At 66.7% G+C, this 57,671-nt stretch carries 42 protein-coding genes (1 of these 42 running past the window's edge); 3 read left to right on the top strand and 39 right to left on the bottom strand.

The features are described from left to right. From Q5064_RS05195 to rpe, 28 genes are all read right to left on the bottom strand, one after another. On the bottom strand, positions 1–201 hold the start of the coding sequence (locus Q5064_RS05195; protein WP_302962850.1) for a hypothetical protein. Its footprint begins 300 nt before the window's first position; the window shows 201 of its 501 coding nt (coding positions 1–201); the start codon lies at positions 199–201; its stop codon lies off the left edge, out of view. A gap of 50 nt (positions 202–251) precedes the next feature. Beyond that, positions 252–1,307: a hypothetical protein gene (locus Q5064_RS05190; RefSeq protein WP_302962849.1), complete on the bottom strand. Its 1,056-nt coding sequence runs from the start codon at positions 1,305–1,307 to the stop codon at positions 252–254. A 23-nt stretch (positions 1,308–1,330) separates the two neighbouring features. Continuing rightward, the gene (locus tag Q5064_RS05185) at positions 1,331–2,272 is read right to left on the bottom strand and encodes a xanthine dehydrogenase family protein subunit M (RefSeq protein ID WP_302962848.1); all 942 of its coding nucleotides are present in this window, start codon (positions 2,270–2,272) and stop codon (positions 1,331–1,333) included. Between the two features lie 18 nt (positions 2,273–2,290). Further along, positions 2,291–4,588 (bottom strand): xanthine dehydrogenase family protein molybdopterin-binding subunit, encoded by a 2,298-nt coding sequence (locus tag Q5064_RS05180; RefSeq protein ID WP_302962847.1) that lies wholly within the window; start codon positions 4,586–4,588, stop codon positions 2,291–2,293. Continuing rightward, on the bottom strand, positions 4,588–5,307 hold the full coding sequence (locus Q5064_RS05175) for a (2Fe-2S)-binding protein (protein ID WP_302962846.1): 720 nt from the start codon (positions 5,305–5,307) through the stop codon (positions 4,588–4,590). The genes Q5064_RS05180 and Q5064_RS05175 overlap by 1 nt, the downstream gene beginning before the upstream one ends. 255 nt (positions 5,308–5,562) lie before the next feature. Continuing rightward, positions 5,563–8,166, bottom strand: coding sequence for a LuxR C-terminal-related transcriptional regulator (locus Q5064_RS05170; RefSeq protein ID WP_302962845.1), 2,604 nt, complete (start codon positions 8,164–8,166; stop codon positions 5,563–5,565). 50 nt (positions 8,167–8,216) lie between these two features. Beyond that, on the bottom strand, positions 8,217–8,648 hold the full coding sequence (locus Q5064_RS05165; protein ID WP_302962844.1) for an iron-sulfur cluster assembly scaffold protein: 432 nt from the start codon (positions 8,646–8,648) through the stop codon (positions 8,217–8,219). Beyond that, positions 8,645–9,952, bottom strand: coding sequence for an aminotransferase class V-fold PLP-dependent enzyme (locus Q5064_RS05160; protein WP_302962843.1), 1,308 nt, complete (start codon positions 9,950–9,952; stop codon positions 8,645–8,647). Before Q5064_RS05160 ends, Q5064_RS05165 begins: the two co-directional genes overlap by 4 nt. After that, on the bottom strand, positions 9,945–10,574 hold the full coding sequence (locus Q5064_RS05155; RefSeq protein WP_302962842.1) for a nucleotidyltransferase family protein: 630 nt from the start codon (positions 10,572–10,574) through the stop codon (positions 9,945–9,947). The genes Q5064_RS05160 and Q5064_RS05155 overlap by 8 nt, the downstream gene beginning before the upstream one ends. Positions 10,575–10,722: 148 nt before the next feature. Beyond that, positions 10,723–14,292 (bottom strand): chromosome segregation protein SMC, encoded by a 3,570-nt coding sequence (smc, locus tag Q5064_RS05150; protein WP_302962841.1) that lies wholly within the window; start codon positions 14,290–14,292, stop codon positions 10,723–10,725. Positions 14,293–14,298: 6 nt separating this feature from the next. Further along, positions 14,299–15,168, bottom strand: coding sequence for a ribonuclease III (rnc, locus tag Q5064_RS05145; protein ID WP_302962839.1), 870 nt, complete (start codon positions 15,166–15,168; stop codon positions 14,299–14,301). Continuing rightward, a complete protein-coding gene (gene plsX, locus Q5064_RS05140) occupies positions 15,165–16,214 on the bottom strand; it encodes a phosphate acyltransferase PlsX (RefSeq protein ID WP_368389096.1) in 1,050 nt (349 codons plus the stop codon). Before plsX ends, rnc begins: the two co-directional genes overlap by 4 nt. 193 nt (positions 16,215–16,407) lie before the next feature. Beyond that, the gene (gene rpmF, locus Q5064_RS05135; protein ID WP_016308571.1) at positions 16,408–16,587 is read right to left on the bottom strand and encodes a 50S ribosomal protein L32; all 180 of its coding nucleotides are present in this window, start codon (positions 16,585–16,587) and stop codon (positions 16,408–16,410) included. Between the two features lie 316 nt (positions 16,588–16,903). Next, on the bottom strand, positions 16,904–18,271 hold the full coding sequence (locus Q5064_RS05130) for an NCS2 family permease (RefSeq protein ID WP_302962834.1): 1,368 nt from the start codon (positions 18,269–18,271) through the stop codon (positions 16,904–16,906). A 42-nt stretch (positions 18,272–18,313) separates the two neighbouring features. Next, a complete protein-coding gene (locus Q5064_RS05125) occupies positions 18,314–19,744 on the bottom strand; it encodes a chloride channel protein (RefSeq protein ID WP_302962832.1) in 1,431 nt (476 codons plus the stop codon). Between the two features lie 138 nt (positions 19,745–19,882). Next, entirely contained in the window at positions 19,883–20,431 is a 549-nt protein-coding gene (locus Q5064_RS05120) for a DUF177 domain-containing protein (RefSeq protein ID WP_302962829.1), read from the bottom strand. A 131-nt stretch (positions 20,432–20,562) separates the two neighbouring features. Next, positions 20,563–21,033 (bottom strand): hypothetical protein, encoded by a 471-nt coding sequence (locus Q5064_RS05115; RefSeq protein ID WP_016308567.1) that lies wholly within the window; start codon positions 21,031–21,033, stop codon positions 20,563–20,565. Positions 21,034–21,194: 161 nt separating this feature from the next. After that, on the bottom strand, positions 21,195–21,785 hold the full coding sequence (gene rsmD, locus Q5064_RS05110) for a 16S rRNA (guanine(966)-N(2))-methyltransferase RsmD (RefSeq protein WP_302962827.1): 591 nt from the start codon (positions 21,783–21,785) through the stop codon (positions 21,195–21,197). A gap of 209 nt (positions 21,786–21,994) precedes the next feature. Then, on the bottom strand, positions 21,995–24,169 hold the full coding sequence (locus Q5064_RS05105; RefSeq protein ID WP_302962825.1) for an ATP-dependent DNA helicase RecG: 2,175 nt from the start codon (positions 24,167–24,169) through the stop codon (positions 21,995–21,997). Positions 24,170–24,356: 187 nt separating this feature from the next. Further along, positions 24,357–25,985: a DAK2 domain-containing protein gene (locus tag Q5064_RS05100; protein WP_302962823.1), complete on the bottom strand. Its 1,629-nt coding sequence runs from the start codon at positions 25,983–25,985 to the stop codon at positions 24,357–24,359. An 80-nt stretch (positions 25,986–26,065) separates the two neighbouring features. Continuing rightward, entirely contained in the window at positions 26,066–26,413 is a 348-nt protein-coding gene (locus Q5064_RS05095) for an Asp23/Gls24 family envelope stress response protein (RefSeq protein ID WP_016308563.1), read from the bottom strand. Positions 26,414–26,579: 166 nt separating this feature from the next. Further along, complete coding sequence (locus tag Q5064_RS05090) at positions 26,580–31,460, bottom strand: hypothetical protein (RefSeq protein ID WP_302962820.1); 4,881 nt, start codon at positions 31,458–31,460, stop codon at positions 26,580–26,582. 365 nt (positions 31,461–31,825) lie between these two features. Continuing rightward, positions 31,826–32,017: a 50S ribosomal protein L28 gene (gene rpmB / locus Q5064_RS05085; RefSeq protein WP_160324524.1), complete on the bottom strand. Its 192-nt coding sequence runs from the start codon at positions 32,015–32,017 to the stop codon at positions 31,826–31,828. An 87-nt stretch (positions 32,018–32,104) separates the two neighbouring features. Further along, positions 32,105–32,824 (bottom strand): zinc ribbon domain-containing protein, encoded by a 720-nt coding sequence (locus Q5064_RS05080; protein WP_302962816.1) that lies wholly within the window; start codon positions 32,822–32,824, stop codon positions 32,105–32,107. Positions 32,825–32,915: 91 nt separating this feature from the next. Beyond that, complete coding sequence (locus tag Q5064_RS05075; protein WP_302962814.1) at positions 32,916–33,836, bottom strand: Nif3-like dinuclear metal center hexameric protein; 921 nt, start codon at positions 33,834–33,836, stop codon at positions 32,916–32,918. 110 nt (positions 33,837–33,946) lie between these two features. Continuing rightward, a complete protein-coding gene (locus Q5064_RS05070) occupies positions 33,947–34,762 on the bottom strand; it encodes a histidinol-phosphatase HisJ family protein (RefSeq protein WP_302962812.1) in 816 nt (271 codons plus the stop codon). Between the two features lie 8 nt (positions 34,763–34,770). Beyond that, positions 34,771–35,970 carry a cysteine desulfurase family protein gene (locus Q5064_RS05065; RefSeq protein ID WP_302962811.1) on the bottom strand — a complete coding sequence of 400 codons (1,200 nt, stop codon included), beginning with the start codon at positions 35,968–35,970 and terminating at the stop codon, positions 34,771–34,773. Further along, positions 35,970–36,680, bottom strand: coding sequence for a ribulose-phosphate 3-epimerase (gene rpe / locus Q5064_RS05060; RefSeq protein ID WP_302962809.1), 711 nt, complete (start codon positions 36,678–36,680; stop codon positions 35,970–35,972). The genes Q5064_RS05065 and rpe overlap by 1 nt, the downstream gene beginning before the upstream one ends. Positions 36,681–36,796: 116 nt before the next feature. Between rpe and Q5064_RS05055 the strand changes: the two genes are divergently transcribed. Continuing rightward, a complete protein-coding gene (locus Q5064_RS05055) occupies positions 36,797–37,261 on the top strand; it encodes a methylated-DNA--[protein]-cysteine S-methyltransferase (RefSeq protein WP_302962807.1) in 465 nt (154 codons plus the stop codon). A gap of 24 nt (positions 37,262–37,285) precedes the next feature. On the opposite strand, the gene Q5064_RS05050 is transcribed toward Q5064_RS05055, so the two are convergent. From Q5064_RS05050 to Q5064_RS05000, 11 genes are all read right to left on the bottom strand, one after another. Beyond that, entirely contained in the window at positions 37,286–38,614 is a 1,329-nt protein-coding gene (locus Q5064_RS05050; RefSeq protein WP_302962805.1) for an ABC transporter substrate-binding protein, read from the bottom strand. Further along, a complete protein-coding gene (locus tag Q5064_RS05045; RefSeq protein WP_302962804.1) occupies positions 38,611–41,169 on the bottom strand; it encodes a hybrid sensor histidine kinase/response regulator in 2,559 nt (852 codons plus the stop codon). Before Q5064_RS05045 ends, Q5064_RS05050 begins: the two co-directional genes overlap by 4 nt. A 580-nt stretch (positions 41,170–41,749) precedes the next feature. Further along, positions 41,750–42,748, bottom strand: coding sequence for an NAD(P)H-dependent glycerol-3-phosphate dehydrogenase (locus Q5064_RS05040; RefSeq protein ID WP_302962802.1), 999 nt, complete (start codon positions 42,746–42,748; stop codon positions 41,750–41,752). A gap of 306 nt (positions 42,749–43,054) precedes the next feature. Further along, complete coding sequence (gene plsY, locus Q5064_RS05035) at positions 43,055–43,762, bottom strand: glycerol-3-phosphate 1-O-acyltransferase PlsY (RefSeq protein ID WP_302962801.1); 708 nt, start codon at positions 43,760–43,762, stop codon at positions 43,055–43,057. 3 nt (positions 43,763–43,765) lie between these two features. Then, positions 43,766–45,079, bottom strand: a complete 1,314-nt coding sequence (gene der / locus Q5064_RS05030; protein WP_302962800.1) for a ribosome biogenesis GTPase Der — start codon at positions 45,077–45,079, stop codon at positions 43,766–43,768. Positions 45,080–45,137: 58 nt separating this feature from the next. Then, on the bottom strand, positions 45,138–46,574 hold the full coding sequence (locus tag Q5064_RS05025) for a DUF512 domain-containing protein (protein ID WP_302962799.1): 1,437 nt from the start codon (positions 46,572–46,574) through the stop codon (positions 45,138–45,140). 9 nt (positions 46,575–46,583) lie between these two features. Next, complete coding sequence (gene ispH / locus Q5064_RS05020) at positions 46,584–47,438, bottom strand: 4-hydroxy-3-methylbut-2-enyl diphosphate reductase (protein WP_302962797.1); 855 nt, start codon at positions 47,436–47,438, stop codon at positions 46,584–46,586. A 2-nt stretch (positions 47,439–47,440) separates the two neighbouring features. Continuing rightward, positions 47,441–48,313: a 1-acyl-sn-glycerol-3-phosphate acyltransferase gene (locus tag Q5064_RS05015; protein WP_302962796.1), complete on the bottom strand. Its 873-nt coding sequence runs from the start codon at positions 48,311–48,313 to the stop codon at positions 47,441–47,443. Then, entirely contained in the window at positions 48,313–48,984 is a 672-nt protein-coding gene (gene cmk / locus Q5064_RS05010) for a (d)CMP kinase (protein WP_302962794.1), read from the bottom strand. Before cmk ends, Q5064_RS05015 begins: the two co-directional genes overlap by 1 nt. Then, on the bottom strand, positions 48,984–50,318 hold the full coding sequence (gene aroA / locus Q5064_RS05005; protein ID WP_302962792.1) for a 3-phosphoshikimate 1-carboxyvinyltransferase: 1,335 nt from the start codon (positions 50,316–50,318) through the stop codon (positions 48,984–48,986). The genes cmk and aroA overlap by 1 nt, the downstream gene beginning before the upstream one ends. Next, positions 50,308–51,513 carry a prephenate dehydrogenase/arogenate dehydrogenase family protein gene (locus Q5064_RS05000; protein WP_302962791.1) on the bottom strand — a complete coding sequence of 402 codons (1,206 nt, stop codon included), beginning with the start codon at positions 51,511–51,513 and terminating at the stop codon, positions 50,308–50,310. The genes aroA and Q5064_RS05000 overlap by 11 nt, the downstream gene beginning before the upstream one ends. A gap of 265 nt (positions 51,514–51,778) precedes the next feature. On the opposite strand from Q5064_RS05000, the gene Q5064_RS04995 reads away from it, so the two are divergent. Next, positions 51,779–54,814: a hypothetical protein gene (locus Q5064_RS04995; RefSeq protein ID WP_302962790.1), complete on the top strand. Its 3,036-nt coding sequence runs from the start codon at positions 51,779–51,781 to the stop codon at positions 54,812–54,814. Between the two features lie 6 nt (positions 54,815–54,820). After that, a partial coding sequence (locus tag Q5064_RS04990) for a DEAD/DEAH box helicase (protein ID WP_302962788.1) occupies positions 54,821–57,671 on the top strand: 2,851 nt, incomplete at its 3' end.

The following is a 57,671-nucleotide window of genomic DNA, read 5'->3' as shown; positions in this document are numbered from 1 at the left end:
GCCCGAGCCACCCGTGACCTCGGCCTCGACGGCGGGATCGTAGGGGGTGTACTCGCCCCGCACCACCATGTCGTTGGAGGCAATGCCGTCACTCGGGGCAGCCTCCTGGGCCTGCGGCGCGCAGCCTGCGACCAGGCCCGTCAGGGCCACAGCGCACACCGCAATCCCGATGGCCCCCTTCCTGCATGCGTTCCTTCTCATATCTCGCTCCTTCATCCACCGCGCCCATCGGGCGCGCAACGAATAGATTTTTATCGAAGCTTCTCGGCGATGGCCGCCAAGCCCTCGCGCCGAAGGCCGACCGCGCACCGCTCCACCGGCGGCACTTCCCCATCGGCCTCCATGGCCTGGGGGAAGCGGGCCGCCTCGTCGTAGGTGACGACCGTAAGCGGCCGGCGGGTGCGCAGAGTGCGCAGCCGCGCGATGAAGGCCCCCAGGTAGGCGGGGTTCTCCATTTCGGCCGGGGCCAGCACCTCCACAGCCAGGTCGGCAAACCGCTGCAGGCGCTGCTTGCGGTCCACCGTGGCCTGCACCTTATCAGGTGCGTCCAGCTGGTACAGCAGAAGCACACGATGGCCCAGCATGCCCGCGGTGTTGCCCCCGGCCGACGTGTCGCGGGCGATGGGCGCCAGCGCGTCGTAGTAGTCGATCTCGCGGGCGGCCTCGCACTTCAGGGCGAAGACGCGCCCGTCGGCGCACTGGACGACCGCCTCGGGGAAACGCCGCTCGCGGGAGGGCACCTGGGCGCCCATGGTGAGCACGTCAGTCGGCACGATACGGGCCGTCTGACCGTCCTCGCATCCCACGGCCCAGAGGCGCACGGGATTAAGCGACGCCACAACGCCCAGGTAGGCCCAGGCCTCGTAGGCGCCGCGTGCGAGCGCCTCGGCCGCACCGCGCACGCACTGGCGCGCCTGGCCATCGACCTCGGACAGGGGCACGCGCCCCGAGAGGGCGTCGATGACCACCGACTGCAGCGGTGCGGCCAAAGCCCTCGCGGGATCGGCCGCGAAGGCCTCCAGCCGCCCGGGCAGGGCCACCCTCGCCAGGCCGGCGGCGCGGGAGATGTCCCCGCACACCGCCGCCAGCGCGCGGGCGAGCCGCTCCATCGCGGCCGCATCGCCGCCATCCAGCACCGCATCGGCGATCTGGCCCTGGATGGCTTCCACGCGCCCGTAGAACTCCTCGCGGGCCGGGGCGGCCACCGAGAGCATCTGCGGGGTCACGCTCACATCGTCCCGATCCTGCGCCCACTGGCGCAGCTCGGCCAGAGCCTCGCCCCACGTCGCCGTCTTCGCCTGATCCATCGCCGTCAGCTTCCTTTCCGCATCTAGCCCGCGATGTCCATCAGCGTGCGCTTGACGAGCGTGCGGGCGATGTCCACCTTATAGGCGTTCTTGCCGAGCGGCTTGGCCACCGACACCGCCGCCTCGCCGGCCGCCTGAGCCGTATCGGCGCTCACGCCGCCGGCCACGGCCTCCTCGGCTTCCTTGGATCGCCAGGGCGCCGGATGCACGCCGCCGAGCACCACGCGGGTGGCGCCGTCGGAGGTCTGCGCCACCGCGCAGTTCACCACGGGGAAATCGATGGACTTGCGCAGGGCGAACTTCTGGAAGGCGCTCTTGGCGACCTTGGGAACGCGGAACTCCTTCACCACTTCCCCGTCCTCCAGCACGTTGGAGCGATGCCCGTGGGCGCCGAAGAACTCCCCGGCCGGCACCTCGCGCTTGGTGGTGACCACCGTGGCCTCGAGGGCCACGAGCGCCGGCGCCGTGTCGTGGGACGAGGAGGCGAAGCAGCCGTTGTCGTCGCCGAAAATGGAGTGGTAGCGGTTGTCGCCGATGCGGGCCGGGCAGGTCGCCCCGCCCTTGCGGCGACAGTGGAAGCGGTCGTCGGGCACGCGGAAGTACCAGCAGCGGTGCATCTGGCACACGTTGCCGCCGAGGGTGCCCATGTGCCGGATGGTGGGCGATGCCACCCGCCCGGCCGCCTGGGCGAGCGCGGCCGCATGGGTCTTCACCAGGTCGCTCTCGGCCACATCGGCCAGCTTCGCCAGGGCGCCGATGCGCAGCGTATCTCCCTCCTCGGCGATGCTGTCGAGCCCATCGATGGTCTTCAGATCGATAACCGTCTCGGGGTACTCGGGGAAGATCTCGTCCTTCAGGGTTCCCAGAAGGTCGGTGCCGCCGGCCATGACCCAGGCCGTGCCGGCCTTCGCCTCATTGGCCGCCTCGTCGGCCGAGGAGGCCTGCATATGCTTGAAATGCTTCATGTCGTATCCTCCTTCGCGTTAGGCCTGCTTGGCGGCCAGCACCGCCAGCACCTTGTCGGGGGTGAAGGGCTGCACGGTGATGAAGTCGCCGCCCGTGGCGTTCTGGATGGCGAGCCCCACAAGCCCCGCGTTGGTATGGGCGTGAGCCACGCCCGTGGAACCGTAGGCGCCGCCGCCCATGCGGGTCTCCACCGGCACCGGCTCGATCTTGGGCTGGTCCAAAGCGGTGGGCACCTTGTAGTCGTACATGTTGCCGTTCAGAAGCACGCCGGTGTTCTCGTCCCAGATGAGCTCCTCGCGCAGCGCGCGGCCCTCGGCCTGGGTGAGCGCCATCTCCAGCTGGCCCAAGGCCGACGCCGGGCGGATGACCTTGCCGAAGTCGTGGGCGGCCACGTAGTCGAGCACTTCCACCAACCCCGTCTCCGGATCAACCGCCACCTCGCAGAAATCCACGTTCATGGTGCGCACGACGTCGTTCTGGAAGGGGGTCTCGGGCTTGCCGCAGTACCCCACAGCCAGCTGGCCGATGCCCACGATGGGCATCTGCTGGGAGGGGTCGGCCTTCAGCGTGATCATGGAGTCCACAAGATCAACCTCGTCGGGGGTCACGCCGAACAGCGAGGCGCCCGTGGCGAGGATCTGGGCCTTCAGCTGCACCGCCGCCTCCTTGGCGGCCCAGGTGACCGAGCTGCCGCGGTCGGCCGCGTCGCCCTGCTGCCAGTTGTTGTAGTTCGGCGCGTAGTAGACGATGACGTCCTCGGGCTTCATGCCCATCTCCTCGGCGATGACGAGCTGGGCCGCATCGGGCCAGTAGGTGCCGATGAGGGCCTCGGCGTAGGGCATGTAGATTTTGCCGTCCACGCCCATGCGCAGGTTGATGTTGTAGGAGATCATGCCCCAGGTCATCGACCAGCAGGCGCGGGCCGCCACGCCGTGCAGGCGTCCGTCCTCCAGCGTCTTTTCGCCCGGCGCGTGCCACTTCCCGTCCCAGTCGAAGGCCTTCTTGCCCGCGTCCATGCAGGCGGAAAGCGAGGGATCGGTCACCTTCACGTTCTTCATGATGACATCGGTGATGGGCATGTTCAGGGTGTTGGCGATGTGCGCGAAGGCCAAGTTCACCGGCTCCCACATGTCCTTGCCCGGGTCGGCCGTGGTGCAGGCGCCGTTGGTGACGTAGTAGGCCATGTCCGAGTAGATGTTCGGGCACACGGTGGACTTGAAGGCCTGGGCGTTGGGCGGCAGCACCAGATGGCCATGGGTCTTGTCACCGTAGCCGCCGCGGGCGCCGGACTGGTGCACGTTTCTCTGCTGCACGGCCACGAGCGTGCCGTCGTCGTTGAAGCCGATGCGCCCGGTGATATAGGTCTGGGGCACGGCGGCGTCGAAGGACTGGCGGCGGGTGTTCACGAAGCGCACGGGCACGCCGCCCAAGCGCTTGGAGAGCAGAGGCGCCAGCTGTGCGCCGCGCTTCTCCACGAAGTCGCAGTAGCGCGAAGCCATGTACGGCGTGAGCGCGCGGAACTTGTCGGCATAGGAGCCGAAGCCCATGTAGGCCGACACGATGGGGCCGTTGCTCGGGAAGTGCGCGTGGTTGGTGACGTAGCACATCTTCTCGCCGTCGGGGTTGCCCCACGGGTCGTTGGCCCAGTAGCTGAAATACGCCGGCGGCATCGAGCGGAACTGGCTCCACATGGGACGGCCGTACTCGATCATAGCCACATGGTCGGCAGCGGCCAGGCCCTCCTCCACGTTGCCGTTCTCCCATTCAACCGGGGCGCCGAAGGTGTTGCCGGTCATGTTGGAGTCGGGGTTCATCTCGGGACGCAGGATGGGGGCGCCGGGCTTGGCGGCCTCGCGGCAATCTAGGATGAAGGGCAGGGCCTCCCAGTCGACCTTCACGGCATTCAGGGCGCGCTTGCAGGTCTCCTCGTTCACGGCCACCACGACCACGCCCACCTCGTCGCCCTCGAACTCGGCCTCATCGCCCAGAAGCGGGCTCGCGCCGAACTCGTAGTAGCTGGGGCGGTACTTGGGCATGGAGGCAATCTCCTCGTCCTCATAGGTGAGCACGAGCTTCACGCCTTCGATCTGCTCGGCCTCGGAAATATCCAGCCCGGTGATCTTCGCATGGCCGTAGGGGGAATGCAGGGCCATGGCCGTGAGCGTGCCCTCCTCCCACAGATCGGTGGGGTACACCGCCGCGCCCGATATCATGTCCCAGGACTGGCGGCCGGGATGGTCCCACGTACCGACGTACTTGAAGTCGGTACGATCGTCGTTGACGCCCGATACGATGGATTCGCACTTCTCTCCCATTAGTTGCCTCCCTTCATGGCGGCGGCAGCCTCGGTGATGGCCTGCACGTGGCGGGCATAGGTGCCGCAGCGGCAGATGTTGCCCGCCAGCTCCTCGCGAATCTGCTCCTCGGTGGGCTCGCCGTACTTCTCGATGATGTACTTCGCCACGGTGAACTGGCCCGGGGTGCAGTAGCCGCACTGGGCCGCGTCGGCCTTGGCGTAGGCCTCAACCAAGGGACGGAAGCGCTCGTCGGCGGCGATGCCCTCGGAGGTCTCGATGGACTTACCCTCGCACTGGACGGCGAGCGTCGTGCAGGCGAGCGCCGGCACGCCGTCGATGAGCACGGTGCAGCTGCCGCAGCCGCCGCGATCGCACATCTCCTTGGCGCCGCCGTGCAGGTCGGTGGCCATGAGCAGAGTCTCGCGCAGGGTCCACTGGGGCTCTACCTGCACCTTGATCTCATGACCGTTGATGTTGAGCACGGCGCACTGCGGAATACCGCAGGAGGCATCGGGATGGGCCTCCTCGAAGTGCTTGACCAGGCTGTCGTAGTCGGTGGTTTTCTGGCCGCAGACCGGGCAGGTGTACACGAAGTCGGTCACCGTCACCACATCGGCCACCGCTTCCTCCGGCACGCCGAGCACGCTGCCGATGCCGAGCCCCGCGACCCCGGCGGCAATGCCCGCCAGGCCACCGGCCTTGAAGAAGTCGCGACGGGACACGTTGCTCATCGTCATACTCCTCCTCCTTCTCTTCTCGTCGTCGTTATTGACGCTCTCAGCATAAGAAGAGGAAGGGGTAGGCGCATTACACCAAAGGGGTAGCCCCGAGGGGTATTTTGGGGAAGGAAGGTAGGCGGCCGGCTGGGGCGAGGGGGTCCGCGCGCAGATTCCGCAGCGACTGGAACAGCCCCGTGGGCTGTTCCACCAAGCGAGGACTGCCCGAGCACGGCGCCCCCTCCCCCCCAGCCGGCCGCCGGAGGGACGGATCCCCTACAGCGAGCCCTCTTCCCGCAGCAACGCCACGGCTTGCATCTTCGAGTGCACGCCGAGCTTGGAATACACGTTGCCGAGGTGCTTCTTCACCGTCTCGCGGGACACCACGAGCACTTCGGCGGCCTCGGCCACCGAGGCGCCATCAGCCACGATGCGCAGACATTCCAGCTCGCGCTCGGTGAGCAAATCGGCGCAGGTGCGGCGGGGACGCGACGCCTCGTCGACAACGCGCAGGATGGCGCCGTCGTGGGAGGCGCTTTCCTCCCCGACTGCCTCGGGCGCGCGCAGCAGGTCCGCGGAGGGGCCCAGCGCCGGTGCGTACTCAGCGAAGGCCTGCGTAAGACCGCTTTCCCGGGACAGGACGTAGGCCTCGCGCAGAAGACGGCGGCTGGCGGCGTGGCGACCGGCGCGCTCGGCCACGAGCGCGGTGAGGCAGCAGGCTCTCACCCGCAGCGCGAAGTCGTCGGGCTGGACCGCATCGACGAGCACCGCTCCCCGTTCCCAGGCGTCGTCGTCGCCCAGGCAGAAGGCGCAGGCCAAATCGAAGAGACCCGCGCGACCCGTGCGAACCTCGGTGCCCACCCGCGCGCGGACCTGGGGCCGGAAGGCGTCGCACCAGTCGCGCGCCATGGCCAGGGTGGGCATAATGCCGCAGACCGATTCCGCATCGGCGCGCCAGGCGGCGAGGAACTCGTCCCGGGCGCTCGGGCTGCCCGCAGCATAGGCCGCCTTCGCCGCGATGCCGTTGAGCTCGGCCGTGTTCGCGGCCACCGCCTCGGATGCCGTCTGCGCCCGGTAGCGTTCCCGCTCGCGGGCGAACCCTTCCAAATCTCCGCGCTCGTAGGCCACGACAGCCAGGGCGGCGTAGGCTAAGGCGAGCATGGGCTTGCGCGGGCGCTCGCGCTCGTCGTACAGGGCCAGAGCACGCTCGGACAGCATCTCGGCATCGGGCAAGTGCCCGATAAGGGCCGAGAAGATCGCGGCGTTGGCAAGAGCGGAGCATGTGAGGTTGGCGTTGCCGATGTTCTGCTGAAGCTCCACCGCCTTCCGAAAGCCCTCGACGGCCCCCACCGGATCCTCCGTCCACCGCGACGAGGCGAGCACCTGGGTCATCATGCCCCGCAGGTAGAGCTCGTCGGCGGGCAGAAACCGCAGGGCCTTCTCGGCGTAGCTGCCGCTCTCGTCAGTGCGGCGATCGAACGACGCCACGAAGGCCTTCTGCACCATGCAGAAGGCGAACAGGAAATCCTCCCCGTCCTTCAGCGACAGAAGGGCCTGGTGGATGAGCTCGTTGGAGAGCACCGCATCCCCCGCCAGCGCCGCCGGCATGGCGGCCACGGCGCACAGGAAGGGGCGCTCGCGCAGGTAGTCGCGGGGCAGAAGCAGTGCCCAACGGAGCACCGTTGCCTGCTCGTCGTTCATGTAGAGCGCCTTCCAGCGGGAGACGATGATGTCGGAAAGCGCGTCCCAATCGCGCATCCAGAACGACAGCCCCACCGCCGCGTCGTCGAAGCCGCGGTCCAGATACCACTGTCGGGCGGCCAGGGCACAGGCGCGGGAGTCAGCATCGGGCAGCCGCCTGAGGTTCGCGCGGAGGGCGTCCAGGAGCATCTTGTGGTAGCGGTACCAGTCACCGTCGTCGGTGCCGGCGATGCGCTGGACGAACAGGCCCTGGGAGATGAGGCCCTCCACGCGCTCGCGCACCTGAAAGGGCTCAAGGCCCGTGATCGCCGCAGCCAAATCCACAGAAAACGAGTCCACCGTGCTCGTTTTCACCATGAAGTCGAGCAGGGGCGCATCCAGAGAGCCGAGCACCTCCTCGAAGAGATACGCGCTCACATCGTCGCCGGCACGGGCGAGCGCGGACGCCACCTCGGCACCCGACCCGTCGCCGCAGCACAGCTCCACCAAGCGACATCCGGCCGCCCAACCTTGGGTAGCCTCGTCCAAGCGGGCGGCATCGTCATCGCCGAGCGCCAGGCCAGCCCGAGCAAACAGCATCCGCTGCTCGTCGGGGGTCAGGCGCAGATCGTCCTGGGACAACTCGCCGAGACCGCCGGCCATGCGCAGCTTCGCCAGGGGCAGGCGCACGGGCACCCGCGAGGTCATGACCACGTGGAAGGTCGGGGGAAGATTGCGCAGCAGATAGGCGAGCCCATCGGAGATAAGCGGCGCATCGTGGACCGCGTGCACGTCTTCCAGCACGAGCGCACGGTCCGCCCCGTCGGCGGCAAGCGCCTTGAGCAGGCGGGCGAGCGCGTCATGGGCCTCCCCCGCGTCGGCCCAGTTGACATCCTGGGGGCTGAAGGGAATATCGAGTGCGGAGTCGGCCTCTTCCAGCGCAGATGCGGCCATGGCCCAGAAGCGCAGCGGATCGGCGTCGTCCTCATCGAGCGAGCACCAGGCCACCGCCTTATCGCAGATGGAGGCCCATTGGGCCACGACGGTGGTCTTCCCGAAACCGGCCGGCGCCACCACACAGGTCAGGGGGCGAGCGAGAGCGCCTTCCAAAATGCGCGCGGCACGGGCGCGCTCGAGGGCGTCCGCGCTCACCTGCGGCCGACGAATCTTCGTCGGCAGTATCGTGCATCCCGCGCTCATCCCCGCATCCCCTCCTCCTATGGCCGAACGCTCCGGCCTCGGTTTTCCCGCTATTCTACCACCGTCAACAGCGCCCGGGAAAGCACCGTCGCCGGCAGCTCGACACAGCCCTTGCGCGTGCGGCCCACCTCCAGGCCGCCGAGCAGCGCGCAGGCATCCTCGCCCGTGAGCGCGCGAGCCTGCGCCGCCGTCAATCCCTCGGCAGCTTCCATGAGCGCGTCGGCCGCGGCCAGGCACAGCGTGCAGGCGTAGCCGTCGAAGGCCGCATGCTCGACGATCCACCCGCATGCGCCGTCGCGCCGCAGCCGCACGCGCACTTCCAGCTCGTCGCCGCAGAACGGGTTGTCGCCCCGCGCACCTGCCTCGCGCACCTCCCCCGCCTTTCCCGGTGCCGTCCCCGCAGGAGCCAGCCCCTCGAAGCCGCGATGGGTTGCCCTCCGGCTGCGGCGGGCGATAGCGGGGTCGTCGACGGTCACGGTCATGACCGACCTCCCTTCTCGTTGATGCCCTTCTCGTCGATAGCTCGGGCGAGCGCCTCCACGAGCGCGTCCACTTCGTCCTCGATGGAATAGCCGGCAAAGCTCGCCCGCACGCTGGCGCGCACGCCGAGGGCCGCGTGCACGGGCTTGGCGCAGTGATGGCCCGCACGCACCATGATTCCGGCCGCATCCAGGGCCTGTCCCACATCGTGGGGATGCATCTCCTTCACCGTGAAGCTCACGAGCGAGCAGAAGGGCTCAGGGGCGCGGCCTCCGAGCACCGACACGCCGGGCAGCGCTTCCAGGCCGCGCCGCGCCCGCTGGGCCAGATGCCCGACGTGCGCGGCGATGCGTGCGGGGCCGGCCGCCTCAAGCTCGTCGAGGGCCGCGCTCCATGCCACCGCCGCGGCGATGGGCGGCGTACCGGCCTCAAAGGCCGCCGTGCCCTCAAGCGGGCTCCACCCGTCGCGCCCCACGGAGGCTGCCATACCACCGCCGAGAAGCATCGGCTCCATCTCTTCGAAGACGCGCGGCGAGCACAGAAGGGCCCCCACACCCGTAACGCCGCCCATCTTGTGAGCCGAGCAGGCGTAGAAGTCGGCGTCGCTCCGGTCGAAGGCAATCGGGTCGCAGGCGGCGCTCTGGGCGCCGTCGAGCACCACCACAGCCCCGGCGCGGCGCGCGTCGTGCATGATGCGATCGAGGGCAGGCTGGCGGAAACCCAGCACGTTCGACCGACTGCTGAGCGCCACGAGCCGGGGGCGGCACTCGGCAATGCTGCTCCACACGCCGTAGTCGAGTACGCCGTCGGCATTGAGCGGGATCCAGGCCACTTCCGCGCCGGCACGTTCGGCGGCCGAAAGCCACGGAACGAGGTTGGAGTGGTGGCCGTCTTCGGCCACGGCCACCACATCGCCACGCCGCAGATGGCCCTCAGCCCAGCCCCGGGCCGCCAGATTCAACGACTCGGTCGCCCCGTGGGTGAGCACCACCCGTGCCGCGTCGCCCACCCCGAAGAAGCGGGCCACGGACTCACGGGCGCACTCGAAGGCATCGGTGGCCTCCTCGGCGAGCCGATGGGCGCCCCGGTGGATGTTCGCGCAGCTGGTATGTAGGAAATCGGTATAGGCATCGGTGACGAAGCGCGACACGAGCGCGGTGGCGGCGCTGTCGAGGTAGACGAGGGGGCGGTTCCCTCCCGGCCCCATCCGCCGCTCCAGGATGGGATAGGCGCTGCGGTCGAGCGGCGGCACAGCGGACGCAACCGGAGCGATCGAGACGGGAGCGGAGGGGCTCAGATTAGCCACGGCCCATCGCCTCCTCCAAGCGACGCAAATCCGCCGGAGTATCCACGTCCTCGAACAGATAGGGGTCGTCGAAGTGCACATGGCGCGCCGCCACGTCGCGACGAGTGCGGAAGAGCGCCCGAGCGCCCTCGTCGCCTTCCAGGGCGAGCAGGTCGTCGAAGAGCGACTCGTCGAAGATGCAGGGGTTGCCGTGGCCGTGGTCGGTGGCGGACAGATAGGCCTGGGCGCTTCCCTGGTCGTACTCCCACAGAAGCGCGTTCAGGTGCGCCGCGGTCACCCGAGGCTGGTCGGCTACCATAATGAGCAGCGCGGACGCACCCTCGGCCCGGGCGAAGCGTACCGCCGCGTGCACCGAGGTCGCCTGGCCCGCCTCCCACTGGCGGTTGCGCACGATGCGGCACGGCGCGCCGCTCAGGTCGGCACCCTCCAGATGCTCCGACATCTCCCGATGATAGGCCCCGGTCACCACGGCAGCGCAATCGGCCGCCGATCCCGTTGCCGTGGCAAGAGCCCGATCGAGCAGGGTCGTGCCGGCGAAGGGGGCGAGCAGCTTGGGCGCCCCGAAGCGCCGGGAGACCCCGCCCGCCAGCACGGCGACGCAGGTCTTCGAGAACACTTCCATGGGCACTACCTCCTCTCTTTACGAGAGGAGTCTACCCGCGCCCCGCGCACCCCGCATTCCCCAAAAGGGGTAGGCGCATCGGTATTTCGATGCGCCTGGAACCGGAAAGCCCGATCACTCCAGCGATACGAACTGCCCGGCGAGCGTCCTATTCAGCGAGCTTCAAGGCTTGGTCGAGCTTCTGGCTGATCACCTTGGTCACGCCGTCACCTTGCATGGACACGCCGAACAGGGTGTCGGCCATCTCCATGGTGCGGCGCTGGTGGGTGATCATGATGAGCTGGGTGTCCTCGCGCAGGCTGTTGATGTAGGCGGCCAGGCGGCGCAGGTTCGTGTCGTCGAGGGCCGCCTCCACCTCGTCCAGGATGTAGAACGGGGTCGAGCGCGTGCGGTACACCGCGAACAGGAGCGCGAGCGCCGTGAGCGACTTCTCGCCGCCGGAGAGCAGCATCATCTTCGCGATGCGCTTGCCCTTGGGCTGGGCGTTCACCTCCACGCCGGTGTTCTCCAGATCATCCGGATCCACGAGCGACAGGTTCGCCTTGCCGCCGGGGAACAGCGTGGCGAAGATCTCCTGGAAGCTCGCATCCACCGTCTCGTAGGTGCGGATGAAGTCGTCCTTCATGCGCTGGTCGATGACGCGGTTGATCTTCGCGAGGGCCTTGCGGGCCGAGTCCAGATCGTCCAGCTGGCCAGACAGGTAGTCGTAGCGCACCTTCAGCTCGTCGTACTCCTCGGCGGCGTCGGGGTTGATGGTGCCGAGGTTCGCGATGCGGCGGTTGATGCGGAACAGCTCGTCCTCCACCTCGGCGCGCCCCTCCAGAGGCGGCAGCGCGAGCGCCGTCTCCAGCGGTGTCTTGCAATCCTGGGCGATGTGGTTCACCGCCGCCTCCACCTGCAGCTCCAAACGGCCCTTCTGCACCCGGGCCTCGGAGAGCCGCTCGGTGACGGCGTCGAAGGCCGCGTGGGCCTCGTGGGCCCGCTGGCGGGCCTCGGTCACCGACGCGTGCAGACCCGTGGAGGAATCCTGGGCGGCGGCGGTCTGCTCCTCCAGGGCGCGCGTCCAGCGCTGCGCGGCGGCCACGAGCTCGTCGAACAGGGCGAGCAGCGGCTCCAAGCGCGCGGCGGACACGGTCTTCACCTGCAGGAGGGAGGCCGCCTCGGCCGAGGCGGCGGCAAGCGACTCGAGGTCACGGGCGCGGGCGTCGCGCACGCGCTCGGCGTAGGTCACCCGCTCCACAAGCGTGGCGGCGGCGAGCTTCGCCTCGGACAGGGCGTCGGAGGTGCGGTGGGCCTCGCGGCGCAGGGGCGCGAGCTCCTCCTGAAGGGCCGCCGTGCGCTCCTTGGCCGCGGCCATCTTCTCCTCCAGCTCGGCGATCTGGGCCTCGAAGGACTCCACGTTGGGCCGGGCCTTGGAGATGACCGCCTCGGCCTCGGCGCGCTGACGCTCCACGCCCTCCAGCTCGCGCCGGCAGGCCGTGAGCTTCTCGGCGGCCGCGTCGGCGGCGGCGCGGGCGGCCTCGGCGCGGCCGCGCAGGGCCGCGAGCGACTGGGACAGCTCCAGGCTCGTGGCCTGGGCGTGGCGCAGGGCCTCCTCGGCCAGGCGGTGGGCCTCCTCGGCCTTGGCTACGGCCTCCTGGGCGGCCTGAAGCTGGGCGCGCAGGCTCTCCAGGCGGCGATGGCGCGCCAGGGCGCCGGTGCCCTCGTCCACCACCGAGCCGCCCACCGACACCTTGCCGGAGGGCCAGACCACCGACCCGTCGCCGGTCACGAAGCGCAGGGCCAGCGCATCGGCGGCATGAGCCGCAAGCGCCGCGTCCAGGCTCGGGCACACCACCACATCGCCCAGAAGCGCCTCCACCGCCGCGCGGTCGGCCTCGGGGAAGGAGAGCTCGGACAGAAGCGGGGTGCCCTCGACGCCGGCCGGGGGCCGCCAGCCCTCGGCGCGAGCACCGGGGCGCGCGGCGTCGTCGCGCAGCAGGAAGGCCACCTCGCCCTCGGCGCCGGCCTCGGCCAGGCGGGCCGCCACAGCCTCCACCACCGCCGCGTCCTCGACGAGCAGCGTGGTCACGTCGGCGCCGAGCAGCGTCTCCACAAGCCCCTCGAAGCCCGGGGCCGCTTGGACGATGTGCGAGAGCGGCTCGCCGATGCCGGCCAGCTCGTGGCCGTGCTCCACGAGCCACGCCCGGGCCTCGCCGGCCGAGGCGGCGCTCGTGCGCTCCACCTCCTCGAGGGTGGCTATCTCCACCGTGAGGGCGCGGTGGGTGTCCCGCGCCTCATCGAGGGCCGCCCGGGCCGCGTCGCGCGACTGCACGGCGGCGCCGACGGCCTGGCGGGCCGCCGACTCGTCGGCCACGAGCGCGGAAAGCGCGCCGTCGGCCTCGGCAGCTGCGGCAGCCGCCTCCTCGGCCTCGCCCTGCACGCGGGCAAGCTCCAGAGAAAGCTCGGCGGCGTGGCTCTCGATCACCTGCACGTGGGCCAGGCCGTGGGTGAGGGCCTCGGTGTTCTCGGCGTGCTTGCGCCGGGCCGCCTCGACAGACCCCGACATCTTCTCGTTGTCCTTCGCGATGGCCGACAGCTCCCGCTCCAGCGCCCCGCGGCGGCTGCCCAGATCGCGGTAGACGCAGTCCAGGTCCGACACCTTCTTCTCGGCCGCCTCGCGCTCGCCGGCGGCCTCGTCGAACAGCGCCGTGGCGCGCTCCAGCTCGGCGGCGGCCTCGTCGGCCTTCACGCGGTTCGCTTCCAGGGAAAGCTCCAGCTCGCCGGCGCGGGCGAGCGCCGCGCGGCGCCGCTCGCGCAGCATCATGGTGGTGGAGTCGAAGCGCTCCACGGCCGCCGCGGCCGCCCGATGGCGCCGCGACAGGTCGCCGGCGTCCACCGTCTCCTGGCGGATGCGCTCCTGCAGGGCCTCCACCTCGGCCTCGGCCGCCTCGATGGCGCCGCGCCGCTCCTCCATCTGCGCGGTCAGCTCGGCTTCGCGCTTCTGGGAGGCGTCCCACTCCCCCTGCAGCTGGCGCAGATCGTCCACGGCGATGCGCAGCGAGAGGTCGGCCTGCTGCACGGCGAGCTCCTGGTAGGTGCGGGCCTTCTTCGCCTTGCGCTCCAAAGGTCCCAGCTGACGGGCCACCTCCCCCACCACGTCGCGAGCGCGCAGGAGATGCTGGTCCATGTTCGCCAGCTTGCGCTCGCTTTTGGCCTTGCGCTGCTTGTGCTTCAGCACGCCGGCGGCCTCCTCGATGAGCGCGCGGCGGTCCTCCGGCTTGCTCTGGAGGATGGAATCCAGCGAGCCCTGGGAGATGATGGAATGGGTGCCCGTGCCCAGGCCGGAGTCGTGCAGAATGTCAAGCACGTCCATGCGGCGCGCCACGGTGCCGTTGATGAGGTACTCGCTCTCGCCGTTGCGGTACATGCGGCGGGTGATGGCCACCTCGTTGTAATCGACCGGCAGCGTGCCGTCGGAGTTGTCCAGCACGAGGTCCACCTCAGCCAGCCCCGCCCCGCCGCGGCCCGACGAGCCGGCGAAGATGACGTCTTCCATGGCCTGGCCGCGCAGGTTCTTCGCGTTGCGCTCGCCGAGCACCCACAGAACAGCGTCGGAGATGTTCGACTTGCCGGAGCCGTTGGGGCCCACGATAGCCGTGATGCCCGGCTCCATGGACAGCACGCTGCGGTCGGCGAAGGACTTGAAGCCCTTCAATACGAGAGATTTCAGGTACATGGGCGCTTAGTCCTGCTTCCTCTTGGCGGCGCGCTCGGCCTTGGCGGCGGCCTTGGCCTGGGCGGCGGCCTCGCGCTCGGCGGCCTTGGCGGCGCGCGTGGCGGCCTTCTCCTCGGCCCGCGCGGCCTTCTCGGCGGCCTTCTCGGCCTGCTGCTCGTCGGAAAGCCCGATGCCGAAGAACTCCGACAGGCGCGCCAGGGTGGACTTCGCCGCCTGGCTCTCGGCCTCCTTCTTCGTGCGGCCCACCCCGCGGGCAAGCCCCTTGTCGCCGGCGTACACCTGGGCGACGAAGGTGCGGTCGTGGGGCGGCCCCTGGGTCTCCACGAGCTTGTAGGTGGGCGTGATGCCGCCCTCCTGCAGCTTCTCCTGCAGGGCGCTCTTGGGGTTCTCGGGCTCGCGGGCCAACGACAGCGACATTTTCGGGATGAGAGTGCGCTCCACAAAGGCACCGGCCACGTCCACCCCGCCGTCCAAATACAGGGCGGCCACCACGGCCTCGTAGACGTTCTCGAGCGCCGAGTGCAGCCCGCGCCGGCCGGTGCCGGTCTCGGAGGACCCGAACACGATAATGTCGGCGAACCCGAGCTTCTCGGCCACCTCCGACAGGCTCGCGCCCGACACGAGGGCCACCTTGATGCGCGTGAGGCCGCCCTCGTCCAGCTCGGGGAAGCGGTGGAAGGCCTCGTTGGCCACGAGCGCCCCCAGAATGGAATCGCCGAGGAACTCCAGGCGCTCGTAGGAGAACTTCACGGCGCGGCCCTCGGTGGCCGAGGGGTGGGTGATGGCGGAAAGCAGGTACTGGGTGTTCTCGAAGCGCCAGTCTAAGATCTCCTGGGCGCGCTCGAGCTTCACGCGCTGCTCGTCGGTAAGGCTCATCGGGCATCCGAGGCCGCGGCCTCCCCTTCCCGGGCCCCCACGCCGGCCGCCTTGGCCGTGCGCGCCACGGTCTCGGCAATGACGCCGGCCACGTTCGCCCGCACGGTGGTGGCTGCCACGGCGATGCCGTTGGCGACGGCCGTCTCGCTCGAGGAGCCGTGGCCCACGATGACGGCGCCCTTCACGCCGAGCAGCGGGGTGCCGCCGTAGGTCTCCGGCGAGAGCTTCCCCTTCAGGCGCGCCAGGTCGCCCTTCACGAGGAGCGCCCCCAGCTTCGAGGGCAGCGAGGACATGAGCGCGTCCTTCACGTACTTGAACAGGGTCTTGGCGGTGCCCTCGATGGTCTTCAGGCACACGTTGCCGGTGAACCCGTCGCAGACCACCACGTCGAAATCGCCCGCCATGAGGTTGCCGCCCTCGCAGTTGCCCGAGAACTGCGGCACCGAGGCGGCCAGAAGCTCGTGGGCCTTCTGGGCGAACTCGTCGCCCTTGGTGTCCTCGGAGCCGATGTTCAGAAGGCCCACCCGCGGGTTTTCCACCCCCATGATGGCCTCCATGTACACCGCGCCCATCTGCGCGAACTGCACCAGGTACTCCGGCTTGCAGTCGGCGTTGGCCCCCACGTCGATGAGCAGGGTCGGACGCGCGTAAGCCGGGAGCACCTGGCCCAAGGCCGGGCGCTTCACGCCCTTCACGCGACCCACCACGAGCGTGGCGGCGGCCAGGCAGGCGCCGGTGGACCCGGCCGAGAAGAAGCCGTCGGCCGCACCCTCCTTCACCAGGCGGCAGCCCACCACGATGGACGAGTCCTTCTTGGCGCGCACGGCTGCGGCCGGGTGCTCGCCCATCTCGATGACCTCGCTGGCCGCCTGGGAGACCGCGCGGTCGTGGGCGGCGGCGAAGGGCTCCACCACATCGGCCGGCCCCACGACCACCAGATGCAGGTCGGGGTCGGCCCCAAGGGCCCGCGCCGCGCCGGCGAGCACCACGTCGGGGCCGAAGTCCCCTCCCATGGCGTCGACGGCGATAGTTACTGGTTCTGCCACGAAAACTACTCCTTGCACGTGAGAAGGTGTTTCCGGCCCTACCCGCGTCATGCGCGGACACGGTCGGAGACACGATGCCTATAGCCAAAAAGCCCCCTGGCAAACCAGGCTTGCGAAGCTTGGCATGCGAGGAGGCTTTGCCGACATCACGGAAGGGGTGAAACGCGCCTTCCGTGACCGTCAACAGCTGGAACTAATCGACTTCGATGACCTCGCGGTCGCGGTAGAAGCCGCAGTTGCCGCACACGCGGTGGGGAAGCTTCACTTCGCCGCACTGCGGGCACACGGAACGGGCGGGCGCCGAAATCTTGTCGTTGGTGCTGCGACGGGCATGGGTGCGGGCACGGCCCATTTTGCGCTTAGGTACTGCCATCTCGTTACTCCTTCTAGAGTCGGCCGGCAACAGCGCCGGTCAACAACTTCTTGTGTAAACGCACGATCTGATATGCTACCAAAGGCCGCCGACCCTCGCAAGGGGCAATTCCCCCGAATCCGCCAGCGGCCACGGCAATTCCAAACTCCACGACGCGAGCACCTCCGGTGCGCGGGGCGGTCGGGGTGCCTCGTGCTCGGTCAAGTCCTCGCTTTCGCGAAAAGGGGTGTAGCGATGATACACCCCTTTTCGCGAGTCTGCGGAATCTGCGCGCGAGGCACCCCGACCGCCCCGCGCACCTTCTCCTTCCCTTCCGCTACACCACCAACGTGAGGATGCGGAGGGCGAACAGGGCGGCGGCCACCCACATGACCCAGTGGACGTCCTTGGCGCGGCCCTGGGCGATGCGCACGATGACGAAGGCCAGGATGCCGAACATGATGCCGTTGGCGATGGAGTAGGTGAACGGCATCATGATGATGGCGAGAAAGCCGCCCACGGCACCGGCGGCGTCCTTCGTGAAGTCCATCTCGGTGACCGAGGACATCATGAGCAGGCCCACCCACACGAGCGCGGGCATGGTGGCAAAACTCGGGATGGCCAAGAAGATCGGCGAGAACACGAGCGCCACGATGAACAGCACGCCAGTCACGAGCGCCGTGAGGCCCGTGCGGCCGCCCGCGGCCACGCCGGCGCTGCTCTCCACGTAGCTCGTGGTGGTTGAGGTGCCCACGCAGGCGCCCACCACGGTGCCCACGGCGTCGGCCATGAGCGCCTCCTTGGCGCGCGGCAGGCGACCCTCCTTGTCGAGCAGGCCGCCCTTGCTGGCCACGCCGATGAGCGTGCCGGCGGTGTCGAACAAGTCGACGAACAGGAAGGCGAACACGATGACGGCGAAGTCCACGAAGTGGTTCAGGGCGAAGTCGAAGTTGAAGGCGAACAGGTAGGGCGCCTGCAGGTTGATGCCGTTGGCGAAGTCGGGGATGAGCGAGGCGGCGCCGGCCGCGGCGTCCACCGTGTACCAGCCGGCCAGCTGCGCCAGGATGCCGAGCACCCAAGTGCCCAGAATGCCCCACAGAATGTAGCCGGGCACGCGGTAGTGGTACATGACGGCCACGCCCACCAGGCCGATGACGGAAAGCGCCACCTGCGGGGTGGCGAACGACCCCAGATCGATCAGCGTGGAGGCGTTGCCCACCACCACACCGGCGTTCTCCAGACCCACCAGCGCGATGAACAGGCCGATGCCCACGGCGATGCCGGTCTTCAGGTTCTTCGGCACGTCGTTCACGAGCGCCTCGCGGAACTTGCACAGGGTGAGCAGGATGAAGATGACGCCCTCGACGAGCACGGCCGTGAGCGCGATGGTCCACGGATCCTGGATGCCCTGCTCGGCCATGGGCACGCACACCGAGTAGGCGAAATAGGCGTTCAGGCCCATGCCGCTAGCGAGCGCGATGGGATAGTTCGCGTAGAAGGCCATAAACAGCGTGCCAAACGCCGCCGAGATGGCCGTGGCCGTGAACACCGCGCCGGGTTCCATGCCCGACGCCGACAGGATCGAGGGGTTGACGGCGAGGATGTAGACCATGGCGAGGAACGTGATGGTGCCGGCCATCACCTCGGTCCTCACCGTGGTGCCGTGCTCCCCCAACTTGAAGGTGCGCTCGAGAAACTGCTCCATAGGGCCTCCTATTCAGCGAGAAGTGACGGGGTCATTGTACCCCTACTTCGCCGCCTTATCGCCCCGCATTTCCAATTCGTCCTCCACCTCGGCGGCCTCGGCGCGGCCCGCGTCCACGATCTTGCCGACGACGTCATGCGCCCGGGGCTTCCCCGCCGTGCGCGGGGCGCTCTCGGTCGAGGGCGCAGGGGCGTCCGATGTGGATGCGCGGACGGCGCGCGGGCGGCGCCGATGGGCCAGATCGCGCACGAAGGAAGTGGCGCCGAGGGCGTAGTAGCCCTCGCCGTGACCGACGAGGTAGGCCGTCCCCACGGCCAGGGCGAACGCCGGCGCGCCGGCAAACCCGAAGATCTCGCAGGCCATGAGGAAGGCGGCCAGGGGGCAGCGGCTCATGGTGCAGAAGAAGGCCGCGAGCCCCACCGCCGCCGAGAGCGGCGCGTCCCCTCCGGTCATGACCGTGCAGCTCGCCCCGAGGAGCGCGCCTATGGTGAACGTGGGCATGATCTCGCCGCCGCGCAGCCAGAAGCCCAGGCAGACGATGGTGAGCAGGGCCTTCACGGCGAAGTCCCACGAGCCGACCCTCCCGTCCAGCGCAGCGGCCAGAAGCGGCCCTCCCGTGCCCTCGAAGGCCTGCCAGCCGAAAAGCGCCACGAGCGCGGCGAACAGGGCGGCGCCGAGGACCGCCCACAGGTAATAGTTGCGCCTGAGGTGCTCGGTAGCGCGCTGCACATGGTCGATCGCGCTGCCGAAGAGGCCGCCGGCCAGGCCGGCCACCACCCCCACGAGCACGCAGTCGCCCACGACGCGCCAGCTGAGGGCGGGCAGCGCCACCTGGGGGATCACGTCCCCGATGCCCACCGCGCTCGCGGCCGTCCAGGCCACGATGCACCCCAGAAGGATCGTCGGCAGATGCCGCACCACTTCCCGGCGGTACCCCGTCAGCTCCACCACGAAGGCCGCCGAGCCCAGAGGCGCGAAGAACAGCGCCGAGAAGGCGCAGGCCATGCCCATGGACGCGGCGTAGGCGTTCATGCCGGCCCTCCCCTGCCCGCGCCCGTCGTCGGCGCGGTACACCGAGCGCAGGCGGAAGGGGCGGCCCAGCAGCTGCCCCAAAGAGGCCCCCATGTGCAGCGCGCCCGCCTCCTTGCCCACCGAGGCGCCCCCGAGCACCGACAGGGCGGTGCCGGCGAGGATGTCGGGGGCGAGCCAGGGGGAAATGGCCTCATCAGCGCGGATGCGCCGGGCCACCAGGCGGGTGGTGGTGTTCAGGGGAACGCCATGCCACTGGTACAGGGCGAGGCTCGCCACGGCGAACAGGGGGAGGCAGAACAGGAGCCAGGGAATGCGCTCGGCAAGGCCGAAGGCCGCGTTCACGACCAGGCACAGCACGACGGAGGCCGCAGCGCCCACCGCGCCCATGAGCACGGCGAAGGCCCCGTGGCGCAGCACCTGCCGCCCGTCCAGCACGCCCATGGCTCACCTCCGCTCCGCATCGTTTCCTCGCGTCCACTGTAGGCCATGGAGGGTTTTCTCACGAAAAAGGTCGGCGAAGCGTTTCCACCCCGCCGACCTTCGTTACCGATCCGTTGCGCCGCGGCCGCGGCGCGGGCCCTAGTCCTCCAGCTTCAGGTTCCGCAGGGCGGCGAAGGGGCCGTCTGCGTCCGGAGCGGCCTCGGCGCAGGAGCAGGCACCCTCGTTTAAGTTCGCCCCGCAGCGCGGGCAGATGCCCTTGCAGTCGTCGTCGCACAAGGGCACGAGCGGCAGCTCCAGCAACAGCGCCTGCTCGATGAGGGGCACCAGGTCGATGACGCGGTTCTCGGACAGGTAGTCGAACTCGTCGCCTTCCATATCCTCGGGAGCCTCAGCCTCCTCGCCGCCGATGACGAAGTAGCCCTCGATATCGCCTTCCAGATCGTAAGTCACGTCCTCCAGGCAGCGGGCGCAGGCCGTCGTGGCCGCCGCGCGCGCGGTGCCCATCACCAGCAGGGCGCCCCCGGTGTTCGTCACGTCCACCGACCAGGCCACCGGCCCGGCGAAACGATAGGCGTCGGCCCCGGCCGCAAGCTCGGCAAGGGCGGCCTCGCCCTCGAAGTGACGGCTCTCGGCGGTCTCGAACAGCTCCTCGGGAAGGGCTATGGTCGTCGTATGCTCTCTTGCCATGAAAGGCACCTTCTTTCTCATTCTCGCGGCCGCAAGGGCCACCTTGCCGGCACGGCGCAGCCGGCATGCGGGATCCAACAAAAAGGGCGCACCCGCGAAGGCGCGCCCTTGAGGTTTCGGAAAACGTCGCCCTATCGCGCGTTCAGCGAGGTGGCGTTCAGGCGGTCGCGGCAGCGGCGCGTGTTGTTCAACAGCGTGTCGAGGCTCTGCTCGATGTGCCCGAACACCTCGTCGGCGTAATCCTCGGCGCCGGCGCGGGTCTGGCGCTCCAGCTCGCGGGCGTCGGCCAGGATGGTGTCGGCCTGCTGCTGGGAGATGCGCACGATCTCCTGCTCGCTCGCGATGGTGATGGCCTGGCTGCGGGCGTCCTCGATCATGCGGTTCGCCTCCACCTCGGCGTCGTCCAAGAGACTCTGGCGCTCGCGCACGATCTGGCGGGCCTGGGAGAACTCGGCGGGGAACAGGTCGCGGATCTCGTCCATGATGTCGAACGCGGCGGCGATGTCCACCTGGCGCAGGTTGCTCTTGCCGAAGACGGGCTTCGAGTCCTCGAGAAGAATCGAGAGCTCCTCGAGCAGCCCCAACACTCCGGTTTCGTCCATTGCTGTTCCTTCCTGACTATATCGCACCGCGCCGCCCCGGCTCTTCCGGCCACGGGCATCAGCACGCAATCCATCCATGATGAGTTTTTTTATTCTATCATGATGGAGAAGCTATGTAATACAACGGTTAAACCGTGCACAAACGCTCCATGAGGTGAAACCTACGCCTCCCCGTCCCCCGCGCGCTCCAGAAGGTCGATGGCGGTATCGCCGAAGCGTCGGTGCGAGGCGATGGCCCAGCCAGACTCGGCGGCGAGCGCCTCCACGGCCGCGTCGTCGGCACCGTCGTGCTCGTAGCTCACGATGACGTCGGAGGCGAGCGAGCCGGCCTCGTCGAGGCGCGCGATGAGGCCGAAGACCTCCGCGGGCGCGAGCGCGTAGGGCGGGTCGAGAAACACGAGGTCGAAGGGGGCCGCCATCGGCGCCGGCGGCCGCTTGAGCACATCGCCCCGCACAAGCCGTGCCCGATCGCGGCCAAGGCCCAGCGTGCGCAGGTTGCGCTCGACGACGTCCGCAGCGCCGCGATCGCGCTCGCAGAGCACCGCCGAGGCCGCCCCGCGCGAGAGGGCCTCCATCCCGAGTGCCCCCGAGCCCGCGAAGGCGTCGAGCACCCGGGCATCGTCGAAGCCGCCCCGCGCCGAGTGGACGGCGCTCATGAGCGACTCGCGCACGCGGTCGGTCGTGGGGCGCGTGCCGTCGCCCTTCGGGGCATCGAGCCTCCGCCCGCGGAACTCTCCGGCAATGATGCGCATAGCAGCGCTCCTTTCACTCTCATCTCAATCATGGCAACGCCCGAAGGGGTGCGGGGCGCCGCTCACCAAGCGAGTTCCGCAGCGACTGGAAATGTCCCGTGGACATTTCCACAAAGCGAGGACTGTCCGAGCGACTGAGCGGTGCCTCGCGCCCCGCCCCCCAGCGCATCCGACAGCCCGTCGGTTCATCTTTCCAGGCCGCGAACTCCCTACCCGCCCACGGCCTCGCCGGCGAAGGCGAGCCGCACCTCCCGGGCCATGGCGCGGTGGTCGGGCTCCTCCAGGTCGGGATCCACGTCCAGAAGCGCGGCGGCGTCGGCGTGGGCCGCCTCTATGACCGCCCCGTCGCGCATGATGTTCACGAGCTTCAGCCCGCTCGCGCCGTGCTGGCGGTTGCCGAGGATGTCGCCCTCCCGGCGCAGCGACAGGTCGAAGGCGGCCAGCTCGAACCCGTCGTCGGTGGTCTCCATGGCCGCCAGGCGCGCGAGCGACTCCTCGCGCGTGGAGGCCGACAGCAGATACACCTCGGCGGCCTTGGTGCCGCGGCCCACGCGGCCACGCAGCTGGTGCAGCTGGGCCAGGCCGAAGCGGTCGGCGTCCTCCACGATCATCACCGTGGCGTTGGGCACGTCCACGCCCACCTCGATGACGGTGGTGGCCACGAGCACCTGCACCTCGCCGGCGCGGAAACGCTCCATCACCTCGCGCTTGGCCTCGGTGCCCATGCCACCGTGGAGCAGCTCCACCGTGTAGTCGGGGAAGGTGTTTCTCTGCAGCATCTCGGCCTCGCGGGTGGCCGCGGTGACGTCGTCGTCGAAGTCGTCGGCGTCCTCGATGGCCACGGCCGGATGGTACTCCTCCCCCGCCGCGTCGGCATCGGGCCGCTTGCCGGCCGCCTTCTCGTCGCGTTCCTCGGAGCCCTTGCCCACCAGGGGGCACACCACATACACCTGCTCGCCCCGGGCAAGCGCCGCGCTCGCCGCGTCGAAGGCATCGCCGGCCAGCTCGCGGCGCAGCACGCGCGTGGTGCGCGAGACGGCGTCGTGGGGACGGTGCTTGATGTAGGACAGGGTGAGGTTGCCGTAGAGTGCAAGGGCGAGCGTGCGCGGGATGGGCGTGGCCGTGAGGTAGAGCGCGTCGGGGGCTTCCCCCTTGGCCAGCAGGCGGGTGCGCTGGTCAACGCCGAAGCGCTGCTGCTCGTCGATGACGGCGAGGGTGAGACGGGCCGGGGTCACGTCCTCGGAAAGGAGCGCATGGGTGCCGATGAGCACGTCGAGGTCTCCCGCCGCGAATCGCTCGGTGATGGAGGCGCGCTCGGCGGCCGGGGTGGAGCCGGTGAGCAGCGCGCAGGTGACGCCGGCGCCGGCGAGCAGCGCTCCCAAGCCCTCGGCATGCTGGCGGGCGAGTACCTCGGTGGGCGCGAGCAGCATGGCCTGGCCGCCCGTGTCGGCGGCAGCGGCCAGGGCGAAGCCGGCCACGACGGTCTTGCCCGTGCCCACATCGCCCAAGAGCATGTGGTTCAGCGCCGAGGGGGCCGCCATGCCCTCCAGGATCTCGTCGCGGGCGCGCTCCTGCTCGCCGGTGAGCGCGAAGGGCAGCTGCGCGGCGAAGGCGGCAACGCGCGGGCCGTCGGTCACGTGGGCCACAGGATGCGCGCCGCGGGAGCGCTCGGCGCCCTCCTGCATGAGGAAGAGCTCCAAGTAGAGCACCTCCTCGTAGACAAGCCGGCGGCGCGCCTCGGCCACCTCGGCCATGCTCTGCGGGAAGTGGATGGCGCGCAGCGCGGCGTTGCGGCTCATGAGCCGGTAGCGCAGGCGCAGCCCCAAGGGCAGCGGGTCGAAGGCGCCCTCGGCCTCCTCCAGGCCGTTGGCCACGATGCGGCGCACCCACGCGGCCGAGAGCTTCTCGGTGGCCGGATGCACCGGCACCACTGCGCCGGTGATGCCCTCCCCCTCGCCGATCACCTCGATGAAGGGGTTGGTCATGCGCTTGTAGCCGTAGTCGAAGGTCACCTTGCCGGCCACGGCCACCGCATCCCCCGCCTTAATCTGGTCCATGAGCCAGGGCTGCCGGAAGGCCGTCACGATGAGGATGCCCGTGCCGTCGGTGACGGCGATCTCCACGAGCTTCAGGTTGTAGCGGGGCTTCTTCAGCTTGATCTCGTGCACCGTACCGCGCACGGTGCACGTCTCGCCGATGCGCGCCGAGGCGCAGGTCTCCACCGAGGAGAGATCCACATAGGAGCGGGGAAAGTGCGTCAGCAGATCGCGCAGCGTGCGCACGCCCAGCTTCTCCAAGGCCTTCGCCCGCGCAGGGCTGACCAAACGGACCCGATTGACAGGCCCGTCCAAGGCAAGCGTAGCTTTTTCCCGATCAATGGGCATTCCAAATCCCTTAATAGAAAACTTTTGTCGCAGAGGTTCGCCCGAGGAAGTCAGCGAGGGTCCGACAGGTGCCTGGAATTGTGCTGAAAAGCGGCTGAGCGTACTTCGTTACGCGAAGGCAAGCTTTGAAGCGCAAGGCCAGGTGCCTGTCGGAACCGCAGCGTCGGGGTTGAATAAAACGAAAGTTTTATTCAACGGAGAAAACAATCGGATAGAGAGGCTGCTCGCCGCGCTGGGCGTCCACCTCCAGATCCTCGTAGGCCTCCTCGATCTTCTCCACGAGCGCCTCCAGATCGGCATCAGCGTAGCCCTCGCCGGCCAGGATGGTGCAGGTGTCGGCATCGTCGGCGTCCATCTTCTCGAGCAGCGTGAGCACCGCGCCGTCGATGGAGTCGTCCACCGCCTCGATGGAGCCGTCGGCAATGCCGATGACATCGCCCTCGGCAATGGGGTTGCCCTCGGCGTCCTTCGAGTCGCGGGTGGCCCAGGTGACCTCGCCGGTCTTCACGGCGGCCGCCGCCTCGGTCATCTCCTCGACGTTGGTCTCAAGCGAGGCGTCCTGATCGACGGCGAACAGGGCCGAGAAGGCCTGGGGCACCGACTTGGTGGGCACCACGGCGCAGGGAACCTCGGCCAGCTCGGCGGCGGAATTGGCTGCCATGATGATGTTCGAGTTGTTCGGCAGGATGATGACGGCATCGGCATTCACCGCGCCGGCCGCATCGAGCAAGTCCTTCGTGGAGGGGTTCATAGTCTGGCCGCCCGAGACGACCACGTCCACCCCGAGGCTCTTCAGGATGGCGGCGTTGCCCTCGCCCGCGGCCACGGCCACGAAGCCCACGGGCTTCTTCTCCGCTTCCTCCTCGGCGGCCAGCTTCTCGGTGCGCTCGGCCGACTGCATCTGCATGTTGTGGATGAACACCTCGGATACCTGGCCGCGCTCGAGGAAGTAGGCCAGCACCTGATCAGGATGGTCGGAGTGCACGTGCACCTTGAACTTCGGCACGTCGCCCACGCACAGCTCGCAGTCGCCCATGGTGGACAGGAAGTTCAGCGCCTCCTCGCGGTCGAGCGTGTCGGAATCGACGAGGAACTCGTTGCAGTAGCGGTACTGGGAGCCCTCCCAGTCGTTCACCTGCTCGATCTCCACCTTCGGGTGCGACGCGCGCCCGAAGGACAGCTCGTCGACCATGGTGCCCGCCCGGCCCAGAAGGGCTGCGGTGAAGGCGTCGAAGATGATGGCCAGGCCAAAGCCGCCCGCATCCACCACGCCGTGCTCCTTGAGCACCGGCAGAAGGTCGGGGGTGCGCTGCACCGAGGCGTAGGCCTCGGCCACGATGGCGTCGAGGGCATCCTCGGTGGAAAGCCCCTCCTCCTCGGCGTTCTTGGCCGCGGCGGCCGCATCGCGCAGCACGGTGAGGATGGTGCCCTCCACCGGCTTGCGCACAGCCTGGAAAGCCACTTCCACGGCTTTGGCGAAGGCCGCAGACACCGAGGCGGTGTCGAAGGTATCGAAGCTCTGGCTGCCCTCGCACAGGCCGCGCAGGATCTGGGAGGTGATGACGCCGGAGTTGCCGCGGGCGCCCATGAGCGCGCCGGTGGTGATGGCCTTGCGCACCTCGGGCGCGCTGGCGCCGATGGCGAGGTTGGCCACGTTGCCCACCACGCTCTGGATGGTCAGCGACATGTTCGTGCCCGTGTCGCCGTCAGGCACGGGGAACACGTTCAGGCGGTTGACCTCCTCCTTGCGCTCGTCGAGCGTCTTGGCGGCGGCGGCCACGGCATTCAGGATGTTGTTGGAAGTGTAAGTAGACATAAGCGTTTGATGCTCCTTCAAGGGCGACGCGATGCGGGCCGCACCCTCGCGGCCCCGCCGGCACCCGGCTCAAATGGGGGCTAGCGACGCACCTTGACGTCCATCACATGCACGTCCACGCCGGCGAGCGGCACGCGCGCGTACTCCTTCAGCGCGAAGCTGACCTGGTCGATCAGGTTGCGCGACACCGTGGCGATGTTGGTTCCGTACTCCACGATGATGTAGAGGTCCACGTGCACGCCCTCATCGAGGCTGTTGACCACCACGCCGCGGCGTAGGCGGCTGGCGGGGAGGATCTTCGCGATGCCGTCGGCGGCATTCGGCGCGCACACGCCCACCACGCCGTAGCACTCCATGGCGGCGTTGCCGACCAGATCGGCCAGCACGTCGTTGGCGACGTGCAAGTTGCCGGAAATCGCAGAACTCATGGGAGGCGTCCTTTCCTCTGAGTTTTCACATAGGTTCGTGCCAAGAGTATAGCGCAAGGAAGATGGCGGCGCGGTTACCCATGGTTGACCGTCGGGCATATTCCATAAAGTAGGGGCGCCCCGATGCGGGACGCCCCTGGAAAAGACCCGTCTCCCCTCGCGGGCCCTAGGCCCCCAGGCGCCGGCGCGCCAGGATAAGGACGGCGGCGGCCGCAAGGGCCAGCGCCAGGACCGTGGCGGTCGCGGCGGCCACGCCGTCGCCGGTCTGGGCGAGCGCGAGCCGGCCGCGCAGGCTCACCTTCGTCGCATCGTCGCCGGAATCACCCGCGGCACCGCCCTCGCCCCCGGCGCCCCCGTCGCCGGGCACCACGTAGGTGAGGCGCACGACCCTCTTCGTGCCGTCGGCGGCGGTGTAGGTCACCTCGATGACGTAGGTGCCAGGCACCGATTGGTCGATCTTGTCGACCACCTGGCCGTCCTTGCGGATGACCACCTCCGGTACGCCGTCGGGAAGACCGGGGTGATCGCCGAAGGTGTCCTCGATGAAGTCGAGGATGTCGTCGGGCGTGATCACGCCGCCGGGCATCGGCGGGAAGGTGACGGGCTCGTCGATGACGATATCGGGCCCCTCGCCATCTCCCGGGCCGTTCCCGTCGGGGTTGTCGGGGTTGTCGGGATTATCGGGCTCCTCGGGCACGAGCGGCGCCATGCGCACCTCGATGGAGTGGTGCACGCCGCCCTCCAGATTGGCGAACTCGTAGCTCGTCTGGCCGTCGGCCAAGGTGATCTCCTTGCCGTCCACGTAGACCGCCTGCACGTAGTAGCCCTCCGCCGGGGCCCACGACACCACGCGCTTCGAGCCGGGGGCGTTGTAGGTGGTGCCCGTGATGTCGCCGGAGCCGCCGAGGATCTTCGTCGTCACGAGCGAGTAGCCGGCAGGGTCGGTCACGTCGATGTCGTCGCGGGGGTCGTCGGGGTCGTAGGCCTCATCGGGATCCTCCGGGTCCTCGCGATCGTCGGTGGCGGGATCGTAGTCGGGATCCTTCTCGAACCTCACCACGACGCTGTGGCTCCGCTGGATGTTCTCGAAGGACAGATCGCCGCGCTCCAAATCGCGCATGAGATCCAAGCGCTCGATGCCGTCCACGACAACGGACGCCACCTTGTGGCCGCGGGCGGCCTTCCAGGACACCTCGGCGGTCCCCCCGACCTTCGCCGACACCGAGGGCGTCGCCACGCCCGCGCCGATGGTGGTCACGTTCACATAGAGGTAGCGCTCGTCGCCGGGCTGCGAGGGAATGCCGCCGGGATTGCCCGGGGTGCCGGGGCGCTCGGGGTTGGTAGGGTCGACGGGGTTCGGGTCGTGGCCGTCCGGGTTGTCCGGGTTCACCGGCTCGCCGCCCGGGTTGTCGCCGCCGGTGGACTCGCGGTCGGATACGTACACGATAACGCTGTGGTCGCCGGAGATGTTCGTGAAGTCCACACCGCCCTGGGTCAGAAGGTCGTCGCGCATCTTGCCGTCCACCATGACGGCGATCACGTGGCGGTCGGCATCGGACTCCCAGTGGATCTGGCGGCTCTCGCCAGCGGCGATGCCGATCTGGGAGGCGGTGATCTTGCCGCCGGAGCCGCCGGCGATGGCGGTGGTGATCTGGTAGGTGGCGCTCGGCGGCGTGCCCGGATCGGAGTCGGGGGCGCTTAAGATAGCCTCCACCGTGCAGTTGGCGTCGATGGCGTCGCGCGGCAGCGTCACCGTCACCTTGCCGTCGGCGCCCGTGGCGATGACCACGCCGTTCTTGCCGTTCTCGAGCAGCTGGCGCACCGAGCCGCGCACGAGGTAGATGCCCTCCACCTCGCTGCCGCCCTCGGGGGTGACGGTGACCGTCACGTCCTCTGTGGAGCTCTCCGGCACCGTCACCGAGGGCGAGATGGTGCCCAACCCGCCGCTGATGGCCGTGTCGACCACGTGGTCGTCGGCGTAGGTGTTCTGCACCGTGGTGCCGCGGTAGACCACCTCCACCGTGTGGTTGCCGCGGATGTTGTCGAACGAGACGCTCGTCTGATCCTTCTTGGCCTCGTTGTCGGTGTCGGTCTTCGGATTGTTCAGGTACTCGTCGTAGACCACCTGGCCGTCCACTTTCACGAGCGAGAGCACCGCGTCGGTCGAGCCGGCCTGGGCGCCCCATTCTACCTGGTAGCTCTCGCCGGCGCGCACGGCCTTGGTAGGCGAGATGGTACCCGGCCCGCTGATGGTGGTGGAGACCACCCAGGTGCCGTCGGACCCGTCCGAGGCCACGCGCTGGGTGAGCACCTTCACCGTGTGGTTCGCGCCGATCTGGCTGAAGTCGATAGAGCTCGTGCCCTCGTTGAAGGGCACCGCTACGCCGTCCACCTCCACCGACACGATGCGGTAGCCCGGCTTCACCGACCAGCTGACGGAGTAGTCGCTGCCCTTCTGCACCGTGCCGCTATCGGTCATGGAGGCCACGCCGCCGTCGGCGACGGTGTTCACCGCGAAGGCGTTCTCCTGCACGGTGTTGTCGGGGCCCTCCGGGTCGTCGGCCTCGGAGTCGTCGGCCTCGAAGACGATGATGACCTCCTTGGCCTTGCCCTCCATGGTCACCTCGGCGCTGTTCGCGAGGGGCGTGGCGCGGATGACGGAGCGCAGCAGGGCGAGCATGCGGGCCTGAGAGGGCGCGGCCTTGGAGTCGGCCACCAAATCGTCGCGCACCGAGGAGTCCTCGAAGACGGCGGCCACATGGGCATCCGCGTCGGCCTCCCAGGAGATCTCGGCAATATCGCCCTCGTAGTACTTCGCCGTGCCCGTCGCCTGGCCCGGCCCCACCGCCGTCACGGTGAGCGGGTAGCGGGCCTTGTCGGAGGCCGTCGTGGTGTACACCGAGCCGAGAGCCGCCATGTGGAACGCGTCGTGGACGCTGTTCTGCTCGTCCACGTAGTCGCCCTCCACCGCAGCGTAATTCTCGTATTCCACGTAATCGACGCTGTCGTTGGCCTGGCCGGTGAAGGTCACCTCGAAGTAGCCCTTCTCCTGGATCTTCTCCAGCTTGTTGGAGGAGGCGGTTATCTCGTAGCAGCCCTCGGCCTCGTTGTAGGTCACCTGCACGTTGTCGAGGATGATCTTGCCCTCGCTCTCGGGCCGCTGGGAGCTGTCGTCGCGGTAGAGGCCCGGGTAGAAGAAGGCGGAGATGGAATCCTCGTCGATGGTCTTGAACGACTTCATCTTCAGTGTGACCACGGGATCCTGCAGGCCGATGAACTTCTTCGAGTCGCTGACGTTCTCGCAGACCATGGTGGCGCGCAGGGTGTCGCCGGCGCTCGCCGTCTGGGCGTAGCGGCCGTTGGGCTTGTCCTCGTAGCCCGCGTCGGCCGTGGAGTAGTGCTGGTCCAGATTCGCGATGGTGAGCGTGGTGCGGAACTCCGGCGCCACGATGTCGAGGGCGAGCCCGAGCACCGAGAGGATGGTGGGGGCCGAGGAGGTGGACACCGTCATATTCACGCGGCTCTCGCCGCCCGTGAGGGTCATGCCCCCGTGGTTGTCGTTGATCTCCTGGATGGTGAGGTCGGTGTTGTGAGTGGTCTTGATGGCGTTCGATTCATAGGAGTGGCCCGAGGCGTTCACGTTGATGGGGGCGGGATCGAAGCTCGTCGCATCGGAGAGCAGGCTCCCGTTGTCGATGCGCAGGCGGAAGTACTTGTTGGACAGCGCCCGGCCCATCGCGTTGTTCGTCACGATCTTCGCCGAAGAGCTCGCGCTCGTGGTGTAGCTGATGTTCTGCGTGTTGCCACTGTCGCAGTCGGTGCCGTCCATGGAGGCGATGAGCTGGCCTGTGGGGTTCGGGGCCACGCTCAGGCCCTCACCGCTGATCTCGACGTTGGCGGCACCGCCGTTCTGCACGGCCACGCCGCCGAGCTTCAAGCGCAGCATACGGGGCGGAAGGGTCGTCTCCTCCTCCACCACGACCAGGCGCCAGGAGCCGAAGTAGTCGGTGCCCACGTCAGCCTTGTTGCGATCAGTCCCCCCGCTCATGGACGTCATGGGAATGTTGAGTACCGTGTACCAGCCGTAGCCGCGGTTCTTCTGGCTCGTCACGATGTCGGTCACGTCGAAGAAGCAGGAGTAGCGGGCCTTCGCCCCGTTGTCGGACGCTCCGTTGTCGCGGTAGACCACCTCGGGGTACATGCGGTACACCGTGTCCTCGTCGGGGGCCACGAAACTCACGCCGTACTGGGCGAGCGGAGAGGCGGTGCTGACGAAGTCCGCCGACTGGGTGCACGCGATGACGAGGTAGGCCTTCACGATCTTCGCCGTGCTGGAGGGACGCACGAGCTCGGCGGAGGAGGAATTGTTGCCCGTGGCGGGATAGTTGCCCGTACCGGCGCCGCCGGTGGTCTTGCCTCCTACATAGCTGCTGCTCATCGGTGCCATATCGTAGCCGGAGAGGGCCTTGTCGGCGGCGGCCCCCGAAAGGTCCGTGAGCTTCTCCACGCGGCTGGAGTGGAGCGCCTGGGCGACGATGGAGGTGTACTTGCCGCGCACGTTGGTGTTGCCCGTGGCGTTGAACTGGTAGGAGCCCACCATGGACACCATGCCGTTCTGGTCCCCGGCAGAGCCCGCCACCGTCTCGCCCAGGGCGTGCCGCACCGGAGCGGTTCCCGCCGTACCCTTGCCGTAGGTCTTGATGGGCAGCGAGGCGGCTTGGGCGGCTGGCTCGTCGGCCGCAGGCTCATCGGTAGCCGCCGTGCGGGCCGCGAGGGGTGCGGCGGCCTCGCCTGCGGGCTCGTCCTCGTCGAGCTCCCCCGCGTCCTCGGACGATGCGGCCGGAACCGGCGTCTCGGCCGCCGGCTCGCCGACCGGGTCGGCTAGGCCGCCCTCTCCCTCGGCGCCGTCGGATACCGGCTCGTCGAACGCGCCCGCATCCGCAAGGGCGATCTCAGAAGACCCCCCCCCTGAAACATTTTCCGCGAAGGCGCGGGCATCCCAGGGGGCCACGCCCGCGACCAGCGCCACGGAAAGGAAAGCGGCCATGGCGCGGCGGTGCCACGGCATGCTGCGGCGCGCGTCGGCACGTTCCGCGCCCTGCGGCCGAGTGTTTCTCGATTCACTGCTCCACATTGCTCGCTCCGTCTCTCGAATACCGATCGAGCGGTTTTCCGAGACCGTGTCTTTACGGGAGCCGGGAGACGTTGACCCAGTTCATCATGGTTTTCGGAAAACGCTCGCACACGTTAGTCCAAGTGTCGAGATTATGACAGATTGTCAGCAGCTTATCAACAGCGGACGCGGAGCCACGCGCCGATGCGCCCGCGTAACGGTCGCACTCCCGTTACGGCCGACAAACACGAAAAGCCCGCAGTGCGGGCTTTCGAGTTCAAGCAGAAGCGGAGCGACAGTTAGGCGCGCTCCACCTTCCCGGCCTTCATGCAGGAGGTGCACACGTTCGCGCGACGGACACGGCCCTTCGCATCGCGAATGGTGATCTTCTGGATGTTCGGACGGAACATGCGGTTGCTCACACGATGGGAGTGGCTGATGCTACGACCAGCGACGGGGTGCTTACCGCAAACTTCGCAAACCTTCGACATTACTATCAACTCCGTTAAACCAAATGACTCGTTTAAGATACAGCCTTGCTACTATACCACAGGGCTTCGGGCACTTACAAGAGATTTTTACGCGATCACCAAAAGGCGCTTGCAGGACGGGCAGACGCCCAGCGGGGCCTGGCCGCGCAGGTCGATGAGGCGGCCGCCGTCGATGGGCATGCGGCACACGCCGCAGCGGGTGCCGTCGAGCACGCCGATGGACACGCCGCCCGAGCGGGCCGCGATGCGGTCGTAGCTGCGCACGAGCTCGGCATCCACCTTCGCCTCCACCTGGCCGCGGCCGGCCTCAAGCTTCGCGATGGCCAGTTTCAGGTCGCCCCCCTGCTTCTGGAAGGAGTCGATGGCCTCCTGCTCCTTGGCGGCCAGTTCCTCCAGCGCAAGGGTGATCTGGGCCTCCATGGCCGCGATCTTGTCGAGCTCGGCCTGCACGCCGACGCGCTCCTCGGCGATGGTGCCGCGACGGCGCACGATGCCGGCGAGCTCCTTGGTGCGGGCCTCCACGTTGCGGAAGTCGCCGTGGGCGGCGTCGATGGCCGCCTGCACGCCGGCCTCCTTCTTGGCCAGGGAGGCGTCCTCGTCGTCGATGCGCGTGATCTTCTTGGCCGTGGCGCGCTTCAGCTCGGCCACCTTCTCGGCCTTCGCCTCGATCTCCGTCTTCTTCTCGCGGGCCGCCACGATGATGGAGCGCTGGGGCAAGTCGTCGAGCTCCTTGGTCAGGCGCTTGACCTCCAGATCGATGCGCTGCAGCTCAAACAGACCTTCGATGTCCTCGCGCGTCGCTTCCATGGGCGTCTCTCCTTCAGATCGGATGAATTCTCCTTAATGATAGGCGAAAACGCCGCCGCTGGGGAGTGCGACGGAAAAAATCTATTTTGCGCTACACGCGAACGGCCTCGGGATACCACCAGTTGTCGCTCTGGTCGATGAGCACGATGGCCTCGGGCGGCACGCCGGCTTTGTCGAGCGCCTCGGCGAGCACGGCGGTCAGCGGCAGCTCGCTCGCATCGTGCCCGAGCTCGATGACCGCGAGCCCCGCCTGGGAGAGCTCAAGGGCGCTGTGGTACTTCATCTCGCCACAGATGATGACGTCGGCGCCGAGCGCGAGGGCCGCTTTACCGGTATCGCCCGCCGAGCCCGTGCACGTGACGGCCCGGCGCACCTCCGCCTCCGGATCGCCCCAGACGCGCGGGGCGCGGCCGAACACCGCCGTGCAGCGCGCGGCCAAACGGGCGAGCGTCTCGGGTGCCTCGTCGTTGGCGGGCACCTCGCACACCTGGCCGTAACCCTTGCGGCGCGACGAGGCGAGCGGCTCGGCGAACTTCCCCGTGAACTTCAGGCCGAGCATGCCGGGCAGCACGCGGGCGGCCGCGGGACTCACGTCGAGCGCCGTGTGGAAGTCCATGAGCGCCACCTGGTGGCGGATGGCCGCCCACACCCCGGCGCCGGAGGCTGCCGCCGTGCTCGCCTCGGGAGCGAAGGCGTCGGGCGCGGCCAGGTAGGCGGGATGGTGCGTGAGCAGCACGTTGGCGCCGGCGGCTGCCGCCTCGGCGATGGCGGCCACCGTGGGATCGAGCGCCACGGCCACCTTGGTCACCGGCAGCGAGCGCTCCCCCACCAAAAGCCCCGTGCGGTCCCAGCTTTCCGCATCCTCGGCGGGAAACTCCTTGAGCAGGGCTCCTTCGAGCGCCCCCACGGTCATGGAGAACGATTTTCTCGCCAGCTCGCTCGCGCCGCGCTTCGAGAGCGCGTCCTTCTTCGCCGGCACGGCGGCACGCTCGCCCTTGTTGAACAGACCCATATCGATCAGCTTCTTTCGATGCTCCGGCCGGCGCACGCGCCGACCCCGGACTTTCTTCGCTTCACGGGAGCGCCGCCAGGCCGGCCGGGGGCCGAGCGGGCAGGCGCACCCTATTCGATGGTAATGCTTCGGCGGTCGCCTGTGGCTGTCGGGACGGTAACGCTTCTGTAGCCCGCCTCGTACATGAGCCGGTAGGCCCGCTCGATGTCGCGGGCCACGTTGGCCGGGTCGTGGGAGTCGCAGCCCACGGTGCAGGGCACGCCCGCGCGGCAGAAGGCCGCAAGGAGCGCCGGCGCGGGGAACATCTCGGCGCAGGCGTAGTAGCCCCCCGACGTGTTCACCTCCACCATGCGCCCGCCGGCGCGAGCCGCCTCGGCCATCTCGTCGTAGAGGGGCGCCAGGTCGAAGGAGGGGTAGAAGCCGAACTTCTTCGCCAGGTCGGGGTGGCTCATGGCGTCGTAGGGCAGGCTCGCGTCGCTCGCCGCCGCGCACCACAGCTCGCCGTAGCGCCGCCAGATGGCGTCCGGCGCGCCGGGCTCTTCCCAGCGGGCCTTCTGGGCCGGGTCGTCGAAGGCCCAGCCGTCGATGAAGTGCACCGAGAGCAGACGGAAGCGGAAGGGGGCGAGCGCCTCCTCGGTGAGCGCGCGGTCCTCCAAGGCGCCCAGGTAGTCCATCTCGGTGCCGACGACGAACTCGATATGGGGATGCGCCGCGCGGGCGGCCTCGATCTCATCGAGGTAGGCCTGCACCATGGCCGGCCGCATGGAGAGGAACGCATCCGGGTCGAAGGCGTCGGATAAGGGGAAGTGCTCCGTGAAGGCCAGAGTGGAAAGCCCGGCCGCGGCCGCGGCGTCGGCGTACTCGGCGATGGTGCCGATGCCGTGGCCGGAGTACACGCAGTGGCAGTGGGTGTTCACCAGTTCCATATTCGCTCCTACCAGCTGAGGACTTTCCGGGCGGCGTCGACGAAGGCGCGCACGTCGGCCTGGGTGGTGTAGCGGCCCATGGACACGCGCAGGGCGTTGTAGGACGCATCGCCCGTGATGCCCATGGCGCGCAGCACATGGCTCGGTTCCAGGGAATGCGACGAGCAGGCCGAGCCGCCCGCCACGCAGAAGCCGAGCTGGTCGAAGCGCAGCACCATGGTCTCGCTTTCCAAGTCGTCGGCCAGCACGTGCACGATGTTGGGCAGAAAGTCGCGGCTGTTCCGGTCCACCTCCACGGTAGCCTGGAAGCCGTCCATGGCTGTGAGCGCCGCGTACAGCTCGTCGCGCAGCAGGCGCAGACGGGCCGCCTCCTCCTCGGCAGCGGCGAGCGTGGCCTCGAGCGCCGCCGCGAAGCCGACGATGCCGGCCACGTTCTGGGTGCCGCTGCGCCGGCCGTTTTCCTGCCCCCCGCCGAGCAGATAGGGTGAGAAAGGCGTGCGGGCCTTGAGGTAGAGGGCGCCTACGCCCTTCGGTCCGCCGATCTTGTGGGCCGAGAACGAGGCCGCATCCACCCCGAGCTCGTCGAGCGTAAGCGGCGTCTTCCCCAAAGCCTGCACGGCGTCGGTGTGGAAGAGCGCCCCCGCATCGTGGGCGAGCGCGGCCAGCTCGGCGATGGGCTGGATGGCGCCCACCTCGGAGTTGGCGGCCTGCACCGACACGAGCACGGTGTTCTCGTTAAGCGCCTCGGCCAGCGCGCGGGCCTCCACGAAGCCCTGGCGGTTCGGGCGGAGATAGACCACCTCGACGCCGGCGCTCTCCAAGCGGCGGCAGGGCGCGAGCACCGCGTCGTGCTCGATGGCCGAGGTGATGACGCGCACCGGACGCTCGCCTTTGCCCTCCATCCGGCGCTTCTCGCAGGCAGCTTCCGTAAGGCCGATGATGGCCGCGTCGTCGGCCTCAGTGGCCCCGGAGGTGAAGATGATCTCGTCGGGCCGGCGGGTGCCGAGGGCGCGGGAGACGCGACGGCGCGCATCCTCCAGAAGGTCGAAGGCCGCCCGGCCCAGCCCGTAGAGCGCGTTGGCGTTGGCGTTCACGGCCAGGTTCGCCGGCCCGGGCACCTGGAAGGGCTCCATGGCCAGCGCCGCCTCGGCGCTAAGGGGTGCTGTGGCGGCGTAGTCGAGGTAGACGAAGTCGGCGGAATCTGCCATTAGGACCACGCCCCTTCGGCCAGCGCCGCCTCGCGGGCCGCATCGGCTGCGGCGCGCACCTCGGCGATGGCCGCGCGCGGGTCGGCGGCCTTGAACACGGCGTTGCCGCACACGAGCACGTCGGCGCCGGCTGCGGCCACAAGCGGCGCGGTGGCCGGCCCGATGCCGCCGTCAACCTGGATGAGCATCTGCTCGTTGCCCGCGGCTCGGGCGCGCGCGGCCGCCTCGGCCACGCGCGACTCGGTGCCGACGATGTAGCTCTGGCCCGAGAAGCCCGGCTCCACCGACATGACCAGGGCCATGTCCAGCTGGCCGATCACCGGGTCGAGCGCCGACACGGGGGTCTTGGGCTTCACGGCCGCAGCGGCCAAGCAACCCGCCTCGTGGATCATCGCCACAGCGCGGACGAGCTCGTCGGGGGTGAGCGCCTCCACGTGCACGTTCAGAAGATCGGCCCCGGCGTCGATGAACCAGGGCAGCTCGGTGAGGGGGTTGTCGATCATGAGGTGCACATCGCACACCATGTCCGTCACCGGGGAGAGCTGCTTCAAAAGCGGCACCCCCATGGTGAGGTTCGGCACGAAGTGGCCGTCCATCACGTCGATATGGACGAAGTTCGCACCGCCCTCCTCGATGGCGGCGATGTCGGCGGCAAGGTTCATGAAGTCGGCCGACAGGATGGACGGGGCGATTTTCACCGGTTGGTACATGGGGCGCATCCTCATCTCGCGAAGTTCCAGTGACGCTATTCTAGCGCACTGGCGACGAGGCTGCGGCGTATAATGGGCAGCAGCGGCAAACCTGCATCCGAGGACAAGGAGCACCCGTGCCCAGCGACGACGAGCGCACCTTCTACACCTACCCCACCGCCTTCGGCCCCGTCACCATCGGCGCGGCGGCCGATACCGTCACCGCCGTGGTGCTCGGCGAGGCGCCCCTTCCCGGCACGCGGCGCCCGAGCGCGACGGCCAACCGATGCGCCACCGAGATCATGGAGTACCTGGCCGGCAAGCGCACGGCCTTCACCGTGTCGTGGGATGCCGCGGGAAGCCCCTTCCAGCGCGAGGTGTGGGAGGCTGTGGCGCGCATCCCCTACGGGCAGGTGCGCACCGCTCGCGAGCTGGCCTGCGCCCTCGGCGCGCCCGAGTCCTTCCGCACGGTGGGCGCCGCCGTGAAGAAGAGCCCCCTCGCGCTGATCATCCCCACGCACCGCATCGTCACGGCCGCCGGCAAGCCCGCCGACCCCGTAGCGACCGCCCTCCTGAACCTGGAACGGCAAACCAGTCGGTAGCGTCTGCGGACGGCTCCAGACCCCTTACGCCGCGAGCGCCTCGTCCTGCAGCGCGTCGATCTTTTCCATGCACTCGTCCACCGACGCGCCGGCCAGAAGGTCGCGCACGACGAGGCACACGTTGCCCCACTGCTCCACGTCCATGCCGGCGTTCGTGGCGAGCACGTAGGTGTCGGCCTCCACCTTCTCGCTCAGGGGGCGCAGGGCCTCGACGCAGTCCACCTTCACGTTCTTAGAGGGCGAGATCACGCGGTTGGTCTCGGCGTAGAGCGCAAGCGCCTCGTCGGACAGGATGACGTCCATCACCGCAAGAGCGTCGTCTTTGTGCTGGGAGCCCTCGCCCACCGAGTAGCCGGTCATGGACACCACGGGCATCTGCCCCTTCTCGGAGGGAAAGCCGATGACCTCCATGGTGAAGGAGGGGTTGCCGTAGGCGGTGTCGGTGTTGGCCGCGCCCCAGTAGGCCATGACCATGGGGCACTTCCCCGCCATGAAGTCGTCGCCCTCGCCGGCGCCCTCGAAGGCCTCGCTCGTCAGCGCGTTCTCGGCGTCGATGTAGCCGGCGTCCATCAGCTGCTTCAAAAACTCGAAGCCGGGGCGCAGGTAGTCGCTGTAGCGCGCCTCGCCGGCGTTCAGGGCCGCCACCTCGGCGGCCACATCGCCGCCGTTGTACATATCGGCGTAGGCCTGGGCGAACACGAAGGTCTCGAGCCACCAGCGGTTCGCCCCCACGGGCGTGTCGTAGCCCTTCTCCTTGAGCACCCGGCAGCACTCCAGAAACTCCTCGGGCGTGCTCGGCAGCGCCAGCCCGCACTCGTCGAAGATGTCCTTGTTCACGAACAGGCCGTAGGCGACCACCTCCTGGGGAATGCCCACGAGCTTGCCGTCCACGGTGTTGGCCGTCTTCACCACCTCGCGCAGGTTCTGGGCGCAGGCCAGGCCCGACAGGTCGGCGAGCCGCCCCTCGGAGCCGAGGGCCACGAGCGCGTCGGGGTTCAGCAGGTACATGTCGTCCTGATCGGCGCGCACGCGCTCCAGGCACACCTCGTCGTAGGTCTTGTCCTGGTAGTCCTCGGCGGTGTAGGTGCGGTAGGCCACGGTGGCGCCGGTCTGCTCCTCGGCCATGGCGATGGTCATGTCGCTCGCGGTGCGGGCGGTGTTCTCGGCATCGGGGTTGGCCTTCTCCATGGGACTGAAGAAGTTGACGACGGCCGACGCGCCGCCGGAGGGATCCTCGACGACGGCCAGGTTCTGCGCGCCCTCATCAGCGGCGCAGGCGGCGAGCGACGCGGCGAGGGCCAGCGCGCAGATGGCGGCCGCAAGGCGCGCCCGGGCTCCAAGATGACGTTTCATGAGAGTCCTTTCTCGACGTAGCGGTCCACGACCTTCTTCAGCTCGCTGATTTCGAGCGGCTTGGCAACGTGCGCGTTCATGCCAGCGGCCAGCGCCGCCTTCTCGTCTTCCACGAACGCGTCGGCTGTCATGGCAATGATGGGGATTAAACGCGCGTCGGCGCGCTCCAGGGTGCGGATGGCGCGGGTGGCGGCGTGCCCGTTCATGACCGGCATCTGCACGTCCATGAGGATGGCGTCGAACTCGCCGGGCTCGCTCGCCTCGAAGCGCTCGACGGCGAGCTGGCCGTTCTCGACGATCTCCACCGTGGCGCCCTCGATTTCCAGAAGCTCGCTCAGAATGCCCGCGTTGAGGAAGTTGTCCTCGGCGGCCAGGAAGTGCTTGCCCTGCAAAACCGCGTCGTAGGCGGCGGCCTCGGATGCCGCGCCCGTGCCCGTGATCTCCTCGACCGCGTGCTTCAGGGTGGACATAAAGAACGGCCGGGCGAGGATGCCCGCGCACGGCGGCAGGACGACGCCCTCGGCCACATCGAAGCTGTGATCGAGCACGAAGATGACCGGGCAGCAGCCCTCCGGGTCCGCCACGGCGCGGCGCAGCTCCTCGGCCGCGGCCACCGCCCGCCCGTCGAGCAGCGCGCAGGCGTACAGGATGAGCTCACAACCTCCCGGCCCGGCAAGCTCGGCGGCCTCGGCCGCGTCGGCGGCGGCGAGGACCTCCACCCCGGTGCCCTCCATCTGCCCGTGCGACAGCTCGCGGCCGGACGTGTCGCCCACCACGAGCATGCGCCGGATGCCCTGCTGCTCCCAGAAGAAGCCCTGGGCGCGGGCGTCGGGGATGCGCAGCTCCAGATCGACCCGGAACAGCGACCCCTCCCCTTCCACGCTGCGGGCCTCGATGGTACCGCCCATGAGCTCCACGAGGCTCTTGGTAATGGACATGCCAAGGCCGGTGCCCTGCACCTTGTTCGTGGTGCTGTTCTCGGCGCGGGTGAACGAGTCGAAGATGGTCTCGAGGAACTCCGGCGTCATGCCGTAGCCGTTGTCCTCCACCTCGATGCGGATGCGCTCGAACTGATCGGAGTGCTGGGGCAGCCCGATGTAGCGCAGGTAGACATCGCCGCCCTCGGGGGTGTACTTCACCGCGTTGGACAGAAGGTTGATGAGAATCTGGTTCAGGTGCGTCTCGTCGCCGATAACGCGCTCGTGGCGCACGGCGGCGATCTCGGTGTGCAACGTCTGGTGCTTGCCGGCGGCCATGGGCGCGATGATGGACTCCACCGCGGAAAGCGAGTCGCCCAGATCGAACTCGGCCAAGTTGAGCGTGGCCTTGCCGCTCTCGATCTTCGAGATGTCGAGCACGTCGTTGATAAGATCAAGCAGGTGGCGCCCGGAGGCCATGATCTTGCTGGCGCAGTCGCGCACCTTGGCCGGGTCGTCGGCCTCCTTCTCGATGATGGTGGTGAATCCCAGCACCGCGTTCATGGGCGTGCGAATGTCGTGGGACATGTTGGCCAGAAACGCCGACTTCGACTCGTTGGCCACCTGAGCCGCCTGAAGCGCCTGGGCGAGCTGCTCGTTGTGCAGCGCGCGCTCGGCCTCGCGGGCGCGCTGGATCTGGGCCTGCTTGCGGCGGTTGTAAGCGTAGATGGCGATGCACAGCCCGAAGGCCACCACGGTGATGGCGGCCACGAGCGCGATGGCCGCGTTCACGGCCTGGCCCTCGCGCTGGATGGCGGCCATGGGCACATATCCCACCAGGTAAGTGGTGCCGCCGTTGAGCGACCAGAGGTAGCACAGCGACTCGCGGCCCTTCACCTCGTGGGCGAACAGCACGCTCTCCTTGTTGGCGATGCCGCTCGTCACGAGCGCGAGGATGTCCTCGTCCACCACGTTGTTGGCCCGGTAGAAGTCCTCGAGGTTCAAATGCCCCGCATCGCGCTCCCCCATGCCCTCGGGCTTCAGCACGAAGCGCTCGGTGGCCGCGTCCATGAGGTAGAGCACGGCCTGCTGGTCGTAGAAGCCGGCGGGCAGCGACCGGTCGATGGCATCGTAGACGTACTCGGTGTACAGGGTGCCGATGACCGCGCCGTCCCGCTCGATGGGGCACGCGATGGTGTAGGCCCAGGTGCCGCGGTCGTTCACGTAGGACTGCGAGATGGGCAGCCCCATGACCGTGCCGCCAGCGGAGAAATCGAGCTCGGCGGGATCGAAGGGCTCCCCGTCGTTGGAGATGCCCGTCGCCTCCCCCTCCATCACCACCGACATCTTGGAGGTGGTGCCGTTGTTCTGCAGGCCGAGCACGTAGGTGGCAGGGTCAGGAGCCTGGGCGATCTCGCCGGCGATGAGCTGCTGGAACTCCGCCTCACTGCCCATGATGGCCTCGACGGTGTTCTGCATGAGGTTGAGGTTCTCGTTGAGGTTCTGGATGGCCGCATCGGACATGTCGTCGTAGGTCTTCTGGGCGATGGCGTACACCGACGCGCCCATGACCGCGAAGATCAGGAGAATGGCAATGACCCACGAGCCGCTGAACCTCTTCTGGCGGGAATCTTCCACGATCACCTCCGTTTGTGTCGATCTGATAACGTTACGGTATCAGACGCGAAACCGCAAGGGGGTAATCGCCCATGACCCCTGATCGGAGACGGGAAGGCGGCAAAAAGAGAGACCCTCCGGCAGGGGAACCGGAGGGCCTCAAGCTCAGTACGCACGGAGGAGAAGGGGAAACGTGCGCATGGAATTGGTTTCCGCCGCGAGGGTTTTGAGAGAGAGGAGAGAGGAGGGTTCACGCAGGAGACGGTGCGACGGAAGCGCTGTGATAGTTTGTCAAGGCCCGAACGGCGGCCTTCGGGTTGCCCCGATTGAGAACCCCTCCGTTCGGCTGATGACAACAATAAGGCCTTCCCGCGCGCCGACAAGCGGGAAGGCCCTTTGGTTGCAACGGCGTATGCACCCCGTTTACCTGGCGAAACCTGAGAAAAAGGCTCGTTATTGGGAGAGAAGGCCCGAGATGCGGGGCGGGGGTCCGCGCGGAGTTCCGCAGCGAACGGAAATGTCCAGTGGACATTTCCGCCGAGCGAGGACTGTTTGAGCACGGCGCCTCCGTCCCGCATCTCGGGCCGGAGGATCGGGGAACTCAGTAGAACTCGCTTCGCAGGGGGCGGTCGATGAGGGTTGCGGCGGCCTCTTGGGGAGCCACTCCGCCCCAGACGACGGCGCGCACGGTATCGGTCAGGGGCAGCTCCACCTGGTAGCGCTCCTCCAGCGTGGCAAGCGTCTTGCAGGCGATGGCGCCTTCCACCACCATGTGGGTCTGGGCCGTGAAGTCGGCGAGCGTGAGCCCGCGGGCCACGTACTGCTCGCCGAAGCGGCGGTTGCGCGAGTGCTGCGACATGCAGGTGACCACCATGTCGCCCGCGCCCCCGAGCCCCATGCAGGTGAGGGCCTCGCCGCCCGCGGCCACCACCATGCGGCTCATCTCGGCCAGACCGCGGGTGATGAGCATGGCCGCCGTGTTGTCGCCGAAGCCCATGCCGTAGGAGATGCCCACGGCGATGGCGATGACGTTCTTGAAGGCGGCGCACAGCTCCACGCCCACCGCGTCAGTGGAGGTGTAGGTGCGGAAGAAGCGCGTGGCGAACAGGCCGCGGAAGAACAGCGCCGTGGCTTCCGACACGCTGGCCACCACGGCAGCCGAGGGCTTGCGGCAGATGACCTCCTCGGCATGGGTCGGGCCCGACAGCACCGCCATGCGCTCGGGCGCGCCCAGCTCGGCGGCGAAGGTGTCGATGGGCAGAAGCCCCGTCGCTTCCTCGACGCCCTTGGAGCAGATGACGACGGGCGTGCTCTCGCCGATGAGCGCCGCCAGATCGCGGGCCACATCGCGCAGGGCCGCCGACGGCGTCACGATGACCACGGCCTCGGCGCCCTCGCACGCCTCGGCGTACACCGAGGTGGCACGGATAGCGTCGGGCAGGCGGTAGTCGGACAGATAGCGCGGGTTGCGGTGCTCGGCGTTGATGGCCTCGGCCACCTCGGGCGTGCGCGCCCACAGCATCACGTCGTGGCCGGCCTCGGCCAGAACGAGCGCGAGCGCCGTCCCCCAGCTCCCCGCTCCAATAACGGCTACTTTCATTCACGTTCCTTTCACTTGCTCGCCCGAAGCCCCTCGAGGGCGGAACCACCGAGTACCTTGATTCGCTCAAACAGTCCTCGCTTCGTGAAACAGGACATTGAGTCCTGTTTCAGTCGCTGCGGAACTCGCTCGGTCAAGACACCCGCCGTTTCCGCTTCACTCAACCGTGGTTGAGCGTAGAGGACTTTCGGGTGGTGCTCACCAAGCGAGTTCCGCAGCGAACGGAAATGTCCAGTGGACATTTCCGCCGAGCGAGGACTGTCTGAGCGACTGAGCGCTACCCGTAAGTCCGATCTCGGGGAATCGCTACCGTGATTCCTTCTTACTTCCGATCTTGTTCTCGGTGCCGGCGCGTAGGCGGGCGATGTTGCTGCGGTGGGCCCAAATGACCACGCAGGCCGTGGCCAAGATGATGGCCCACGGCACCCACTGGCCCCAGTAGAAATACAACCCGAGCAGCGGGCACACCACCGCGGCGGCGATGGAGCCCACCGACACGCAGCGCGTGAGAGCGATGCCGCCGGCGAACACGACGATCTCCACGAGGAAGCCCACCGGGCCGTAGACGAACAAGAGACACGCGGCGGCCACCGCGATGCCCTTGCCGCCTTTGAACTTGAGCCAGGGGCTGAAGATGTGCCCGAGCGTGCAGCCGGCGAAGGCGAGCGCCATCGCAAGCGCCACCGGGTTCACGCCCGCCGGGCCGAAGGCGGTAAGGAGCGCCTGCCCGTCGGCCGAGGACGCGTCCACCGGCACCTGTGCGATGGCCCGCGCAAACAGGTAGGCCGCCAGTGCCCCTGCGGCGATGCCCTTCCCGAAGTCGAGCGCGAACACCGCGGCACCTCCGGCCTTCCCCAGCGTGCGCATAGCATTGGTGGTGCCGATGTTGCCGCTGCCCTCCTCGCGCAGGTCCTTCTTGAAGGCCAGCTTCGAGATGATGACGCCCCAGGGAATGGAGCCGAGCAAAAACGAGACGACGAAGGCCAGAACCAGCCAACCGATTACCGCTGCCATGGGCTAGTCCTTCTTCTTGAACTTGAAGCGGACAGGCGTGCCCGTGAGCGGGAAGGCCTCGCGCATGCGGTTCTCCAGGTAGCGCTCGTAGTTGTCATCCACCACGTCGGGCCGGTTCACGAAGAACGTGAAGTAGGGCGGGCAGGTGCCGGTCTGGGTGAGGTACTTCATGCGCAGCACGGCCTTGCCCTTCGACACGGTGTGCCCCGTCTCGCGAATGCCGGCGAGCCAGGTGTTCAGCTGGTTGGTGGGGATGGTGCGGCTGTAGTTCGCGTACACCTCGTCGATGGCACCCCAGATGCGGTCGACGCGCTTGCCCGTGAGCGCCGAGATGGCCACCACCGGCGCGTAGCCCACGAACGTCATGCGGTCCTCGATGCGCTCGCGGATCTTCTCCTTGGCCTCGGGGCCCTCCACGATGTCCCACTTGTTCAGCACGATCACCATGGCGCAGCCGCGCTCGGCGGCATACCCCGCCACGCGCTGATCCTCGTTGGTGAGGCCCAAGGTACCGTCGATGACGAGCAGGGCCACATCGGCCCGGTCGATGGCGCGCATGGCCCGCACGAAGCCGTAGTACTCCACGTCCTCGTCGATCTGGCTCTTGCGGCGCAAACCCGCCGTGTCCACGATGCGGTACATCTGCCCCTCGTGCTCCACGAGCGTGTCGATGGCGTCGCGGGTGGTGCCGGCCACGTCAGACACGATGGAGCGGTCGTTGTTGGTGAGCTTGTTGGTGAGCGAGCTCTTCCCCGCATTCGGCCGTCCGATGATGGCCACGTTGATGGCCTCCACCTCTTCCTCGGGGGCAAGGTCGCACTTGCGCAGCTCGTTTACTACCTCGTCGAGCAAGTCGCCCGTGCCGTTGCCGTGCTGGGCGCTCACCGGCCACGGATCGCCCAGACCCAGGGCGTAGAACTCCCACACCTCGTCCATGCGGGCGGGGTTGTCCATCTTGTTCACGGCGAGGAACACCGGCTTTTTGGCCTTCTGCAGGATGCGGGCCACTTCCTCGTCGTCGGCGTTGATGCCGGTCTTGCCGTCCACGAGGAAGATGATGACGTCGGCCTCGCGGGCGCCCTCGAAGGCCTGGGAGCGGATGGAGCCCTGGAAGGCGTCATCGCCGCCCATCTCGATGCCGCCGGTGTCGATGAGCATGAACTCCACGCCGTTCCAGTCGGCCTTGTGGTAGCTGCGGTCGCGCGTGACGCCGCGCATTTCGTGGACGATGGCCTCGCTCGTTTGGGCGATGCGGTTGACCAGCGTCGACTTGCCCACGTTCGGGCGGCCGACGATGGCGACGATTGGCAATGCCATGGCAGGTTCCTCTTCTATTCGCGCGGCGGGGCGGCCGCGGTACGGGGCTCACGAGAGCCTATGCGACGTTCTCGGGCTCGATAAGCGCGATGATCTCGGGCAGGTAGTCGAGCGGGTTACAGGATACCACGGACACGGGCGCTCCGGCCGCGTTTTCGATATCCTGCACGGTCATGTCATCGAGCGTGATGCCGTCGTCGTTCAAGATGACGCTCGGAATGAGGAACAGCTCGCCTTCTTCGTGTCTGATTGCGGCGGCTATGTCGCAGCCGCAGAGAAGGCCGGTGACGTTCACGTTGCCGCCGAAGTAGTCGTTTCCCACGGTAAGGGGAACGAGGCGGCCGGCCAAGGGGCTGCGCTCGATCATCGTGTCGAGGAAGGGCTGCATGGCCTCGCCGACGATGTAGCGGGCCTGCAGGTTGCGACTCGCCAAGGCGTCGGCGGCGCGGGCGGCCAGGCCGTTTGCGCAGGCCTCGTCGAACTCGTCCACGTAGCTGCGCACGATGCCGATACCGTCCTCGAACATGTCGTAGTCGCCGTAGTCGTTCGCCGGCGGAATATGGGCGGGAGTTTCCGCGCCGTAGGCGTTCACGTAGAACTCATCGGCGGCAAAAACCCACGGCCCTCCCCGCTCAGCGCGGGCGCGCTCCTGAAAGGGGGCGATCACCTCGATGACGCCGCGCGCCGCCTCGGGGGTCGTGAAGCTCTCGTGCAGCGCGGTCTGGTGCTTGGTGAAGCCCAGAGGCACGATGCCCACACCGCTGATGTTCGGGCGCGCCCACGCCCATTCCAGCGTCTCGCGCAGGGCCTCACCGTCGTTTACCCCGGGCATGAGCACGATCTGGGCGTGGGCCTTAATACCGGCCGCCAACAAGCGGTCGAAGGCGGCCAGGCCGTGGTCGGCATGGCGCCCGATCATGCGGCGGCGCAGGTCGGGGTCGCTCGCGTGCAGGCTCACCCGCAAGGGACTGATGTGCTGCTCGATGATGCGGGCCTCGTCTTCCGGCTTCAAGTTCGTGAGCGTGACGAAGGTGCCGGACAGGAAGCTCAGGCGGAAGTCGTCGTCGCGCAGCACGAGCGAAGGGCGCACGTCGTCGGGCAGCTGGCGCATGAAGCAGAACACGCAGGCGTTGCGACAGAGCTTCACGGAATCGAACAGCACGCCATCGAAGGCGAATCCCCAGTCCTCCCCCGGGTCGCGCTCCAGCTCCACTTCCCCGCTCTCGCCGTCGAGGTCGATGTAGCCCACCGCGATAACGTCGTCGGAGGCGAGCCAGCGCCAGTCGATGATGTCGCATAGAGGCTCGCCGTCCACGCTGGTCAGGTAGCAGCCCGGCGCGAACCCCGCGTCGTCGGCGGGGCTTTCGGGCTCCACGGCGACGATGCGCGCCGCCGGACCGCCCCACGCCGCCGCGGCCGCCTCGGCGGGCGTGCGGGGGCAGGCGCCGCCGCAGGCCGCCTCGCGCTCGATGTCTTTTCCCGGGTAAGTGGGCATCGGCTTTCCCTACAAGGTGCGCAGGAAGGCTTCCACGGCGGCGATCTGGTTTTCCGGCGTGCTCGCACCGGCGGTGACGCCCACGCGCGCGCAGCCCGTGAAAGCCGCGGGATCCAGCTCGTCTGCAGACTCGATGTGGAAGGTACGCGGGCAGGTGAGCGCGCACACCTCGGCCAGGCGCGTGGTGTTCGACGAGTTGCGGCCGCCGATGACCACCATGGCGTCCACGTCGGCGGCCAGATCGGCCGCGGCCTCCTGGCGCTGGCGCGTGGCCGAGCAGATGGTGTTCTTCACGAGGGGGGAAAGCCCCGCCTCGGCCAGGGCCGCCACCACGGCTTCCAGGTTCTCGCGCCGCTGCGTTGTCTGGGCCACTACGCCGACGGGGTCGTAGAGCCCCTCGGGGATGTCGGCGGGGCTCGCCACCACGTCCACCTTGCCGCCGGCCTGACGGGCCCAGGCGGTAAGGCCTTCTACCTCGGGATGGCCCTCCTCCCCCACCACGACCACGCGGCAGCCCTGCTCGGCGAGCTCGGCGGCGGCGGCCTGGGCGCGGGCCACGTGGGGGCAAGTGGCGTCCACTACGGCGAAACCGCGCTCCTCCACGGCGGCGAGCACCTCGGGCGTGACCCCGTGGGAGCGGATGACCACCGCAGGCGCCTCGCCCTCGCCGCTCCAGGCGATGGCCTCCACGCCTTCCACGGCCTCGGCCCCGCGCTCGGCCAGGTCGGCCACCACCTGCGGGTTGTGGATGAGCGGCCCCAGCGTGAAGGCGCGGCTTCCGCCCTCGATGACCTCATCGGCCATGTCGAGCGCCCGCTGCACCCCGTAGCACGCCCCCGCCCGCTTCGCGCGAATCACTTCCACGGCTACTCCTTCTCGGCCTTCTCCGCGTCCTTCGCGGCCTTTGCGGCGGCTTTGGTGCGGGCGGCCTCGGCCAGCTCCTCGCTCGTGTGGCGCGGGATGGGATGCTCGGCGAACACCGGGGCATAGTCGCGCGTCTCGGGGAACAGGGCCGCCATGTCCACGTCCTCGGGAGCGGTGTTGTAGTACAGCGCGAAGCACTCGCGCATGGCGTACCAGGTGCAGGCCTCCACGCGCTCCTCCTTCGGCAGGAAGTCGAAGTCGCCGACGAGGATGGGGTCGCCGTAGTCCACCGTCACCTTGGGGAAGCGCACGCGCTCGCCCTTGTTCTTGATCTTCTCCACGCCGCGCACGGTCATGGGCAGGATGGGCACCTTCGCCATGCGGGCGATCACCGACACGCCGGCGTGGATGGACGCCACGCGGTCGGTCTTGCCGCGGCGCGTGCCCTCGGGCAGGATGCCCACGAGCTCGTCGTTTTTCAGCATGCGCACCGCGCGCTTGATGGAGGTCATGTCGGCCGTGTCGCGCTTCACGGGGAAGGCGCCCACCCGCGAGAGGATCTGGCCGAGCAGGCCGTGGGCGTTGTCGAAGAGGCTGTCGCGGCCCATGAGGCGCACCCACTGCTTCGGGCGGGCGGCCAGGTACATGAACACCACATCGAAGAACGAGGTGTGGTTGCAGATGACGAGCGCGCCTTCGGCTCCCTGGAAGGCGCGGAGCTTCTGGCGGTTGTCCACCCGGTAGCGGAACAGCAGCTTGCACAGGCCCCCGATGACGATCCAGGCCAGGTTGCCGAACCAATGGGGAATTTCCCCGCGCTCGCGGTCGCGGCCGCCGAGGTCCATGTCCCACATGTCGGAGTATTTCAGAAACATTACCGCGCCTCTCGAGCGAGCTGGCAGATCTGGTCGATGACTTCCTCGATGTAGTGGCTCGTGGAGTCGATCTGCACGGCATCGTCGGCCGCGCGCAACGGCGCGGTGGCGCGGGAGGAGTCGGCCTCATCGCGGCGGCGCAGGTCGGCGAGCACCTCCTCATAGTCGATGGAGCCGATGCCGCGGTCGACGTTCTGGCGCACGCGGCGGTGGGCGCGCTCCTCGTCCGATGCGGTGAGGAACACCTTCACGGCCGCATCCGGGAACACCACGGTGCCGATGTCGCGGCCCTCCACCACGTAGTTGCCGGCGTTGCCGATTCTGCGCTGCTGGTCGAGCAGGGCGGCGCGCACCGAGGGCGCGGCCGACACGGGGCTCACGGCCCGGTCGATCTCGGCGGTGCGGATGGCCTCGGTCACCTCCGCGTCCCCGATGAACACGCGGCGGGGAACGGGGTCGCCCTCCACGTGCCCGAAGGAGATGTCGTAGCTGCGGGCCACCTCCCCCAAGGCCGCATCGTCGTCGAGCGCGACGCCGTTTTGCAGCGCCTGCCAGGCGATGGAGCGGTACATCGCCCCGGTATCGAGGCAGGAGAAGCCGAGTTCTTTGGCCACGGCCTTGGCCACGGTGGACTTGCCGGCCCCGGAGGGCCCGTCGATGGCGACGATCATTAGCGCACCAGCTCCTTCAGGTCGGCGAGGAAATCGGGGTAGCTCACGGCCACGCAGGTAAAGTCGGTCACCGACACCGGCACGCGCCCGCAGGCGCCCACGAGCGCCCAGGTCATGGCCAGGCGGTGATCGCCATGGGAGTTGAACACGAGGCCCTCGGGCACGGTGAGGTCGGGGTTGCCCTCGATGAACAGGTCGTCGCCCTCTTCCCAGGCGTCCACCCCCAGCTGGGCCAGGCCCTCGATGATGGCGGCCAGGCGGTCGGATTCCTTCACGCGCAGCTCGCCCACCTCGTGGAACACCGTGATGCCGCGGGCATGGGCCGCCACCAGGGCCAGCACCGGGATCTCGTCGATGACCGACGCGATGTGCTGGGAGGGCACCTCGCAGCCGCGCAGAACCGGCGTGTACTGCACGCTCAAGGTGCCGCGGGGCTCCTTGCCCTCGGCGCCGCGGTAGGACTCCTCGATGGAGGCGCCCATGCGCTCCAAGGTGCGCACGAACCCGATGCGGGCCGGGTTCAGCGACACGTTCTCGATCTGCACGGCGCTGCCCGGGGCGAGCAGGGCGGCTGCGGCGATGAAGGCGGCCGAAGAGGGGTCGCCCGGCACCACCACGTCGGAGGCGAGCATCTCGGCGGGGCCCTCCACCGTGGCCACGCGGGTGCCGGCGGTGGTGGGCACGTTGAACTCGGGCAGCATGAGCTCGGTGTGGTTGCGCGAGGGCGCGGGCTCGGTCACCGTGGTGGTGCCGTCGGCGAAGGTGCCGGCCAGGAGCACGGCGGTCTTCAGCTGGGCCGAGGCCATGGGGCTCGCGTACTCGATGGGGCGCAAGCGGCGGGTGCCGTGCACGGTAATCGGCAGCGTCTCCGGGCTTTCCGGCTCGAAGGTGGCGCCCATCTTCGCGAGCGGCGCGACAATGCGGCGCATGGGGCGCTTCTGCAGGCTGGCATCGCCGGTGATGGTCACGACGATGTCCCACGGCGCCACGATGCCCATGAGCAGGCGCGCAGTGGTGCCGGAGTTGCCGCAGTCGATGGGCGCGTCGGGCTGGCTCGGGCCTTCCGCCCCCCAGCCGGTCACCGTGCCGGCGAGCGTGCCGTCGGCCTGAGCGCGCAGTTCCACCGTGGCGCCTAGGGCCTCCACGGCGCGGATGGAGGCGCGCACGTCCTCGGAATCGAGCACACCCTCAAGGTGCGAGGTGCCCTCGGCCATGGCGGCGAAGAGCACCGCGCGGTGCGAGATGGACTTGTCGCCGGGCACTCGGCAGGCGCCCGAGAGCGCGCCGCCCAGAGGCTCGATGGTGGTGTAGGGAGGCAGGTTCTCAGTCGACATGAGCGTACTCCTTCGGCATAATCGGACTGAACGATACGGAGAAACCGGCGTTGATCAGCTGCAGCGACAGCGCGCCCACGTCGCCCTCGTCGGTAAGGATGAGGGAGAGCACGGCGTTGCCCTCGCTGATGTGGTCGATGTCAATGGATTGTATATTGCAGCCCACCGACGAGGCAATGGTGCACACCTCGGCCACCACGCCCGTGCGGTTCACCATGGGGATGCGCACCTCCAGAAGCTTCTCGGTGGAGGGCACCCAGGCGGCCGGCAGCGCCCGGCGGGCGTCGGCGGCCTCGGCGAGCAGCCGCGTGAAGGTGTCGCGGTCGCCTGCGGCCAGGGCATCGGCGAACGAGCCGATGATGGCGGCCATCTCGGCCAGGCCGTCGCGCAGCGCCTCGGCGTTGTCGAAGGCGATGCCGCACCACAGCTTCGGGGACCCGGCGGCGATGCGCGTGGTGTCCTTGAAGCCGCCGGCCGCCAAGCGCATGATGGAGCCGGTGTCGTCGGCATGGGCGCTCGCCAGCTGCATGAGCGAGGAGGCCACCATGTGGGGCACGTGGCTCACGATGGCCACGGCGGCGTCGTGCTCCTCGCGGCGCAGCGACACCACGCGGGCCTCCAGGCCGCACACGAACTCGTGGAGGTGCTGGAAGTCCTCGGGGGCGGTGCGCTCGTCGGGGCAGAGGATCCAGTTCGCGCCCTCGAACAGGTCGGCGCGCGCCCCGGCGATACCGCTCTGCTCGGAGCCGGCCATGGGGTGCCCCGGCACGTAGCGCGCAGGCGCGGGCAGAAGCTCCTCGGCGGCGGCCAGGATGTGGCCCTTGGTGGAGATGGTGTCGGTGACGAGCCCCGTATAGCCCCAGTCGCGCAGGCGCGTGAGGTAGTCGTCCACCGCCGCCACGGGCGTGGCGATGACCACAAGCTCGCAGGGGCCTTCGACGAAGGCGCGGAAGGCCGCGTCGTCGGGACCGCCAGCCTCCACGCACCAGCCGCGCTCCACAGCGGCGGCGCAGGCGGCAGGGTCGGTATCCACTCCGAAGACGCGCGCGGAGGGCATCTTGTCGGCCAGGGCCGCGGCCAGCGAGGCCCCGATGAGTCCCAAGCCGATAACGGCCACCGAGGCGAAAGGCCCGAGCGCGGCAGCCGCAGCGTCGCCGTCCGATGCCGCGGCGTTTTGATTCGTATCATCAATCATGGAAGTATCTGTTCCTCAATCCCTCAAGCACCAGTTCCCTCCCATTGTATACGAACCCCGCAACCGCCGCCCCACGATTCGCCCAATCCCCGCGAAGGAATACCACCAATGCTATGCGATACGTTAGCTTAACAATTCCAACGTATCGATCTCCGGCATGAGCTTGTGCCACTCTCCTTGAGGCCATACCATCATATGCGGTGGTACAATACCGATGGGGAATACACCGCCGATATTTACCATTCTAACGTTCTGGGAAGCGCGAATGAGCGAAGAAGACATTATTGAGCGATTGAGGGTAACGCCCATCACTGAACTTAACCTCGGCAGCGCAAGCCTTAGACGCCTGATAAAACGCGCGGGGTTTGAAGTCCTACCCGAACTCTTGGATCTCCCTGAGAAGAAAGTCGATGATCTCTTTGGCTGGCAAGAGTCGGATGCAATTATAGGGCTTCAGAATCGGTATCGCGCAGATCCTGTTGCCTTTGCTGCCTCTGTTTTGAAAAAGAGAGAGGTGGATACCGCCGCTGTTGAGAGGATACTCGCAACAGCAAAAAACTCTCGTAGGGATAGCATTCAGAGGACAGTGGCCCCAACTGTCTCCCGTTCGTATTTTCTAGGCGATGGCCCTGTCAGTCTTCCTCCCACACCGTTCACTGATGCGCTGAGAGGATTCGAAAAACGGACAAAGGAAGTCTTCGAAGATCTCGAAGATGAATTTGAAGACGTCATGGTCTATCAGGCTTTCGAGGAATTTTCAACGGATCTTGATGAACTTTGCGACACCTTTGAACAACTCTTCGACTTCTACTCGGCTCAACCACGTGTTGCCCTAAGCCTAATCGACAGACACCTGCGAAATGCCTTTATAGTGTACGTTGCCGACAGGGCCCGCAACGTATACAACAAGGGAAATCTATGGGGCAATTTCTTCGATGAACTCAATATCCACGACAGTAACGTCCAGAGTCTATTCAAGCAAACATTTGCGAATCACGTCGAGCGTCGCGGAATGCCGCTATACGCTCGTGACGAGGAAACAAATTACTACTTCTATACTGCGCTGCTTCATGGCGGTTTGTCGGCAGACGCCTGGGTCAATCTATGGGAAAAGTCTATCCTTCCATTAGCTAAAGAAGTTGCGGCCGGAAACTACGGTTTCGGCGCCGAAATGGACGGACATTCCATTCTCAAAGAGCTCAAGAATCCCGAAAGTCGCTTCGCACCCAGCAAAGCCGTGCTCAACATTCTCGAGAAGGCCCCGAACTCAACCATCGCCCCACTTTTTGAAGCCTCGATGCGCGTTGCATCCCAGGTTGAAAGCTCACAAAAGGATTCGAGCGGTTACGCGATGCTTTCGAATTTCGGCTTACCAGAAGCAGCTATGGAAGCGCTTCGCAAGAGCCGAGAACGAACGACGGTTACAACAAGATTGCGCTCAACAAACTCTCCTCGCGAGAAGCGCCAAGGCGAACAGCGCCTCGTCTACCTCCCCATGGCCAGCTTACAGCTAGATCTCGCGGAAGGCATTGTATCGATACGCTGGCCGCAGCAACAATTTCCTCTGCATTTTGCCACCGACAGAATCGACTACTATGTCGACGGGAAGAAGGAGTTGATTTCCTCGTTCGATGTAAGCGTGGGAAAATGCATCCTTAAGGCTTCGAGCATTGCTGTCAAACCGCAAGCTCGATACGATATCGAGTTGAAACTCATGCTGCAAGACGAAAAAACAGGCGAATATGAAGAAGCAAGCTCTTTGCATCAATCATTTGCTAGAAGCAAACCCGGCTGCTTCGAGTTCATCAAGGACGCCAAGGGGCTCTATCGCCTGCGAGGACGAAATGAGAAGATTGCAAAGAAGCGCCGCATCGCCTACATCGTAAAAGATGGATTCAAGATTGAGCCTGGACAGGGCATGACCGCGGTCTCAGAGTATGAAACCTCCGGTGACTGGGACAACACACAGATCTTCATCTACGATGTTGAACCGGGGGCAACCGGCTCAATTGTGAACATACTGACTGGTGAAGAGATTGCCGTTTGGCAGGAACGCTATGCCGCCAAGATTGACAGGAGACGTATTATTGGAGAAACAACCGATGGCATTGACCTGTACGGCTACGCGCCGTGCAAGCTTGGCACCAACGGCGGTCTCCCATCAATAACCATAGAAGCGTTCGATGGCCTCTCGGCTCTCGACGACCTCGATATTTTTTGCACCTGCGACGAGCAAAGGGTATCAATACCGCGTCACGTTCTGTGGACAGACAGTTACGGAAAATCAAATGCAGCACGAATCGCACTCGTTCCACAAGAATCAATCCTTTTCGACCGACATATCGAAAGCTGCCTGATAGAAGCAAGGCAGAAATCCGCTGGTGGCAAGGTGATCTTCAAGTACAGATTTGCTGTGATCCCAATCCAAGATTTTAAGCCAACCACCATCAGCCTAGATTTTGGTATCCCCGTTGCGGAATATAGCTTTCAAGCCGTACTTGCAATTGACATCGTCGACACCCAGAAAGAGGCTGAAACCGTCAATATCTGGAGCAAGTACACCGCAAGAGTCCTCCTCAAAGACGAGTTCTTGCCTCTTCGCATACGCTCAAGAGAAAGCGGCAAGGAAACCCATGCGAAATTAGCACTGGCTGCGATAGATGTTAAGGTTCCCGACAAGCTAGCTCGCATATCGAAAAAGCGTCCCGTCTGTCTGGCAGATGCACTAGATCTTGGCCCAAGCGCTGCCAACTTCAAGATCGTTGCTAAAGGATGGAGATACAACAGAGCAGTGATAGTAATGCTCGGACTGGAACCCATCTTCTTCAAGGAACTCAAGCAGCCTGGCGAGCACGAGTTTAATCTATTCAAACATGCTAGCTCATTCCAACAAACCGATGGCTCCACGCCAAACAACCTCCCCCTGACGTTTTCACTGATCTATGGTGATGACGTAACACAAGATTCTTCCAGACCCGCGTGGACCGAAGTTGAAATGCTCGATTGCGCACAGGGAATCGGGATCCTAGGCTGGAAACTGCTAGTCACCAGCGTAGCTGAACACGTACTTCGCTTCGAGGGCGAACCCGCTTGCGACGTCTACTTCGAATTCAAGAGAAAAGTTGGCAAGAAACTAGTCGCCGAATCCTTTGTGCCCGCGGGATCTGCGGAACTGGTTCTTCCTTCTAAGGTAGTTAGATTATTGGACGCACAGAAAACGATCATTGTGGAGATGTCACCAAGCGATTTGTTCGAGAATCCCGAGAGAGAATATGCGGCTAAATTCATTCTGAAAAGGTAGGCAACTATGGGTCAGACCAAAGAATTCAATCCGATCGAGACGGCACGCAAAGTCGAAGACTCCTACCGTGAGTACATTGCCACAACTATTCACTTTGCTGATGTAGATCTGCAAAACCAGCTAGAGGAGATACTTCGCAAGCCTGGCTACCTTGCCAAGGGGCCGTTCCTTGAGACAGCGCCCCCGTATCGGAAGGACAAAACTGTAGCAGAACTAGTAGATGAGGGAGTTCTCTGCAAAAGTATGATGCACCTGGGTGGAGGCGACCCCCACAACTTCAACCCCGACCGTCCCCTTTACGTTCACCAGGTAAGAGCCATCAGAAAGGCTGCCAGTGGACGAAATTACGCCGTAGTCACTGGCACTGGCTCGGGAAAGACCGAGTGTTTTCTTCTGCCTATCCTCAACGACATACTTAAGGAATTTGAAGAGACTGGACGTTCCGCTGGCATTCGCGCCATGATCCTCTATCCGATGAATGCTCTGGCAAACGACCAGATCAAAAGATTGCGATTGTTGCTGAAAGACACCGAGATCACCTTTGGTCGCTACACAGGTGACACCGAAGAGCACGAATCCAAGGCTCTCGCTAAATGGAAAGAGGAGAATCCAGGCCAGGCCAAGCTTCCCAATGAGATCATCTCACGAGAAGAGATTCGTAAGAACCCGCCAAACATCATACTCACAAACTACTCTATGCTCGAGTACCTCCTCTTACGCCCTGAAGACGCACCGCTGTTCGGCAACGCGTTCGGCGCAAATTGGAGACACATTGCTATCGACGAGGCCCATGTCTATTCAGGCGCACTTGGTACGGAAATTGCATATCTCATCCGCCGTCTCAAAGCTCGAATCGAATCGGAAACCGGAAGCCTTCCTGCCCTCCATTGTTACGCAACCTCTGCAACAATCGGCTCCGAGGAGGATATGCCAAAAGTCGCCTTGTTTGCCCAGGATCTATTTGGCGAGCCGTTTTCCAATAAGGGCAGCGATCTGGACGTAATCACGAGCGAGAAGGATCGGCCCCAAGACGCATTAGACGAGAGACCCTGGGGCATGCTCCCCTTAAGCGCATGGACAGACCTCCGCAAGACGCTTTTCGATCCCGAGACCGCAGATGAGCCAGCGATTTGCGAGGTGCTCACATCCGCCGGTGTGCCAGAGGACGTCATCTCAAGAATAAAAGGCGAGCCCCCACTGGTGGGACTCGGCAAAGTACTCCTGGGAGAGGAATCCTCCTCTCGGCTCATTAGACGCTGCGAGAGTCTCTTCGACCTCACCGACCTTCAGTGCATCCGGGAATTGGGAATTGCCGGACCGATGGAATACGAGAAAGGCATCGAGATTCTCACTTCCATGGTTGAAGTGCTTTCTTCGGCGCAGCGCTCAGAGGATGTGCCCATCCTCACGAGTCGCTTCCATTCGTTCCTGCGAGCGCCTGAAGGCATATTCCTGAACTTGAACACTCGCAAGCTCACCCCCAACAAAACCATTGCCGAGAGCTACAACGAAGAAAACGACACTCCGGTATACGAAGTGTCAGTCTGTCGCCATTGCGGCCAAGCCTACATCCTCGGCGCAGAAAAACCAGTGGGAAGAACCGCAACAGCATGGCTAAACCCTAGACATGAAGGCACAGACTCCGATGACGAATTTATTCCGAGAATCTATTATCGCGTGCTTGCAGATAAATCGGAACAAGATCCCGATGAAGAAATCCAGTGGCTATGCCCCGTGTGCGGAGCGCTCCACAACGAAGCCGAGGGAGGTTTGCACCGTTTTAGCCACGAGGAAGTTCCTCGTGTGCCAATCGCGCTCAATCAGACCGAAGGCAAACGGACGGACGAAGAAACCGCCCGCTGTCGACATTGCGGATACCAATCCCGAGTCGCAATTCAGCCAATGAGAGTCTCCCCAGAGGCTGCAGGTAGCGTTGTCTGCTACGATCTAGTTAGAGAGATTCCGCCTTTCAACAAGGAGGAACCCAACGATGACGATTGGTTTGCCGATCTTAACGAAGAGTGCAGGGCAGGCAGCGTTATATGCTTCTCTGACAAGCGACAGGATGCCGCCTTTTTTGCACCAGCTATGGAAAGAACTTACGGAAGCATCACACGACGCCAGCTCATCAGAGAAGCCGTCGAAGCAAAATCCACCGGCGGAGAAGGCTGCAAACCCAGCATGGTAGTAAACTGGATCGCAAGCACTGCCAACAAACGATATCCAGGCCTCCTTGGGTCAGACAAGAGGGGGCAAGCCACCGCCTGGCTTCTCGATGAACTTGCTGCCGAAGACTCTCGTAACAGCCTGGAAGGCCTTGGCATCGTGAGGATAGAACCCACTGAATTCAACGAAGGTTTTTCACATCCCAAAGTGCAAGCACTTATTATGAAGCGCGTAGGACAGCTCGACACAGACGGCATCAATTGGCTCACTACCGAGGACTACGTTTTATTCGTCAAAGTGTGCCTGGAACTACTTCGCGAGCGTAACGTCATAGAAGTCCCAGAAGGCGTACCAGATCTCAGAGAAAATCACGAGAAGCGCGGCAACATAGTCATCCTCGGAGATGAGAGCGCTTCTCTGTCTAAGGATGTAGTGCAGTTCGCAGGCACGTCCACAGGTACTTCTGAGAACAAACGCAGCTCATTCATACGTAAATACGCAAAAAAGATTTATGGCATGGATCTCTCCCGTGAGAGCTCACTAAAGATCCTGCAAGACCTCTTCATGTTCACAACGCAATACTTGGACGGTTTTTTCAAGGGCGAGGAATACCTCGTCGGTCCAAGAGCGACCATAAAAGAGAAATTTAGGCTTAATAAAGATATCTGGACAATGTACCCCCATTCCGATG

The sequence above is a fragment of the uncultured Adlercreutzia sp. genome (assembly GCF_958431955.1).
Classification (GTDB): Bacteria; Actinomycetota; Coriobacteriia; order Coriobacteriales; family Eggerthellaceae; genus Adlercreutzia.
Note: the sequence above shows the minus strand (reverse complement) of the source record. Positions and strands in the feature narration are given on the sequence as shown.

Coding starts and splice junctions, on each gene's coding strand:
- Q5064_RS05190 (WP_302962849.1), bottom strand. CDS start 1,307: ATGGATCAGGCGAAGACGGCGACGTGGGGCGAGGCTCTGGCCGAGCTG.
- Q5064_RS05185 (WP_302962848.1), bottom strand. CDS start 2,272: ATGAAGCATTTCAAGCATATGCAGGCCTCCTCGGCCGACGAGGCGGCC.
- Q5064_RS05180 (WP_302962847.1), bottom strand. CDS start 4,588: ATGGGAGAGAAGTGCGAATCCATCGTATCGGGCGTCAACGACGATCGT.
- Q5064_RS05175 (WP_302962846.1), bottom strand. CDS start 5,307: ATGACGATGAGCAACGTGTCCCGTCGCGACTTCTTCAAGGCCGGTGGC.
- Q5064_RS05170 (WP_302962845.1), bottom strand. CDS start 8,166: ATGAGCGCGGGATGCACGATACTGCCGACGAAGATTCGTCGGCCGCAG.
- Q5064_RS05165 (WP_302962844.1), bottom strand. CDS start 8,648: ATGACCGTGACCGTCGACGACCCCGCTATCGCCCGCCGCAGCCGGAGG.
- Q5064_RS05155 (WP_302962842.1), bottom strand. CDS start 10,574: ATGGAAGTGTTCTCGAAGACCTGCGTCGCCGTGCTGGCGGGCGGGGTC.
- smc (WP_302962841.1), bottom strand. CDS start 14,292: ATGTACCTGAAATCTCTCGTATTGAAGGGCTTCAAGTCCTTCGCCGAC.
- rnc (WP_302962839.1), bottom strand. CDS start 15,168: ATGAGCCTTACCGACGAGCAGCGCGTGAAGCTCGAGCGCGCCCAGGAG.
- rpmF (WP_016308571.1), bottom strand. CDS start 16,587: ATGGCAGTACCTAAGCGCAAAATGGGCCGTGCCCGCACCCATGCCCGT.
- Q5064_RS05130 (WP_302962834.1), bottom strand. CDS start 18,271: ATGGAGCAGTTTCTCGAGCGCACCTTCAAGTTGGGGGAGCACGGCACC.
- Q5064_RS05125 (WP_302962832.1), bottom strand. CDS start 19,744: ATGGGCGTGCTGGACGGGCGGCAGGTGCTGCGCCACGGGGCCTTCGCC.
- Q5064_RS05120 (WP_302962829.1), bottom strand. CDS start 20,431: ATGGCAAGAGAGCATACGACGACCATAGCCCTTCCCGAGGAGCTGTTC.
- Q5064_RS05115 (WP_016308567.1), bottom strand. CDS start 21,033: ATGGACGAAACCGGAGTGTTGGGGCTGCTCGAGGAGCTCTCGATTCTT.
- rsmD (WP_302962827.1), bottom strand. CDS start 21,785: ATGCGCATCATTGCCGGAGAGTTCCGCGGGCGGAGGCTCGATGCCCCG.
- Q5064_RS05105 (WP_302962825.1), bottom strand. CDS start 24,169: ATGCCCATTGATCGGGAAAAAGCTACGCTTGCCTTGGACGGGCCTGTC.
- Q5064_RS05100 (WP_302962823.1), bottom strand. CDS start 25,985: ATGTCTACTTACACTTCCAACAACATCCTGAATGCCGTGGCCGCCGCC.
- Q5064_RS05095 (WP_016308563.1), bottom strand. CDS start 26,413: ATGAGTTCTGCGATTTCCGGCAACTTGCACGTCGCCAACGACGTGCTG.
- Q5064_RS05090 (WP_302962820.1), bottom strand. CDS start 31,460: ATGGCCGCTTTCCTTTCCGTGGCGCTGGTCGCGGGCGTGGCCCCCTGG.
- rpmB (WP_160324524.1), bottom strand. CDS start 32,017: ATGTCGAAGGTTTGCGAAGTTTGCGGTAAGCACCCCGTCGCTGGTCGT.
- Q5064_RS05080 (WP_302962816.1), bottom strand. CDS start 32,824: ATGGAAGCGACGCGCGAGGACATCGAAGGTCTGTTTGAGCTGCAGCGC.
- Q5064_RS05075 (WP_302962814.1), bottom strand. CDS start 33,836: ATGGGTCTGTTCAACAAGGGCGAGCGTGCCGCCGTGCCGGCGAAGAAG.
- Q5064_RS05070 (WP_302962812.1), bottom strand. CDS start 34,762: ATGGAACTGGTGAACACCCACTGCCACTGCGTGTACTCCGGCCACGGC.
- Q5064_RS05065 (WP_302962811.1), bottom strand. CDS start 35,970: ATGGCAGATTCCGCCGACTTCGTCTACCTCGACTACGCCGCCACAGCA.
- rpe (WP_302962809.1), bottom strand. CDS start 36,680: ATGTACCAACCGGTGAAAATCGCCCCGTCCATCCTGTCGGCCGACTTC.
- Q5064_RS05050 (WP_302962805.1), bottom strand. CDS start 38,614: ATGAAACGTCATCTTGGAGCCCGGGCGCGCCTTGCGGCCGCCATCTGC.
- Q5064_RS05040 (WP_302962802.1), bottom strand. CDS start 42,748: ATGAAAGTAGCCGTTATTGGAGCGGGGAGCTGGGGGACGGCGCTCGCG.
- plsY (WP_302962801.1), bottom strand. CDS start 43,762: ATGGCAGCGGTAATCGGTTGGCTGGTTCTGGCCTTCGTCGTCTCGTTT.
- der (WP_302962800.1), bottom strand. CDS start 45,079: ATGGCATTGCCAATCGTCGCCATCGTCGGCCGCCCGAACGTGGGCAAG.
- Q5064_RS05025 (WP_302962799.1), bottom strand. CDS start 46,574: ATGCCCACTTACCCGGGAAAAGACATCGAGCGCGAGGCGGCCTGCGGC.
- Q5064_RS05015 (WP_302962796.1), bottom strand. CDS start 48,313: ATGTTTCTGAAATACTCCGACATGTGGGACATGGACCTCGGCGGCCGC.
- cmk (WP_302962794.1), bottom strand. CDS start 48,984: ATGATCGTCGCCATCGACGGGCCCTCCGGGGCCGGCAAGTCCACCGTG.
- aroA (WP_302962792.1), bottom strand. CDS start 50,318: ATGTCGACTGAGAACCTGCCTCCCTACACCACCATCGAGCCTCTGGGC.
- Q5064_RS05000 (WP_302962791.1), bottom strand. CDS start 51,513: ATGATTGATGATACGAATCAAAACGCCGCGGCATCGGACGGCGACGCT.
- Q5064_RS04995 (WP_302962790.1), top strand. CDS start 51,779: ATGAGCGAAGAAGACATTATTGAGCGATTGAGGGTAACGCCCATCACT.